Source organism: Kribbella sancticallisti, assembly GCF_039530625.1.
Lineage (GTDB): Bacteria > Actinomycetota > Actinomycetes > Propionibacteriales > Kribbellaceae > Kribbella > Kribbella sancticallisti.
Map to the genome: position 1 here is coordinate 1 of NZ_BAAAOS010000047.1, position 50,533 is coordinate 50,533.

The window sequence follows — 50,533 nt, forward strand, 5'->3', positions numbered from 1 at the left end:
GGACGTCGCCGGACATTCACACTGTTAAGGGCCACCCACACCGGGTGGCCCTTAGCATTTGTCTGGCCTGTAGTTTTGTCTGAACGCAACACCGTCGTACGACCGATAGGAGTCATCGTGGCTACGCCACCTCGCAACCCCCGCTCAGGCCCGGGCGATCGCCCCGGCCGTGGCTCGTCCGGCGGCTCGGGTCGTGCCGGCGGCGGGCGTTCCGACTCCGGCGGCTACCGCGGCGGTGCCGGCGGATCAGGCTCCCGGGGCGGCGCAGGCGGCTCCGGTGGAGCAGGTTCTCGCGGCGGTGCCGGCGGAACTGGTGGTTCCGGTGGCCGTGGAGGCGCTGGCGGAGCTGGCGGGTCCAGTGGCCGCGGAGGTTCCGGTGGTGCTGGTGCCCGCGGAGGTTCTTCGGGATCTGGTGGGTTCCGTGGCGGTGCTGGATCCGGTGGATCCGGTGCGCGTGGAGGCAACGCAAGTGCTGGACGTAGTGGTGCACCGCGTACGGGTGGGACCGGCGGCGCTGGTGGCGGGGCTCCCCGTGGCACTGGTGGACCCCGTGGCTCGAGCTCTTCGCGTGATGACCGCTCTGGTTCGCGCTGGGAGGACCGCTCTGCGTCCCGTGGGGACGACAGGTCCGGAGCCCGGCGCGATGAGCGGCCGGCGCGCAACACTCGGTGGGACGACAAGGGCGACCGCGGGGAGCGGGACCCGTTCCGTGGGCAGTTCTCCGGCTCGGGCAACGACGGTTCGCGTGGACCTCGGCGGGATGACCGCTCTGGTGGTGAGCGCGGCGGTTACAGCCGTGACGAGCGACCCGCACGACGAGACGACAGGTCCGCGCCTCGGCGTGATGAGCGGTCGGCTCCGCGGTCGGACGATAGGTCTGGGGCACGTGATGACCGGACGGGTCCGCGCCGTGAGGGCGGGTTCGCGCCTCGGCGGGATGACCGGTCTGCTCCTCGGTCAGAGGGCAGGTCTGGGGCACGTGATGAGCGGACGGGTCTGCGCCGTGACGGTGGGTTCGCGCCTCGGCGGGATGACAAATCTGCGCCTCGGCGGGATGAGCGTGGTGGGTACGGGGAGCGGTCTGGGCCTCGGGATGAGCGGCCTACTGGGTTCCGGGGTGGGGAGCGGACTGGGCCGCGCGGGAACGACCGCGTAGGTGAGCGGTCGACGCCTCGACGGGATGACAGGACTGGGTACCAGAGCACGTCTGGGCCGCGTCGGGATGACCGTGGTGGACCGCGTCGTGATGAGCGGGGCGGGCCTCGGCGGGACGAGCGTGGTGGTCGTGGGCGCAACGAGCGTGGAACGCGCGGGAGTGGCAGGCAGGACGAGGAGAAGGTCGGTCCGCGCAGGGATGACCCCGTCATCCCGGCCGACATCACCGGTGCCGAGCTCGACCGGTCGGTGAAGGCGGAGCTTCGGTCTTTGCCGCGCAGCCTGGCGGACCTCGTCGCGCAGCACCTGGTCGCGTCCGGGCGGTTCCTGGACGACGATCCTGAGCTTGCCTACCTGCACGCCAAGACGGCGCGACGGCTCGCGGCGCGGCTGGGCGGAGTACGGGAGGCAGTTGCTATCACCGCGTATCTGGCTGAGCACTATGACGAGGCGTTGACGGAGTTCCGTGCGGTACGGCGGATGACCGGCAACCACGAGGTGCTGCCGACGATGGCGGACTGCGAGCGTGCGCTCGGCCGGCCGGAGAAGGCGCTCGCGTTGTCGCGGGAGAAGCAGGTCAAGGATCTCGAAGAGGGATCGCAGATCGAGATGCTGATCGTGGCGGCGGGGGCCCGGCGGGACATGGGCCAGACCGCGGCGGCGATTCAGACGCTCGAGATCCCCGAGTTGACCAAGCGGACGCGGGCGGACTGGTTGCCGCGGCTGCGCTACGCGTATGCCGACGCGCTGGCGGAGGCGGGCCGGACCGAGGAGGCGCTGGTGTGGTTCCACCGGGCTGCCGGTGCCGACGCCGACGGATCCACCGGAGCGGCTGAGCGTGCGGCCGAGCTCGAAGGGCTGACGTTCACCGACCTGGACGACGCTGAGGAAGAGAACGTCCCGGTCGTGCACGGCGAGAACCTGCTCGACGAGAAGCCCGCCGACGAGGCGGTCTTCACCGAGGAGTCCGACGACGAAGACGACTTCGACATCGTCGACGCTGAGGTCGAGGTCGAGACGCCGGCCGATGCCGACGACGAGGGCGGGAGTTCAGCGGAGTCCGACGACCAGGACGACCTCGAGATCGTGGATGACGCCCTGGACGGCGAGGTCGACGCCGACGCCGAGAGCGTGGATGACGCGCTGGATGACGAGGTCGACGCTGACGTCGAGACGCAGTCGGAAGCCGGCCGCGAGGACGATGCACTCGACGGCGACGTCGAGACGCAGGTCGAGGGCGAGGTCGAGGGCGAGGTCGACATCGTCGACGACGCCCTCGACGGTGAGGTCGACGCTGACGTCGAGAAGTCGGTGGATGCCGGCGACGAGGAGCAGCCCAAGGGCTGACCTGGCTTGAGACGGCCCGGACGGGTGGTGGGGTTTCCCGCTCTCGTCCGGGCCGTGCTGCGTTCTGGAGCGGCGCGGCGGGGCGTAGGGGTGGGGGAGCGGAGAGAATGGGGCGATGGTGGAGAGTGTGGGTGTGGTGACGGCTGAATCGCCGGTGGGGGAGTTGGTGGCTAGCGCTCTGCTCAAGGGGTCCCGGCGGCTGCAGCGGTCGATCGGGATGGTTGAGAAGTCCGAGGATGACGCCATCCACCAGGTTCGGGTCTCGTGCCGGCGGTTGCGGAGTGATCTGAAGTTGTTCCGGAAGGTGCTGGCGGGGGATTGGGCGGTGGACCTCCGGAGCGAGCTAGCAGCGCTGGCGCAGGCTTGTGGTGAAGCGCGGGATCTCGAGGTGATCGCGGCACTGGTCCGAGACGGCGTGACGAGTGAGGACAACCCCGAGCATGTCGCCACCATTCTGACGACGCTCACCGTCGGGCTGGAGCGTGCTGCGGCGCGTTCGGCCGAGGTGGTGACGAGCGATCGCACCGGCTTGCTGGTCGACGATCTGGAGGCGGTGGCGGCAGCCCCCGAGCTCAACGCGAAGGCTTCGAAGGCGTGCGGGGAGGTGCTGCCGCGGTTGCTGGACTCTGCTCAGAGGGCGTTCGGCAAGGCGGCTGATCAGCTGAAGCCGTGGACAGTGGACGACGACTGGCACGAAGTACGGCTGCTGGCTAAGCGGGTGCGCTACGCGGCCGACACGGCGGCATCCGTGCTCGGTGATGAAGCCAAGGAGACCGCGGTCCAGGCAGCCAAGTTCCAGGAGTTGCTTGGCCAGCACCAGGACCACTGCGCAGCGGCCGACGCGCTCACGCTGCTGGCCGAGGAGGCTGCGGCGCAGAGCGATGCTGAGCTGTCCTTCACCCTCGGCAGACTCACGGAACGCCACCGAGCTGCCCGCAAGCCACTCCGCGAGGAGTTCCTGGACATCTACCACCGCCCTTAGAGATGCGGTGGCAACCGGTGCCGCCTTGCGTAGGGGACTACTGCAGTTGGTCGCGGCGGCGGGTTAGGTAGGCGATTTCGGCGGTGTTGCCGGCCAGCTCGATGGCCTTGTCGTACGCCGCGCGCGACTCCTGGCTGCGGCCCAAGCGGCGCAACAAATCGGCGCGCGTCACGTGGTACGCGTGGTAGTCGGCCAACTTGTCCTCAAGCCGGTCGACGGCTGCCAGTGCCACCTCCGGGCCGTCGAGCTCGGCGACCGCGATGGCCCGGTTGAGGACGACGATCGGCGAGGGGTCGAGGCGGACGAGCTGGTTGTAGAGGGCGACGACCTGCGACCAGTCGGTGTCGCGTACGTCGCGGGCGGAGGTGTGTACGGCGTTGATCGCCGCGAGGATCTGGTAGCGCCCCGGAGCCATCCCGGTGGCCAGGCGCTCGCGCACCAGCCGATGACCTTCGGCGACCAGCGCCGGGTCCCAGGCCCCACGGTCCTGCTGGTCGAGGGAGACCAGTTCGCCGCTCGCCGAAATCCGGGCGGTGCGGCGGGCCTCGGTGAGGAGCATCAATGCCAGTAGCCCGGCCACCTCACCGTCCTTCGGCATGAGGGCACGGATCAGGCGAGCGAGCCGGATCGCCTCGGCGGTCAGGTCGTGACGGACGGGATCGGTGTCGGGGCCGGTCGCCAGATAGCCCTCGTTGAAGACCAGGAACAGGACGGCGAGTACGCCGGAGACGCGTGCCGGGAGATCCTCGGCGGACGGCACCCGATAAGGGATGCGAGCCCCCTTGATCTTGGCCTTCGCACGGGTGATCCGCTGCCTCATGGCGGTCTCCTGCACCAGGAAGGCACGGGCGATCTCGGGCACGGTCAGACCGCCGACCATGCGCAGCGTCAGCGCCACCCGGGTCTCCATCGCGAGCGCCGGGTGACAGCAGGTGAAGATCAGCCGGAGCCGGTCGTCGTCGATGGCGCCGAGAGGCTCGGGCGGGTCATCGGCGGACAGCAGCTGAGCCTCCTTCTGCTTGTCGTCGCGCTTGCTCTCACGCCGGATCCGGTCGATGGCCTTGCGGTTGGCGGTGGTCGTCAGCCAGGCGCCGGGGTTGGGGGGTACGCCGTCGGCCGGCCACCGCTCGACGGCGATCGCGACCGCCTCGGCGGCTGCCTCCTCGGCGATGTCCAGGTCACCGAACCGCCTGGTCAGGGAGGCGACAACCCGCGCCCACTCCTCGTGGTGGACACGGGTGATCGCCGCCCGGACGTCGATCTCGCCCTCTAACCCAGGAACGGCCGCACCTCGACCTTCCGATTGCAGGCCTTCGACCCCTCGGTGGCGAGCTTGAGCGCCACGTCGAGGTCGGGGGCCTCCATGACCCAGAAACCGGCCAGGTACTCCTTCGACTCCAGGAAGGGCCCGTCGGTGATCATCGCCTCTCCTCCCCGGTTGTCGATGACAGTGGCCGTGCTGGGCGAGTCGAGACCGCCGGCGAAGACCCAGTGGCCCTCGGCCACGAGCCGTTCGTTGAACGCGTTGATGGCAGCCATCTCGTCCGAGGTGCCGGAGTTGGTCTTGTCGTCGATCACGGTAACCAGGTACTTCATCTCGGTCATCTCCTGTGGTTCGGGACTTTCTTTCGAGGACCTTCCGGTACGCCGAGCGACTAGAAGTGACGGTATCCCCTCCGGCGTTCGGGGCGCTCATGCCGCAGCCGGCTCGTACTGCGGGCGGCCGGTGGGCCGGTAGACCTGGAGCGTCAACCGCTTCGGGGTGGTTCGCGTGTCGACCAGGTCAAGCGCCGGTGGAGGCCGACGAACTAGCTCAGTTATAGACAGCCGGGTCGACCACGGGCACGGAAACCGGCCGTACAGGTAGTGCCGTGTCTTCAGACGCCCGTACTGCGAGGTCGCGGCACCGGGCGAACGTCACATCCCCACAGCGCTGGGCGTACTCGATCAACTCCCGCACCGCCAGCAGCCGTCCGGGACGACCAGACAGGAACGGATGCAGGCACAACATGAAGAGGCAGTGGTAGTGCCGCATCCCGTCCAGCTCGGCTTTCCACAGCTCCAGGACCTTGCGAGGCGACTCGATCACCGAGCCGACGTGAGGCGTGGGGAGATAGGCGTACTGCTCCCAGTCGTCCAGTGACCAGTGCACCGGCAACTCCACCACCCCACCGGTACTGAGAAGGTACGGCCGGTCGTCACCCATCAGCGACGAGTCGTAGAGCAGACCGTGCTCCGCGACCAGCGCAGGCGTCTGCGGGCTCGCCTCCCACAGGGCGGCGCGATGCCCGCTGACAGGGATGTCCTGCGCCTCGAAGACCGCCAGAGCGCGTTCGAAGTCAGCCCTCTCCTCGGCGGCCGTCAGGGAGGTCGGCGCCCGGTGACTGTACGAGTGGTGGGCCACCTCGTGCCCGCGCTCGACGATCGTCGCGGCCAGTCCGGGGCGCTGCTCCGCCACCCAGCCGGGCACGAAGAACGTTGCGGGCACGGCCAGATCGTCAAGCAGATCAAGGATCCGGGGTACTCCGACGTCCGGTCCGTAGGACTGGTGTGACATCGTCGTCAGGTGATCGGCGTAGTGCCCACCCTGCGCGAGGATCGGCGCTTCCGCATCCACGTCGAACGTCAACGCCGCCACCGCCGCGGCCTCCTGAAGCCAGCTCATGACCTGACAGCCTGCCATGCCCGGGCGTTCGCCAGGGTGACATCGGGGTGCAGCATCTGCCGGTCGAACGCCGCCAGTTCGCGATCCTCCGCGAGTCGGCGCGGCAGGTCGGGGTTGACCAACGAGCCGCGGGCGATCGACACCAGGTCGGCGTGACCGTCGGTCAGGACCTGCGCGGCCTGGGCCGGATCGTGCATGCCGCCGTTGGCGATGACCGGGAGTCCGGTCAGCCGGCGGGCCAGGCCTGTGATGGTCTGGCCGCCCGGCAGCCGCGCGGTGTCGATCCAGTTGCGGCCCTCGCTGGCGATGTGCAGGTACGACGCGCCCGCGTCCGCGACCGCTGGGAAGATCACCTCGGCGTCGGCGGCGCCACCGGGCCAGCGGTAGACCAGGTCGTTCACCTTCGTCTGCGACAGCCGTACTCCGATCACGAAGTCCGCGGGCAGCGCCGAGGAGAGCGCCGCCACAATCCTGGTGGTGAGGCGGATCCGGTTGGCGACCGGGCCGCCGTACGAGTCGGTCCGCAGGTTCGTGTAGGTGGTGAGGAACTGGTCGAGCAGGTAGCCGTTCGCGCCGTGCACCTCCACGCCGTCGAAGCCCGCGGCGTGTGCGTTGAGGCCGGCCGTGACGAACCCGTCGACCACGGCGTCCAGGTCCCGCAACGTCAACTCGTGCGGCACCGGCCAGGGGCCGCTGCCGCCGTAGTCGGGCATCATCTCGCCGAGCGGCTGGACCGCCGACGGGCCTGCAGTTGCAGCGGAGTACGGGTTGCCTTGGGTGATGGCGCCGGCGTGCATCAGCTGGGCGATGATGCGGCCGCCGGTGGCGTGGACGCGGCTGGTGACGTCCTGCCAGGCGAGTACTTGAGCCTCGGAGACGAGACCCGGCTGGTTGAGATATCCCTGGCTGTACAGGGAATCCGTGTACGTGCCTTCGGTGACGATCAGGCCGAAGCCGCCCGCGGCGAAGCCGGCGTAGTACTCGGCCATGTCGGCGGTGGGTACTCCGGTCGGCGTTGCCGAGGTGCGCGTCATCGGGGCGACGGCGAACCGGTTCGGCAGGGCGAAGGGCCCGATGGTGACGGGCGAGAAGGCGGGGTGGGTGGTCATCGGAGGTCCTCCAGGATGTCGAGGGCGAGAGCGGTCGGGCCCGAACCGTTGATGGCGGTCAGGTCCTGTGGGCAGGCGGACAGCACGACCACGCAGTCGAGCTCTGCGCGGAAGGTGATCGCGTCCCCGGGTTTGGTTGCTGCTGGCAACCAGCTGAGCCGGCCGTCGGCGCCGACCGGGACGCGCATGAAGACGTTGACGGGCTGCGGTACGGCGGTCGGGTGCGGCGCGGGATCCGTGCCGAAGCCGAGGCCGAAGTCGGCTGGGCCCGATGGGAGCGTGGCCAGCGCGCGGGCCAGGTTGTCGGCGCAGGACGGGTGGTCCGCGGCGCCGCCGAGACCGGCGTACCGGGTGGCGTCGCACGCCGCGATCAGCAGGTCGTGATGGCCGGGTGAGGTGTCGGCGACCAGCGTCAGGATCGGCCGTCGGCGAGTCGTCACGAACGCCTCGCCGATCGCCGGGAACAGCCGGCTGGTCGCGGTTCTGGTGTGCGACGCGCTCAGGTGGTCGTCGGCGGTGAAGGCGAACAGGTCGCCGACCTGCTCGCCGGCCAGGTCGGTGACGCGGACGAAGGAACCGGCGGGAACATGGACGGCACGTCCGGTTCGGGCGGGGACGGTGATCTGCATACCTCGAACTCAACCAGTGCGCGCGATAGCCAGCGATGGCCGATCCTCCAGTGATTACCGCGAAGACTGGAGCAACCTCTAGGGCTAGGACAGCATCCGGAAGAGAAGGCCTACTCGCGGCTTGGGGCCGAAGGACGTCGCTTTCTGCGGCAGCACCACGCCCCGGAGGGCTGACTGCAGCACCTGGTCCATCCGTGGAGCTACCAGCTCTACAGCGGCTTGGGAGGGTCCAGCGAGTGCTACTGCGTCGGTCAGCGCGTGGTGGAACGTGATCTCGCCCAGGGGTGTGCCCCAGGCAGGCAGGAGCTCTCGGTGGAGCAGGGCGACTGTAGGAGTCACCTGGCCCTCAGTGGACTGCAGCGTCACCCAGGAGGTGCCGTCGGTGATGGCGATCCTGTCCGGCACGCCCTCAACCCGGTCGGGGAGCACCTGCCAGCCGGCCGGAGTACGGGACTTCACCAGGTCCAGGGTGAGGCCTGGGACGACTCGGTGAATCGGGTCGAGGGTGAGTGGGTGCCTGTCGTTGTCGACGAGCATGGCCAGACCCACCTCGGTGCCGGGACGGTCCGGCTCACGCCGGTTGCGTTCCAGGTAGGCCGCGTAGCGGTGGTGGCCGTCGGCGATCAGGGCGTCGTGGGTCGCGAGTTCCTCCCGGATCTGGGCGAGCTTGACCGGGTCGTCGATCCGCCAGATCCGGTGCTGCGCGCCGTTCTCGGTGTCCGCGACCAGCCACGGCTCACCCGAGCGGGCCTCGTCCACGGCGTCACTGGCCGCGCCGCCCCCGGCGTACGCGAGCAGGATCGGCTCCAGGTCCGCGTCGGTCGCCTCCATCAACTCGAACCGGTCGTCGACCCAGTGCGGCATCACGTCCTCGTGCGGCAGGACCACCCGGCGGGACGGATCGAGGCCCAGCGAACCGACCAGGCCGCACAGTACGGCGCCGCCGATCCGCTGCTCGTAGACGTACAGAGCGGGCCGGTGATCCTGGATCACCACCCCGGCCCGCTGCCAGTCCGACAGCCTGCGCGCGGGCTCGTCGTACCGGCCGGGACCGAGGTCGGGATCGCGTGGAAGGATGAGCCTCACCATGTTGTGGAGATCAGAGTCAGTCAGCCGCCGGACCAGGGCGGGTTCCAGTACGTCGTACGGCGGCGACGTGACCGCGCCGAGGGCGCTCACCTTGCCGGCCACGAACCGCCAGGCCCGCAGCGGCTCGAGCCGCAGCACGTTTGCGGACGCATGCGACATGGGCGGCATCGTACGGGGGGAAGCATGACCAGCACACCGGAATCGCCCGCTCCGCTGTCGGCGTGTGACGAACCGCTCGCCACCCGGTACGACGTGGCGCTGCTCGACCTGGACGGCGTCGTCTACGTCGGGCCGGACCCGGTCCCGGACGCGCCGGAGAACCTCCGCAAGGCCGCCAAGGAGGGGATGCGGATCGGCTACATCACCAACAACGCGAGCCGCCCGGCCTCGATCGTCGCCGAGCACCTCGCGTCGTTCGGGCTCGACGTGATCGCCGAGGACGTGGTCACCTCCGCGCAGGCGGCGGCGAAGCTGATCGCCAAGGACTTCCCGAAGGGCTCGCCGGTGCTCGTGGTCGGCGGCGAAGGCCTGTACTCCGCGCTGGAAGAGTACGGGCTGAACCCGGTCCGCAGCAGCGACGCGCATCCCGTCGCCGTGGTGCAGGGATTCCACCCGGACGTGAACTGGGTGATGCTCGCCGACGGCGCGCACGCGATCAACGAAGGCGCCAAGTGGTACGCCACGAACCTGGACCTCACCATCCCCACCGCGGGCGGCAAGGCGCCCGGCAACGGCACGCTGGTGCAGGCGGTACGCGCGGCGGTCGAGGTGGACCCGATCGTCGCCGGCAAGCCGGAGGCGCCGCTGCTGGAGACCAGCATCGAGCGGCTGGAGGCGGAGCGCCCGCTGATGATCGGCGACCGGCTGGACTCCGACATCGCCGGGGCGCACAACGTCGGGATCGCCAGCCTGTGGGTGGCGACCGGGGTGAACGACGCGCACGATCTCGCGGCCGCGCCGAAGGACCAGCGGCCGACGTACATCGGTGCGGGGCTGGGAGCGCTGGCACAGAAGCATCCGGGCGTGAAGGTCGAGGGCGGCAAGCACACCTGCGCGGGCTGGACGGCGACTGTCGTCGACGGCGCGGTCGCGGTCACCGGCGAGGGCGAGCCGTACGACGGGCTGCGGGCGATCCTGTCCGCGACCTGGGCGGCGGTGGACGCTCCGGCCAAGTCGGCCAGCAAGAGCGCGGCGAAGGGCGCCACCCGGGGGCGGCGGCCGCAGCCGAAGCCCGCGCCGAAGCCTGGGTCGATCAAGATCGACGAGGCGCTGCACCGGGTCGGTCTGAGCAAGTAGCCGCGGTCGGGAGCATGGGTGCGCTGGTATTGGCGGCGTCGCGCGATACCGTGGCTGGCAACGAGGTCCGGACCGGGGCGGTGGGCGGGAATGCAGCTAACCAGACCGGGGCGGTGGGGCGGGAATGCAGCTAACAAGGAGGCAGTCATGGTGATGGACGCACTGCGCGGGTACGTACAGTTGGCGAACGGCCTGACCGAGGTGACCAAGCAACGCGCTCAGCAGGCCGCGAAGGCGCTGCTGCAGCAGACCGGCGCCGAGCAGCTGACATCCGGCGTGACCACCAAGGTGAGCGACCTGGCCGAGGAGATCGTTGCCACCAGCAAGAGCAACCGCCAGTTGCTGCAGGCGATCGTGGCAAACGAGGTCGAGGGCGCGGTGGCGCGGCTGGGCTTCGTGCGGGCCGAGGAGGTCGGGGCGCTGACCCGGCGGGTCGAGCGGCTGGAGCGCGAGCTCGCCGAGGCTAACGAGGCGGTTGCCGCGGCCTCCGACGCCGCCACCGCTGCTGCCGCGGCCGCTTCCGCCTCAACGCCGACGCCGGCGTCGGTGGTCGCCAAGGACGTGGCGAAGAAGGGCCCCGCCAAGAAGAGCGCCGGGAAGGAGGCCGCGCCGGCCAAGGCGGCCCCGGCCGCCAACGCAGTGCCGGCTGCCAAGGCGGTGCCGGCCGCCAAGGCGGTGCCGGCGGGGAAGACGGCGGCGAAGAAGACGGTCAAGAAGGCCCCGGCGAAGAAGGCGTGACGTGACCGATCACCCCGGCGAGCAGTTCCCCCCGGAGGTCGACCCCGACGTCGAGCCGGGCGCCGACCCACGGACCGAGGACGAGCCGGAGCCGGACTACGACTCCGAGCCCGGCCCGGAGTCGCGGTGGGTCAATCCGACACTGCAGGGTCGTCCGCACACGGATCCGCTGCTGGCAGGTTTCACCGTCTACGGCGATCCCACGCCTGCTGTCGCGGACGATCCAGTCGAGTCCGAAGACACCGAGTCCACCTTCGAGGCCTCGCTGCAGGAGGAGGCACTCACTCCTTTTCAAGCTCAAATGCAAGCAGCCTTCGGCTCCGGCTCGGAGGACGCCGACGAAGCGGAGCGCCCGGAGGTCTTCGAGGACGCCGACCACGGCCAGCCGTTCGAGGAGGCGACCCCGGAGGTCCTCGAGGACGCCGACCACCGCGAGTCGTTCGAGGCGGCGAGTGCCCAGGTCTCCGAGGACGCCGACCAGCGCCAGCCGTTCGAGGCGGAGGAGGCTGAGCAAGCGGAGACGCAGGTCGCGCCGGCAGCTTTGCCGGTGGCTCGGGCGCCTGTTCCTACGCCCGGTCAGGCGTTCCCGTCGCCTGCGTCGTTCCCGAAGCCGGGGCCTGCGGTTTCGGCGGCTGGGCACGCAGCGGCTGCGCCTGCTGCGCCTGCGCCTGCTGCGCCCGCAACGGCTGCGCCTGCGTCTGGGCCTGCTGTTTCTTCGCCCTTCCCTGCGGCGGAGGCTGCGCGGGACGGTTCGCGGTACGAGGTCGACGAGGACGGGGTGCATCCGTTGGTGGATGAGGTGATGGGGCGGCTGGACGGGCTGCGGGAGCGGCCGGTCGGTGAGCATGCGGAGGTTTACGCGGATCTGCATGAGCGGCTGCAGAGTGCCTTGGTGGAGGCGGACGCCGAGCATGGCGGCCGGGGCTGAGTGATTCGGGCGGATGGCTAAGGGGGGCGTCAAGCGGCTCCGGCTGGATGCGGAGCTGGTGCGGCGCGGGCTGGCCCGGTCGCGGGAGCATGCCAGTGAGCTGGTGCTGGCCGGCAAGGTCAAGGTCGGCGGCGCCGTCGCCAGCAAGCCGGCCACCGGAGTCGGCGCGGATGCCGCCATCCTCGTGGACACGTCCGAAACCGACGACCCGGGGTACGCCTCGCGAGGTGCGCACAAGCTGATCGGCGCGCTGGAGGCGTTCACCGAAGTACAGGTCGAGGGCCGCCGGTGCCTCGACGCGGGCGCGTCCACCGGCGGGTTCACCGACGTACTGCTGCGCAACGGGGCGGAGCGCGTGATCGCGGTCGACGTCGGCTACGGACAGCTCGTCTGGGCGTTGCAGACCGACGACCGCGTCACCGTGATGGACCGCACGAACGTCCGCACCCTCACCCTCGACGACATCGGCGGCGACCCGGTCGACCTGGTCGTCAGCGATCTGAGCTTCATCTCGCTCACCCTGGTGCTGCCGGCGCTGCTCGGCGTGGTGAAACCCGACGGCGAGCTGATGCTGATGGTCAAGCCACAGTTCGAGGTCGGCAAGGAGCGCCTCGGCAAGGGCGGGGTGGTCCGCGACCCCGAACTGCGCGCCGACGCGGTCCGCGGCGTGGCCCGGAAAGCGGCCGAGCTGGGCTGGGGAGTGGCCGGGGTGGCGGCCAGTCCGTTGCCCGGTCCGTCGGGAAATGTCGAATACTTCCTGTGGATACGCCGTACCGCGCCTCCGCTCGATGAGACGATGCTCCGGACCGCCATCGAGAGCGGCCCGCAGTGAACGACCCGAAAGCAGGTCCCAGTGGTTGAGCCGGTGTCCGAGCCACGGCGCGTACTGCTGGTCACGCACACCGGCCGCGAGTTGGCGGTGGAGGTGGCCCGCGAGGCGCACCGGCTGCTGACCGACTCGGGTCTGCTGGTCCGGCTGCTCGCCGACGAGGCCGAGGCGATGAAGCTCGACCCGGTCGAGATCGCCGACGATCCGGACAAGGCCGCCCTCGAGGTCGAGCTGATCATCGTGCTCGGCGGCGACGGCTCGATCCTGCGCGGCGCCGAGTTGGCCCGTCCGCACGGCACCCCGGTGCTCGGCGTGAACCTGGGGCACGTCGGGTTCCTGGCCGAGGCCGAGCGGGACGACCTGGGGCGGATCGTCGAGGTGGTGGTCGACCGCAGCTACACGGTCGAGGAGCGGATGACGCTCGCGGTCGACGTCCGGCTCGGCGACGACCTGATCTTCGACACCTGGGCGCTGAACGAGGCCAGTGTCGAGAAGGCGGCCCGGGAGAAGATGCTCGAGGTGATGGTCGAGGTCGACGGCCGGCCGCTGTCGCGCTGGGGCTGCGACGGGGTGGTGGTCGCGACGCCCACCGGCAGTACGGCGTACGCGTTCTCGGCCGGCGGGCCGATCGTCTGGCCCGAGGTCGAGGCGATCCTGATGGTCCCGCTGAGCGCGCACGCGTTGTTCTCCCGGCCGATCGTGGTGGCGCCGACCTCGGAGCTCGAGATCGAGCTGATCGCCGCCTGGCACGGCCGCGGGGTGCTGTGGTGCGACGGGCGGCGGATGGTCGAGGTGCCGCCGGGCGCCCGGATCCAGGTGAGACGTGGCAAGACCCCGGTCCGGTTGGCGCGGGCGCACGAGGCGTCCTTCACCGACCGGCTGGTGGCCAAGTTCGACCTGCCGGTCCTCGGCTGGCGGGGCGCGGCAGAACACCGGCGCAAACGCAGCGCACAAGAGGAGAACTGACCATGCTCTCGGAGATCCGCATCACCGGTCTGGGCGTGATCGAGGACGCCACTCTGGAGCTCGATCCGGGCTTCACTGCGGTCACTGGCGAGACCGGGGCCGGCAAGACGATGGTCGTGACCGGGGTGAACATGCTGCTCGGTGGTCGGGCTGACAGCGGCCTGGTCAGGCACGGGGTTCGCCGCGCGCGGGTCGAGGGACGCGCCAGCGCGGTACCGCGGTCGATCGTGCAGCAGGCCGAGGACCGTGGCGGGGAGTTGGATGACGACGAGTTGCTGATCGCGCGGGAGTTGTCGTCGGAGGGGCGGTCGCGCGCCTTCCTCGGTGGTGCTTCGGTGCCGGTGTCGGTGCTCGCGGAGGTGTCCGGCGACCTGGTCGCGATCCACGGCCAGGCGGACCAGTGGCGGCTGCTGCAGCCCGCTCGGCAGCGCGAGACTCTCGACACGTTCGCGGGCAAGCCCGTGCTCGTGCCGCTGGGGGAGTACTCGACGGCGTACCGGCGGCATCGGGAGATCGAGGCCGAGCTGACGGAGCTGACCACGCGTGAGCGGGACCGGCTGTCCGAGGCGGATCTGCTGCGGTTCGGGCTCGAGGAGATCGCCAAGGCGGAGCCGCTGCCTGGCGAGGATGTGGAGCTCGCTGCCGAGGAGGAGCGACTGGCGTACGCCGACGGCCTCCGTACTGCGGCGACGGCGGCGGCGGACGCACTCGCGTCGGAAGACCTGGACGCGACCCGGCCGGGTGACGTGCTGGGACTCCTCTCCCTCGCCAAGCAGGCCCTCGACGCCGAGCGCGAGCACGACGAGAAGCTTGCCGGGCTGGCCGATCGGGCGGGTGAGCTCGGCTATCTCGCGGCGGACTTGGCCGGCGAGCTGTCGTCGTACGCGGCGGACGTGGACACGGATCCGGCGCGGCTCGCGGTGGTCAGCGAGCGGCGGGCTCTACTGACGAACCTGGTCCGCAAGCACGGTGCCGAGGAAGGGACCGTCGACGAGGTGCTCGAGTGGGCCAAGCGGTCCGCGGCCCGGCTCGCCGAGCTCGACGGCAGTGACGAGCGGGTCGAGCAGCTCAGCGCCGAACTGGCGGAGCTGCGCGCACAGCTGACGGATCTCGCCGGCCAGGTCAGCGCGGCTCGACGCGAGGCGGCTCAACGGCTCGGAGTCGCGGTATCGGAGGAGCTCAGCGGGCTGGCGATGCCGCACGCGACGCTGACCGTCGAGATCCACGAGACCGCGCCCGGCCCGTTCGGCGCGGACGAGATCGAGTTCTGCTTCGCGGCGAACCCGGGCAGCCCGGCCCGCCCGCTGCAGAAGGCTGCCTCGGGCGGTGAGCTGTCCCGGGTGATGCTGGCGCTCGAGGTGATCCTGTCCGACACGCACCCGGTGCCGACCCTGGTCTTCGACGAGATCGACGCGGGCATCGGCGGCCGTGCGGCCGTCGAGGTCGGCAAGCGGCTGGCCCGGCTGGCGGAGAAGGCGCAGGTGATCGTGGTGACGCACCTGCCGCAGGTGGCCGCGTTCGCGGACCGTCACGCCGTCGTGCTGAAGAGCGACGACGGTTCGGTGACGACGAGCGGCCTGGTCGCGCTGGACGACGACGCCCGGCTGAAGGAGCTGTCCCGGATGATGGCCGGCCTGGAGAACTCCGACGCGGCGCAGGCGCACGCCGAGGAACTGCTCGCGCTCGCGGCCGAACGGCGGACGAAACCGCGGAAGAAGAAGCGCTGAGCGACGGTTCCGCCTGGTTCAAAAAGATGATTTAACGCACTGTCACCTGGGTAGTACTACTCGAATAGCCTCCGGGAGCCGTTAAAAGGCGGGCGGAGGGCTCTTGACATGGCAGGATGAGAGCGCGATGAAACTGCCCAGTCTGCGGAGAGCACGCCCAACTGAACTGCCCGGGACCGCCGGGGTGGTCCGGCTGGATCGGCGTACCAAGAATCTCACCAAACGGCTGAAGCCGGGAGAGATCGCGGTCATCGACCATGTCGACCTGGATCGGGTCAGCGCCGAGGCGCTGGTCGACTGCCGGGTCGGCGCGGTGGTGAACGTGGCCGATTCGATCAGCGGCCGGTACCCGAACCTCGGCCCCGAGATCCTGGTCGAGGCGGGCATCCCGCTGGTCGACGGGATCGGCCCCGAGGTGTTCTCGATCCTGCACGAGGGCGAGCGGGTCCGCCTGCACGACGGTGTGCTGTACCGGGGCGAGGAGGTCGTCGCCAAGGGCGTCTCGCAGGACAGCCAGACCGTCGCGGAGTTGATGGACGACGCCCGCGCGGGCCTGTCCACCCAGCTCGAGGCGTTCACCGCGAACACGCTGGAGTACCTGCGCCGCGAGCGCGACCTGCTGCTGGACGGCGTCGGCGTACCGGACATCCACACGCCGATGGACGGCCGGCACGTACTGATCGTGGTCCGCGGTTACGACTACCGCGAGGACCTGGTCGCGCTGCGGCCGTACATCCGCGAGTACCGGCCGGTGCTGATCGGTGTCGACGGCGGCGCGGACGCGCTGGTGGAGAACGGGTACGCGCCGGACCTGATCGTCGGCGACATGGACTCGGTCAAGGACGAGACGCTGAAGAGCGGTGCCGAGGTGGTCGTGCACGCCTACCGCGACGGTCGCGCGCCGGGTTCGGAGCGGCTGGAGCGGCTCGGGGTCGACTCGATCGAGTTCCCGGCCACCGGCACCAGCGAGGACGTCGCGATGCTGCTGGCCGATTCCAAGGGTGCGTCGCTGATCGTCGCGGTCGGCACCCACAACTCGCTGGTGGAGTTCCTGGACAAGGGCCGCTCCGGGATGGCGAGCACCTTCATCACCCGGTTGCGGGTCGGTGCGAAGCTGGTGGACGCCAAGGGTGTCGGCCGGCTGTACCGCAGCCGGGTGTCCACCGCCCAGGTCGTCGCGCTGATCGCGGCCGGCCTGTTCGCGCTCGGGGTGGCGATGGTCGCCATCGGCGCCGACGACGTGCTCTGGTCGATCCTGCGGGCGCGCTGGAACGACTTCGTCTACTGGATCCGGGAGCTGTTCACGTGATCGACTTTCGCTACCACATCGTCTCGATCGTGGCGATCTTCTTCGCCCTCGGCGCCGGTGTGGTGCTGGGTGCCGGGCCGCTGAAGGGCACCGGCAGCGAGATCGTCCAGAGCCAGGCGGACAAGGACCGGGCGGCGCTGGAAGACGCCCGCGCCGACCTGATCGAGGCCAAGGCCCTGGACAAGTACCGCGACGACTACGCCGCGAAGGTGACCGCCGGGATCACCGACGGCAAGCTGTCCGGCCGGCGGATCTGCACCGTGACGATGCCCGGCGCGGACGGCGACGTGGTCACCGCGGTCGAGGAGGCGCTGCAGCAGGCCGGCGGCCAGGTCACCACCCGGGTCTCGATGGACGCCAAGCTCTTCGACCCGGGCCAGCGGCAACTGGTCGAGCCGCTGGTGAACGAACTCGTCACCGCCGACATCGACTTCCCGACCGAGAGCAACACCTACCAGCGCGCCGGGATGATCCTGGCCCGCGGCGTCGCCGCCCGCGAGGAGGGCAAGCCGGTCGACACCGACGCGACCAAGATCGTCAGCGGGCTGTCCGACTCCAAGTTGCTGTCGCTGAAGCCGACGCCGAAGGACCGGTGCAGCCTGGCGGTGGTGATCGCGGCCAAGCCACCGACGCCGGCGCCGGACAACTCGACGTACAACGACGCGGTGGACTTCGCTGAGGGGCTCGACCTCGGCAGTGCCGGCGTCGTCGTGGCCGGCGTGCCGGAGAGCGCGCAGAACGGCGGCCTGCTGAAGACGCTGCGCGGTGACTCCGAGGCCACCAAGATCGTCTCGTCGGTGGACGTGGCGAACATGCCGACCGGCCAGCAGACGGTGGTTTTCGCGCTTGTCGAGCAGGCAAGCGGCAAGGCCGGGCAGTACGGTGCTGTTGCCGCCAAGAACGGCGTCGCGCCATCGGCTGATCAGGTGAAGGGCAACTAGGCACCATGGGCAGTGTTCTGCTGCAAGGCCTCGGTGCGGTGGTCTCCGCCGCCACGACGGCGGGACTCGAGCGCGCGGCGGCCAGACTGCCGAAGGAGAATCGCGCTCCGTTCGAGCGCACGAACCACCGCGGCGAGACCGTGACGCTGCTGGAGGGCCCGATCGCGGTCCTCGGCGCTCTGGCCGGCGTCGCCGCCTCGACCCGAGGCCGCGAACGGACCGCGACGCTGCTGGCGGGATCGGTCGCCGGCGCGGTCGGCGCGTACGACGACCTGGCGGGAGCCACCGAGACCAAGGGATTTCGCGGCCACCTGAGCGCGTTGCGCCGGGGCGAGGTGACGAGTGGTGCCGTGAAGATCCTCGGTGTCGGCGCGGCCGCACTGGCCGCCGCCGCCTTGCTGCCGCGGCGATCGAAGGGCCTCGGCGCGGCCGTCGAGATCGTTGCCGACGGCGCCTTGATCGCCGGCACCGCGAACCTCACGAACCTGATGGACCTGCGCCCGGGACGCGCCCTGAAGGCCGTTACCGCCTTGAGCGCACCGGTTTCACTGGCCGGCGGACCCGCGGCCGCGGTCGTCGGCGCGGCGGCCGCCTCAGCGCCTTCCGATCTGGGCGAGCGCTCGATGCTGGGTGACTGCGGCGCCAACGGACTCGGCGCGATCACCGGTACCACGCTGGCCTCGTCGCTGCCGCGTCCGCTGAAGGTGCTGGCGCTGGGCGCGGTGGTCGCGCTCAACCTGGCCAGCGAGAAGGTCAGCTTCACGAAGGTGATCGCCGAGACGCCTGTGCTCGACAAGATCGACCAGTGGGGCCGACGACCCCGGTGACCACCGGCGGTCGCATCGCCCGGGCAGCGCTTCTCGTTGCCGGGGTCACCGTTCTGGCCCGGGTGGTCGGGTTCGGCCGCTGGCTCGTCTTCTCCAAGACCGTCGGTGCCGGGTGTCTCGCGGAGGCCTACGCCACCGCCAACCAGTTGCCCAACGTCGTGTTCGAGATCGTGGTGGGCGGTGCGCTCGCGGGCGCGGTGATCCCGGTGCTGGCCGGCCCGGTGGCTCGCGGGGACCGCGCTGCCCAAGGCCGGATCATCGGGGCGTTGCTGACCTGGTCGGTGGTGCTGCTGGCACCTTTCGCCTTACTGGCCTGGCTGTTCGCGTCCCACTACACCTCCGCGTTGCTCGACGCCGGACCGGAGTGCGGCGGGTCGACCGCTGTCGCGACGCGAATGCTGGTGATCTTCGTGCCGCAGGTCTTCGGGTATGCGATCGCCGTGGTGGCGACCGCGGTGTTGCAATCGCACAAGCGATTCGCTGCCGGCGCGCTCGCTCCGCTGATCTCGAGCCTGGTGGTCGTTGCCACGTACTTCCTTTTCGCGGCGGAGGCACCGCGCGCCGACCAGGCGTCGCGGGGTGCTGCCGATCTGCTTGCCTGGGGCACCACTGCCGGCGTCTTCGCGCTCGCGCTCACTGTGCTGATTCCGATGCTGCTGCTGCGATTGCCGCTGAGGCTGACGATGCGGCTCGACCCCGGCGTCGGTCCTGTACTCCGCAAACTGGCCGCCGCGGGCCTGGTCATCCTCGTCGCGCAGCAAGTCGCTTTCGTCGTCACCACCTACTTGGCGAACCACCGAGGCGTGCCGGGCAGTATCGCCGTCTACACCTGGGCGAACGCGATCTACCTGCTCCCGTACGCAGTACTCGCCGTGCCCATCACTACGGCGGTTTTCCCCCGACTGGCGGCGGCTTTCGACGCAAAGGACTTCGCGGCCTTCGACCTGTACGCCGCGACGTCCACGCGAGCGGTGGTCCTGGCGGGTGGCGCCGGAGCGGCCCTGCTGGTCGGTACTGCGGTGCCGGTCGGGCGGATCTTCGCCTACAACGACGGCCGGGTCGATGAGGTGCAGGCGTCTTCGTTGGTGGACGGGCTGTTCGCCTTCGCTCCGGCGCTGATCGGCTTCGCGGTCCTCATGCACGTCGGCCGAGTTCTCTACGCGCGCAAAGCCGGGCGCAACGTCGCGGTGGTCACCGGTGTGGCCTGGCTGGTGGTGGCAGCCGCAGGCTTCCTCCTGAGCCTGCGGTGGGATGGCGGTGGGGTGGTCTTCTCCCTGGCCGCAGCGATGTCCACCGGCATGCTTGCCGGAGCCGTGGCCCTGCTGGTCGTCTTGCGACTGATGGCCGGACCTGGTGTGCTCAGCGGGCTGTCCCGTGCACTGGTTGCCGCTCTTGTCGGAGCAGTACTAGCTGGCGCCGCTGGCTGGGCGGTGTCCCTGCCGGCAGGCGACGGTGGATGGGGGAGTGCCCTGCTGTTCTCGGTGCTCTCCGGCCTGACCGTCGTGATCGTGTACGCCGTGGTCGCCGTCGGCCTGGATCGTCCGGACGCCCGGGCGCTCCTGCGTCGCGGGGTCCCTACCGTTGTGGAGGAGAAGCCATGAGAATCGGTCTGCTGCTGGCGGAGTCCCGAGGTGGGATCGGGCAGCACGTCGCTTCTCTGGTGCCTCGCTATCTTGCGGCGGGTCACGAGGTGGTCGTCTGCGCACCACCGGGGACCGCCGAGCACTTCGATTTCGCCGCGGCCACCGTGGTGGGGCAGGCCCACGGGCTCCGTGGCTGCGACGTGGTCCACGCGCACGGCTATCGCGCGGGGATGGCTGCCTTGCGGGACAGGTCGCACTTGCGGCCGCTCGTAGTCAGTTGGCACAACGCCGTGATCACTCCTGGTCCTCGCGGACTCGTGATGAAGCTCGGGCAGCGTTTGGTAGCCCGTGGAGCCGACCTGACTCTAGGGGCGTCTAGCGACCTTGTGGAGCTTGCCAAGAGCTTGGGAGCCCGAGATGCCCGGCTGGCTCCTGTGGCGGCTCCAGCCATGCCTGAGGTCCGCACACCGGCTGCTGAGGTCCGCGAGGCTCTGGGGATCGGCGACGCGCCGCTCGTGCTGGCGGTCGGGAGGCTGGCTCCGCAGAAGGACTACCCGACGCTACTGTCCGTAGCGGCCTCGGTCGCGGCCTCTCGGCCGGACGTGGTCTTCGCGGTCGTGGGGGATGGGCCGCTCAGGGACAACCTGCAGGCGCGGATCGACGCCGAGGGCCTACCCGTGCGGTTGCTGGGCCACCGGAGCGACGTGGCGGACCTGCTGGGTGCGGCTGACGTGTTCCTGCTGACTTCCCACTGGGAGGCGCGGGCGCTGGTGCTGCAGGAGGCGCTGCAAGTGGGTGTGCCAGTGGTGGCGACGGCTGTCGGGGGAGTTCCCGAGCTGGTGGGAGCGAGCGCAGTACTGGCTGGCGCGGGGGACTCGGAGGGGCTGGCGGACGGAGTACGGAAAATTCTTTCTGAACCCGAGACGGCGGCCGCTATGCGGACAGCAGGCGGGGAGTTGGCCGCTGGATGGCCGGATGAGGACGAAGTGGCAAAGAATCTGCTCGACATCTACGCGGGTCTCGTCGCGACCACCGGGTGACAAGAGGTAGGCTAAAAGCCCGTGGACAGAGCTTCGTTCGGGCAGCAGACCAAGCACGTATTCGTCACCGGTGGCGTCGCCTCCAGTCTCGGCAAGGGGCTGACAGCGTCAAGCCTCGGCAGTCTGCTGACGGCGCGGGGCATCCGGGTGACCATGCAGAAGCTGGATCCCTATCTCAATGTGGATCCCGGCACGATGAACCCGTTCCAGCACGGCGAGGTGTTCGTCACCAACGACGGCGCCGAGACCGACCTGGACATCGGGCACTACGAGCGTTTCCTCGACCGGGATCTCTCCCAGGTCGCCAACGTCACCACCGGCCAGGTCTACTCGTCGGTGATCGCGAAGGAGCGCCGCGGCGAGTACCTGGGCGACACGGTCCAGGTGATCCCGCACATCACCAACGAGATCAAGGACCGGATGCTGGCGATGGCCGGCCCCGACGTGGACGTGGTGCTGCACGAGATCGGCGGAACCGTCGGTGACATCGAGTCGCTGCCGTTCCTCGAGGCGGCCCGGCAGGTCCGGCACGACGTCGGCCGCGACAACGTCTTCTTCCTGCACATCTCGCTGGTGCCCTACATGGCGCCCAGCGGTGAGCTGAAGACCAAGCCGACCCAGCACTCGGTCGCCGCGCTGCGCTCGATCGGTATCCAGCCGGACGCGATCGTGTGCCGCGCGGACCGGCCGATCCCGGACAGCGTCAAGCGCAAGATCTCGCTGATGTGCGACGTCGAGGTCGAGGCCGTGGTGGCCGCGCCGGACGCGCCGAGCATCTACGACATCCCGAAGGTGCTGCACAGCGAGGGTCTGGACGCGTTCGTCGTCCGCCGCCTCAACCTGCCGTTCCGCGATGTCGACTGGACCCGCTGGGACGAGTTGCTGAAGGTCGTGCACCACCCGGCGGACCAGGTGACGGTCGCCCTGGTCGGCAAGTACATCGACCTGCCGGACGCGTACCTCTCGGTCGCCGAGGCGCTGCGCGCGGGCGGTTTCGACAACGACGCGAAGGTCAACCTGCGCTGGATCGCCTCCGACGAGTGCGCCACGCCCGAGGCGGCCGCGCGGCTGCTCGGCGACGTGGACGCGGTCTGCATCCCGGGCGGCTTCGGCGTCCGCGGCATCGAGGGCAAGATCGGCGCGATCCGGTACGCCCGCGAGGCCGGCATCCCGATCCTGGGGTTGTGCCTGGGCCTGCAGTGCATGGTGATCGAGGTGGCCCGCGACCTGGCCGGTCTGGTCGACGCCAACTCCAGCGAGTTCGACCCGGACGCCGAGCAGCCGGTCGTCGCCACGATGGAGGAGCAGAAGCACATCGTCTCCGGCTCCGGCGATCTCGGCGGCACGATGCGGCTCGGTCTCTACCCGGCGAACCTGGCCGACGGCTCGATCGTCCGCGGCCTGTACGACGCGCCGTCGGTGCAGGAGCGCCACCGGCACCGCTACGAGGTCAACAACGCCTACCGCGACAAGCTCGAGGCGGCCGGCCTGGTGTTCAGCGGGACGTCGCCGGACAACGAACTGGTCGAGTTCATCGAGCTGGACCGGTCGCTGCACCCGTACTTCGTCGCCACCCAGGCGCACCCCGAACTGCGCTCGCGCCCGACCAAGCCGCACCCGCTGTTCGCCGGCCTGATCTCGGCGGCCCTCACTCGGCAGCGCGAGTCCCGGTTGCCGGTCGAGGACCTCGCCCCTTCCTCCGCCACGGCCAAGAAGCCCATCGGCGCCAAGCCGAAGAGCGAGACCCCGAAGGCCGAGACGGCGAAGGCCCGATGACGGACCACCCTGTACTGCGCTTCGGCGCCGGCCTGGCCGACGCACCGGCGTCCTGGCCGGTCGAGTCCTCCGAGACCGTCCACTCGACCGGCCGCGTGATCTCCGTCCGGCGGGACCAGGTGGTCCCGCCCAACGGCGGCGACGCGTTCGTACGGGACGTGGTGGTCCACCCCGGCGCTGTCGGGGTGGTCGCGCTGGACGCGGACAACCGGATGCTGCTGGTCCGCCAGTACCGGCATCCGGTCGGCTATCGCCTGCTGGAACCACCCGCGGGTTTGCTCGACGTACAGGGTGAGGCCTACCGTCTCGGGGCTGAGCGCGAGCTCTGGGAAGAGGCGGCCACGAAGGCTGCCGACTGGCGAGTCCTTGTGGATGCCTTCACCTCACCCGGCCTCACCAACGAGGCCGTCCGCATCTTCCTCGCCCGCGACCTCTCCGAAGCTACCGAGGTCTATGAACGCCTCCACGAAGAGGCAGACATGGAGACCGCCTGGGCTCCGCTGGTCGACGTAGTGGGCGCGGTACTGGCCGGCGATCTCCATAACCCGATCCTGGTCATGGGTGCCCTGGCCGCCTGGACCGCCCTGAACGGCCCCGGCTTCGACAACCTCCGCCCGGCCGACGCCCCCTGGCCGGCCAAGGACTGACAAACCGCCTGTACCCCGGTCGGGGTACAGGCGGTTTTGTTTTCGGAGGTTACCGGGAGCCGAGGGACCGGGCGACCAGGATGTCGGTCTTGCGGACAGGGGCCCCGTCTACCGGGGCTGGGTCTTCCTCGGTGGGCACGATGCCGGCGGCAGCGACCTTGTCGAGGACCTTGAGGCCGAGGCGGTCGACCGAGCCGAAGACGGTGTAGTCGGGGCGCAGGCGGGAGTCGCCGAAGACCAGGAAGAACTGGCTGCCGTTGGTGTTCGGGCCCGCGTTGGCCATGGCCAGGGTGCCTCGGGCGTAGACCTTGCGGGTGCCGGTCGGGTCGTCGGGCCAGTTCGGGAGGTCGGTCGGAAGCTCGTCCTTGTACGAGTAGCCGGGCCCGCGTTCGCCGGTGCCGCTCGGGTCACCGCACTGGAGGACCTTGAGGGTCGGGTAGAGCGTCAGCCGGTGGCAGGTGGTGAAGTCGTAGAAGCGGCTCTTGGCCAGGTGCAGGAAGCTCTGGACCGTGCAGGGCGCCTTGGCCCGGTCGAGGGTCAGCAGCATCGGGCCCTGGTTGGTGGCAAGGATGACCTTCACAACGCCTTTGCTGGGCGTCGGGGTCGGGTCGGGCGGCAGTGAGACGGGGCGCGGGGACGGGTCGTCGGGTGTCGCGGTGTACCCGCACGGCCCGGTGGTGGTAGGCGCCGCCTCGGGTTCAGCGGCCGGTTGGGCGTACGCAGTACCGGTGAGGCCTGCGACGGTCAGTGCCGCGAAGGCGATGATGCTGGTAGCTCTCATCGGATCGGTCGCGGGGGAGCCCCGTCATTCTGGTGAGGCTGAGCCGCGACTGCCTCCCTTCGGAGATTGGGGACTGTCGGTCCCGGCTGATTGGATAGATTTCATGTCCAGGTTCCGGCTGTATCCGATGCTCGCGCAGCAGATTGCGTTGCTTGAGCAGTGTGGGCATGCCGGTACGTGTGGAACCTTGCTCTCGAGCAGTGGTCGATGTGAACCCGAAACAAAGCAGCGACGCCCGGGTATGTCGAGCAGGCGCGGCAATTGACCGAGGCAAGGGCTGCATTCGGCTGGTTGCGGGCCGGGTCGCAGACGGTACAGCAGCAGGCGTTGCGGGACTTCGACCAGGCGGTCAGGAAGTTCTACGCAGGTACTCGTCGGAGGCCGACTTGGCGTAAGGCGGGGCTGCCCGAGGGGTTCCGGATCGTCGGTGGTCAGGCGTCCCGGATAGTGAACCTGAATCGGAAGTGGGCCGCGGTCAACATCCCGAAGGTCGGCTGGGTGCGGTTCCGACTGTCCCGCACTCTTCCCGCTGCCAAGTCGTACCGCGTTACCTGCGATCGGGTGGGGCGCTGGCACATCGCATTCGCTGTCATCCCGCCGTCGATCCCCGCACCTGGTACGGGTGAGGTCGTCGGCGTGGACCGTGGCGTCACCGTCTCGGCCGCCCTGTCCACCGGCGAACTCCTGTCGTGCCCCGGGCTGTCGGAGACCGAACAAGCACGGCTCAAGCACCTGCAACGTCGTCTGTCCCGGTGCCGCCGCGGCTCCAACCGGCGTCGGCGGGTGAAGGCTGCGATCGCCAAGCTGTCTGCTCGCGCGGTCGACCGTCGCAAGGACTGGGTGGAAAAGACCAGCACTGACCTCGCGCGACGATTCGACGTCATCCGGGTGGAGGACCTGCGGATTGCCCAGATGACCAGACGCTCCAGGCCAAAACCCGATCCCGAACGACCCGGTAGCTACCTGCCGAACCGTCGCCGAGCCAAAGCCGGACTCAACCGCGGCATCCTCGCCAACGGCTGGGGACTGCTCGTCCAGCGTCTGGAGCACAAGGCAGCGGGCCGGGTCGAGAAAGTGAACCCTGCGTACACGTCGCAGACCTGCAGCGTCTGCGGGCACCGCGCACCGGACAACCGCGAGAGCCAAGCGGTGTTCCGGTGCACAGCCTGCGGACATCAGGCGAACGCTGACGTGAACGCGGCAGTCAACATCGCGGCCGGACGGGCCGTCAGCGCACGCCGAGAGACGCCGGCACGGGTTTCGCTGAAGCGTGAACCTCAACTCGCTACCTCCACGTAGTGGTTGAAATTCTCGTACTTCAGGGCGGGGAGGGCGTCAACGATGGTTCTCCTTCAGGGGCGTTCGGGATCAGCCGGTGGCCAGCGTGAAGATCCGCAGGTCGCGGTTCTTCGGCAGCGTCACGCTAACCGCTGTCTTGCCCGCCGGGAAGGTGAACGGCGCGGTGGCGAAGATGTGCGTCGTCACGTTGTCCCGGCCGCCGCCCGCCTCGTTCCGGTACGGCGTACTGGCGACGACGAGGTTGCCGAAGTGCACGGTGTCGCCGCCTCCTCCGAGCGTCCAGTCGCTGAAGGACAGGTCCACCACCACCTCGGTAGAGCCGTCGGCGTAGTTCAGCGTCGCCTTGCCCTCCTGGTTGCCGTTCACGGCGCTGCCGACGAAGGACAGCTTGGTGGCGCCGGCGGGCAGGTTCAGGTTGAGGAGTTGCCCGTCTGCGGGGACGTTGTCAGGATCACCAACCGGTACTGCGGGCCACGTGAACGTCAGGCCTTCCTTGGTGACAGTGCCGCCAGGGGTGAGTCCAGCAGCGGTCAGGGCCTGCCGGGAGTAGCTGACGCCGCCACCGTCGAAGTCGGCCTCGTTGTGGTCGCCGGAGTCGTCCGAGGCCGCTACACCTTCGCGGAGCACGGAGAAGGAGTTTGGCTCGCCCACGACGACGGTGAAGCCGAGCCGGGGCAGAGGTGTCCCGTCCGCTGCTTGCAGAGCCACCGTGACGGGGTAGCGGCCGTCCGGAGTACCGGGGGCTGCTGTGATCGTCACTGGTGCGCTGCCGACCTCGTCCACGGTGAAGGTGCCGCTCGCGGGGGAGGCGGTGAGGCCAGTTGGCGCAGTGACCGTGTAGTTGACCGTCGTCGCGGTACCGCTCAGCCGGTGGGCCTTGATCGCAACCGGCGCGCTGGTGGTTCCTGGAGCGACCACTACTCGGCTGGTGTCGGTGGACGTCTGGAAGGGGATCTCGCCGGTCCGCCACGAGGGCGGTGCGTCCTTGGCCGCACTTCCCCAAGCAGGGTTGGCCGTGGCGCCCACGACGTAGTCGAGAGTGCCACCACGGTTGACGAACGACTCCGGCAACCACGGCTTGGTCGAAGTACGGCCATCCACCTTCAAGCTCTGCACGTACGGCGCGTCGGTGGCTGCTCCGCTGGCGTTGATCCGGATCGTGCGGCCCTTGTCCCGGTGGATGACGGCGCGCGGGAACAGGGGCGCGGCCAACTGGAGCTCGGCCCGGCTCGGAACCTCCGGGTAGAGGCCGAGAGCGGTCCACACGTACCAGGACGACATGGCGCCCAGGTCGTCGTTGCCGGGGATGCCTCCGGTGGTGGTGTTCCACAGTTGGTTCATCGCCTGCCGCAGCGTCTCCTGCGCCTTGTACGGCTTGCCGGTGTAGTTGTAGATCCAGGGGGTGTTGATGGACGGCTCGTTGTCCATCTCGGCGTGCAACGGACCGGACCTGGTGAGCGCCCACTTGCCGTCGGCATCCTTGAAGAACGCGTCCAGCCGCTGGTTGACCTTCGCCGTACCGCCCATCGCGTCGAAGAGCCCGGCGCGGTTGTGCGGGATCATCCAGGTGTACTGCGCACTGCTGCCCTCGGCGAACCCGTCACCGGTCGACGGCTCGAAGCCCGGCCAGGCTCCGTTCTCGTCGCGGTTCTGGATGTAGCCGCCGTTCTCGGGGTTGAACACGTTCTGCCAGTACTGCGACCGCGTGAGGAACTGGTCGTACGTCTTCTGGTCGCCAGTCTTGGCAGCGAGCTGGGCGAGAGCGAAGTCGGCCGTGGTGTCTTCGAGCGTCTCGACGGCTCCACCCCAGGCGTTCGACTTGGTCGGGATGTAGTGCAGCGCCAGGTACTTGTCGAGCGACGGGCGCTGGCCGATCGACATCACCGGCTTGCCTGCGGAGCTGAGGTCCTTGGCCGTCGGTACGGTCGCTGCCTTCACCAGCGACTTGAGGGAGGCGCGGACGTCGAAGTTGGTGCCGCCGAACGCGTAGATCCCTGCGAGTGCCGGAGCGGAGGGATCACCGGTCATGACCGCAGTACTGCCTGAGGCGTGGGTCCAGCGGTCCCAGATGCCTTCGTTCTGCTCGGCCTGGTTGAGCAGCGACTGCGCGATGTCACCGGCCTTGCGAGGCTCCAGCAGCGCCAGTAGCTGCACTTGCGACCTGTAGACGTCCCAGCCCGAGAAGGTCGCGTACTGCGCTGCCTGTCCCCGCTGTACGCGGTGCGGCTTCTGGTCGAACCCCCAGTACTGGCCGTTGACGTCGCTGAACACGTTCGGGTGCAGCAGCGAGTGGTAGAGCGCGGTGTAGAAGGTCGTGCGCGATGCGGGGAGTCCGCCGGTGATCTCGATCTTGTCGAGTTGGTCGCGCCAGGCCTGCTTGGCTCGGGCCGCGGTCTTCTCCAGCGAGGTGCCGCGCGGGTTCTCCGCCTTCAGGTTGGCCTGGGCGTTCTCCTTGCTGACGTAGGAGATACCGATGCGCATGTTGACGGTCCTCGCGTCGAACCCGAGGTAGGCGCCGGACCCCTTGTTCGGCGGCATCCACCCGTCGGTCCCGTACGTCGTACCGCCTTGCGCGCTGGTGCTTCCGGGCGTGACGGTGGCGTCCTTCCAGGTCCCGGTGTTCACGAACGCCTGGTCGAACTCCGCGACGAAGTGCAGCGTGTAGTAGCTTCGCCGGCCGACGGAAGCCAGGTAGCCGCAGAAGTTGCCGCTGGTCACCGAGCCGCTGACAGTCCGCTTGACCGGGTCGATCGTCACCTGGGCGTCGCTGCTGCCCACCTCGGAGTTGGAGGTGCGGAACAGCAGCGAGGCCGGCTTGTCCGTGGGGAAGGTGAACTTGGCCGAGCCTGTCCTGGTGGTGGCGGCCAACTCGGTGGTGACGCCTGAGTCGAGCCCGACCTTGTAGTAGCCGGGCTTGGCGATCTCGTTGGCGTGGGAGAACGTGCTGGCGTAGGTGGCGTCCTTGGCGTCCGCCTGTGGGGAGGAGGTCACCTCACCGGCGTACGGGAAGATCGGGATGTCACCCGAGCCGCCGGCACACCCGGTGCCCGACATGTGGGTCAGGGAGAAGCCGCGGATCCGCGTGGCGTCGTACAGGTAGCCGCCGGGTGCGGCGGTGCGGTAGGCGTTGCCGCGGCTGGTCTCCGGGCTGAACGAGAACATCCCGAACGGCATCACCGCGCCGGGAAAGACGTCACCGAGATTCGACGTGCCGATGAGCGGGTCGACGTGCTCGGTCGGATCCGCGGAGCTCGTGGTGATCCGGGAACTCCCGACGGTCTCCGGCGCGCGGAGGCCGGGCGGGGTGGTGTCCGGTGGAGCGGTAGTCGGCTCGCCGGGCGGGATCGGTGCCGGGCTGGGAGTTGCCACTGCGGAGCCTGCGAGCGCCACGGCTGCGACCAAAGCTCCAGCCAGTACTACGGACGCGCGGCGGCGCACGGTGTTGTTCTTCAAGGGTTTCCCCACCTTCGACGTCGGAACGGGGCGGCGTGACATCGTTGTCAGCAATAGATAGCCGACCACCGCGATCCGCGTCAAGGATTTGGCCACGATCCGCAACTCCCCGACCTCGGAGCGCGACCAACTGAGGTCAGAGGTTGTAGGCGGTTTCGTGGTGTGGCTGGTAGAGGCCGAGGTTGCCACCGCCGGGGAGGCGGATGGTGGTGAGGATGCCCCAGCCCTGCTCCTGCGGTGGGTCGGGGAACTCGACGCCGCGTGCGGTCAGGTCGGCGACGGTCTGGGTGATGTCGTCGCACATCAGGAACAGTTCGTGCGACTCGCGCCCGTCGGTCGGGTGGACGGCGACCTCGGCGGGCGGGAGTTTGAAGGTGAGCCAGCCTCGGCCGGCGTCGACGTGCGTGTAGCCGAGGACGTCGCGCAGGAAAACGCGGTCGGCCTCGGCGTCCTGGCTGTAGATGATGACGTGCGCTCCGTTGATCATCTGCCCGACTGTAACGCCCGTGGGTTGCATCGCGATTAAACTGGGTACACTGTACGAAGTTTGATCTTCGAGAGGACCTGAATGCGAAGCAGAGTGGTGGCGGTAGCGGTGGCCGGACTGGTGCTGGGGTTGGTGCCGGGCGTGGCCGAGGCGTCGGGAGTGCGGTGTGAGGAGGTGAGGATCCCGGTGGCGCTCGGCGCCGGGAAGCCGGTGGACGCGGAGGTGACGGGGACGTTGTGCCGGCCGCGAGGGCGGGACCGGGGCGTGCTGCAGGTGTTGATCCCCGGCGGGGGCTACGACCGGAACTACTGGACCTGGCGGGGCGACCCGCGCGGGCCGTCGTACGTGGAGGCGATGAATCGGGCGGGGTATCCGACCTTCGCGCTGGACCGGATCGGGACGGGGCAGAGTTCGGCGCCGCCGAGCGGCAGTTTCGCGCCGGACAGCCAGACGTTCACGATCCACCAGGTACTGCGCGCGCTGCGTTCGCAGTACGAGCGGATCGTGCTGGTGGGGAACTCGCTCGGCTCCACGATCTCCCGGATGATCGCGGTGCATCACCCCGAAGACGCGGATGGGCTGATCCTCACCGGCGAATCGAGCACGCCGAACTGGCCGGTCTTCGAGCAACTCGGCGCGGACTACATCACCGCTGCCGAGCATCCCTTGCTGGTCAGGAGAAACCTCGACAGCGGCTACGGAGTACTGCGTCCTGGCGTGCGGCGCGGGTGGTTCTACTACGGCCCGACCGCGGCGAACTCCGTGGTCGCCCGGGACGAAGCCAATCCAGAGCCCGACGTCTTTCCCACCGACCCGGAGTTCGGCTCAGTCGCCCTCAATCGCCAGATCAAGGTGCCGGTGCTCGTGGTCGTCGGCAGCCACGATCGCCTGATCTGCGGGACCGGAGCCTCCGATTGCTCCAGCTCCGCAGCCCTCCTGGCCGGCGAACGCCCGTACTACGCAACTGACCTCGCTGCCCTGGTGGTCCCCAACACCGGCCATGTCCTCAACCTCCACCGGACCGCACCGACCTTCTACCCCCACCTGGCCCACTGGACGAACCAACACCTCAACTAGCGGCGGCGACCCCGAGTGGGGTTCCGCCGACCGAGGACAGGGCTGACGCGACGGTGCGGGCGTTGGCTTGGAACTCGGCCGTGGGCACGCGGGGCAGAAGGTCGTCCCAGGCGGCGATCATCGCGCCGCGGAGTTGCATCATGCCGAGCGGACGGGCCAGGAACCAGACGTGGAAGTGCTCGCTGCCGTCACCCCAGCGGCTGAAGTGGGTGCGCCCGACGCCCGGGATCTCGCGGATCGCGCCGGCGATCCGCTGGATCACCGGGCCGAGGGTGGCGGTGAGCACGGGCGGCAGGTTGTCGAGGCGGTAGTGCTCCCGGGGGACCAGGATCGCGACCATCGGCAGGCCGTTCGGCTCGAATCCCGCCTTCAGCACCCACTGCTCGTCACCCCAGATCGCGTTGCCATCGGGGTCGGAGCAGGTCGGGCACGGGTTGCCGCCGGGTTCGCCGGCCCGGGGTGGCTCGGGGATCACCGGCTCGGCCAGCGGGACCACCTGGAGGTCGCCCTCGAAGGGGAAGAACGGGCCGCCGAGGAGGGGCTCGGGCAACACGCGTTCGCCGTACGGGAGTCTGCGGTGGTACTCCGAGATGTCGTTCATGCGCCGAACTCTGCCCAACTGTGGCGCCGGGGACCACCCAGTAACGTTCACGGCATGGCGACTGACGACGTGAAGCGGCCGGAGTTGGCGGAGGTGCTGGATCTCGCGGCGCACCCGGAGGGCGGCTGGTTCCGGGAGACCTGGCGGTCGCCGGTGAGCTTCCAGCCGGACGGGTACGACGGGGAACGCGCCAGCGCGACCGCGATCTACTTCCTGCTGGCGCCGGGAGAGGAGTCGCGCTGGCACCGGGTGCGGTCCACCGAGATCTGGCTCTGGCACTCCGGCGGCCCGTTGACGCTCGACCTGGGTGGCACCGGCGACGACCCGGGCGATGCCGAGCCGATCATCCTCGGCCCGGACGTGGCAGCCGGCCAGCACCCGCAGGCCGTAGTACCTGCGGGTGCTTGGCAGGCTGCGCGGCCCGCGGGTGATCAGCCGGTGCTGGTCTCCTGCATCGTCTCCCCGGGCTTCGACTTCGCCGACTTCACCCTGCGTTAGGCCAGGACGGTCGCGAGCGCCTCGTAGCCCGGCAGCAGGTCCGGGCCTTCCTTGCCGATCTGCTGGATGACGATCTGGTCCGCGCCCGCCTCGAGGTGGGCGTTCAGGCCTTCCGCGATCTCGACCGCGGAACCGTGCTGGACGAGCGCGTCGACCAGGTCGTCGCTGCCGCCGTCGGCGAAGTCGTTGTCGCTGTACCCGAGCCGCTTCAGGTTGTTCGTGTAGTTGGTCAGTGCCAGGTACCCCGCGAGGTAGTCGCGCGCGACCGCGCGGGCGATCTCGTCGTCGGTCTCCAGCACCACCTTCTGCTCCGGCGCCAGCAGTACTCCGGCGCCCAGCGCCTCGCGGGCCTGCCGGGTGTGCTCGGGCGTCGTCAGGTACGGCAGGGCGCCGCCCGTCCGCTCGGCGGCGAGCTTCAGCACCCGCGGCCCGAGCGCAGCCAGCATCCGCCGATCCACCGGGACCTTGCCCTCGTCGAGCGCGTCCAGGTAGTCGACGATCGTCTCGTACGGCGACTTGTACTGCCGGTCGCGCTCGGGGTGCCCGATACCGACACCGAGCACGAACCGGCCGGGGTGCTCGGACTCCAGCCGCTGGTAGGACTCGGCCACCGGGGCCGCGTCGTCCTTCCACATGTTGACGATGCTGGTGCCGACCGCCACCGAGTTCGTCGAGGCGAGCAGGACCTCCGCGTCGCGCAGGTCAGCCGTCGGGGAGGCGCCGATCCAGAGCGCGCCGTAGCCGAGTTCCTCCAGCCCCGCGGCGAGCTCAGGACCCCATTTCTGCGCCTGGTGCCAGACCCCGAACCGTCCCAGATCGACCGCCACGTCGTACTCCTCTCGTTGACACTTCCAGCTAACGGCAACCCCGGGCGGAGTACCGCCATTCCAGGAGCAGGCGTGAGCCCGGCCGGGAGCGGCGACAGGGGCAAGCATCTCCGACCGCTTCGCCCGCATCAACGATCGCTGAGCGGACAACCAGTGAGCCGCACCCTGAAAGGGTTCGAACGTGCGCAAACTCACCAACCAGGCGAGTAGAGGAAGTCACAGGTGCGCGGCGATCTCCGGGATGCGGCGCTGCAGGTCGGCTGAGCGGGTCAGGCTGTTCCGCGGCTCGCCGACCTTGAGCAGGTTCAGCATGCCGGGGTCGCCGGCGTCCTGCCCGGCCTGGATCACCCGGGCCGACCGGAGCGCCCGCAGCGGAGCACCTTCCAGGATCTGCAACGGAGTGAGGCCGCTGTCGTACGCCTCGGCCATCAACCTCAGCCGGCGGGCCTGGTACTGCGGGTCGCCGGGCAGAGCGAGCGGAGCGGTGTTCCACGCGGTGAAGGCGATGTCGTCGAGCGGGGAACCCGGCCCGGCCATGTCCCAGTCGATCACCCCGCTGAAGCCCTCGTCGGTGCCGATCCAGTTGTAGTACCCGAAGTCGTGCATGCAGATGATCTCGTCCGGCCCGAGCACGCCCTGGCTGGTCCGCCAGACCAGGTGACCTTCGGGCCGGTACTCCGCGACGACCTGGTGGTACCGCCGCAACCACCTCATCGCATCGGCGAGCACGTCGTCCGGCACCTCGGGTCCGTACGCGGTACCGGGGAGGTAGTCGAGGATCTCGCGATCCCGGTCGTCGAAACCCAGCACCCGCGGTACGCCGGGCAGACCCGCGGCGGCGAGGTGGTTCAGCAATCCGTGCACCGCCGGGGTCCACGGGCCGGTCGCGCGCCGGACCGTGTCGCCGATCCGGACGGCGCCGCCGACATTGCCGCCGGGCAAGGCGATTTCGTTCACCGCTCAACCTTTCTGGTGTTTCGGCATCGAAGTGCGGATGCTGGAAGGAGAGTGCCGATCGGGGGAAGGAAAAGATTGCGTGAAGACGAGCGAAAAGATTCCGCTAAGAATGTCGCGAACGCGCCGGGCGTGAATTCTCCGGAGCCAACCTCACGGGCCGCCACAGCGTCGTACGAACAGTGTAACCGGACCGCAGAGACCGGCTCCGCGCGTCGGAACCGGACAAGACCAACCCGTCGGGTGGTATGAACCCGGCGGGCTTACACTCGGCAGCGACCTGGCGTTCCCAACCCCTCGAAACGCCCGGGCCGCGGACCACGACCACGTGAGCCGCCGGCGACTTCGGAATAGCAACATCGAGTCGCCACCTGGATACGGAAGAAGGGCAAGTTGTGAAGGTCGGAGTTCCGAAGGAAGTCAAGAACCACGAGTACCGGGTGGCGATCACCCCGGCGGGCGTGCACGAGTTCACCCGCTTCGGTCACGAGGTTCTGATCGAGCAAGGGGCCGGCGAGGGCTCGCTGCTCCCTGATGACGAGTTCGTCGCCGCGGGCGCCCGCATTCTCCCCACCGCCGACGACGTCTGGGCCGACGCCGAACTGGTGCTGAAGGTCAAGGAGCCGGTCGAGGAGGAGTACCACCGGATGCGCAAGGGGCAGGTGCTGTTCACCTACCTGCACCTGGCCGCCAGCCACGACTGCACCGCCGCGCTGCTCAAGTCCGGCATCACCGGCATCGCCTACGAGACCGTTCAGCTTCCGGACGGATCGCTGCCCCTGCTGGCCCCGATGAGCGAGGTCGCGGGCCGGCTCGCGCCGCAGGCCGGTGCCTACCACCTGATGGCCAGCGGCGGTGGCCGCGGCATCCTGATGGGCGGCGTCTCCGGCGTCCACTCGGCCCGGGTGGTCGTCATCGGTGCCGGCGTCTCGGGCATGAACGCGGCCGCGATCGCGCTCGGCATGCAGGCCGAGGTGCAACTGTTCGACCGCAACATCGCCCGGCTCCGCGACGCCGACCGGACCTACCAGGGCCACCTGCGCACGGTCGCGTCGAACGCGTTCGAGATCGAGCGCGCGGTGCTCGAGGCCGACCTGGTCATCGGTGCCGTCCTGGTGCCGGGGGCGAAGGCGCCGAAGCTGATCAGCAACGAACTGGTCTCGCGGATGAAGCCGGGCAGCGTGCTCGTCGACATCGCGATCGACCAGGGCGGCTGCTTCGAGGACTCGCGCCCGACCACGCACGCCGACCCGGTCTACAAGGTGCACGACTCGCTGTTCTACTGCGTGGCGAACATGCCGGGCGCGGTGCCGAACACCTCGACGTACGCGCTCACCAACGTGACCCTGCCGTACGCCGTGGAACTGGCGAACCTGGGCTGGCGGGAGGCGATGAAGCAGGACCACAGCCTCGCGCTGGGCCTCAACACCCACGAGGGACACATCACCTACGGTCCGGTCGCCGACGCGCACGACCTGGGGCAGCTGAAGCTGGACGAGGTGCTGGTCTGACCGGCGACATCACGCGGGCGGTCAGCTCCTATCTCGACCACCTGACGGTCGAGCGAGGGCTGGCCGCCAACACCCTCTCGTCGTACCGCCGCGACCTGCGCCGGTACGACGAGTTCCTGGCCGGGGCCGGCATCGACAGCCTTGGCCGGATCTCCGAAGCCGTGGTGAGCGACTTCCTGATGCGGTTGCGCGAGGGCGACGCGGACCACCCGCCGCTGACCGCTTCCAGCGCGGGCCGCACGGTCGTGGCGGTCCGGGGCTTCCACAAGTTCCTGCTCCGCGAGGGCCTGACCGCGGTGGACCCTGCCGCGGCGGTGAAACCACCCGCACCGCCGCAACGGTTGCCGAAGGCGCTTTCCGTGGACGAGGTGACCAGGGTCCTGTCGGCCGCGGCCGGCGCGGAGGCGGAGCCCGCAGTACTGGCGACTCGGGATGCCGCGCTGCTGGAGTTCCTCTACGGAACGGGTGCGCGGATCTCCGAGGCTGTCGGGCTCGACGTGGACGAGGTCGATCTGGAGACCGGCACGGTCCTGCTGCGGGGCAAGGGGAGCAAGGAGCGCGTGGTGCCGGTGGGCTCCTACGCCCGCAACGCGCTGTCGGCGTACCAGGTGCGGGGCCGACCTGACCTGGTCGGGCGGGGGCGCGGGACGCCTGCGCTGTTCCTCAACGCCCGTGGCGGCCGGCTCTCCCGCCAAAGCGCCTGGACCGTACTACGCCGCGCCGCCGAGCGCGCCGGGATCGCCAAGGAGATCTCGCCGCACACCTTGCGTCACTCGTTCGCCACGCACCTCCTGGACGGCGGCGCCGACGTACGGGTGGTCCAGGAACTCCTCGGGCACGCCTCCGTCACCACGACGCAGGTCTACACCCTCGTCACCGTCGACAAACTCCGCGAGGTCTACGCGACCTCCCACCCCCGGGCGCTGTCTTCCTAGATGTACTCCGAAGACGACGGCGGGCGCGGGGATCCGGTGCTAGTGCTGCCTGGTTGGGGCGGGAGCATCGTCGACCTCTCCCGCCTTCGTCAGGAGCTCTGTACCGGCTTTCGGGTCATCGCTGCGGACCTGCCGGGTTGTGGGCGGTCGCAGCCACAGCCGCGCGAGTACGGCGCTGACTTCTATGCCGAGGACGCCAGGGCGTTCCTCGGCCTGCTGGACCAGCTTGGGGTGGACGCGGCGCATTTGGTGGGCTTCAGTGACGGCGGTGAGACGGCGCTGCTGATGGCTGCATTAGCGCCTGGTCGGGCGCTCTCGGTAGCCGCCTGGGGAGCTGCTGGTCAGATAGTGGCTCCACCTGAAGGATTCGGGCCGCTGGAGCGCTTGCTGGATGAACCGACGCAGCAACTGCTCCCGTTGGCCGCGTACCTCGCGGAGGCCTATGGACCGGACAACGCGCGAGCGATGGCCGGCAGTTGGGGCCGAGCACTACGGGCGATCGCCGAGTCCGGCGGCGACATCAGCCGATCCCGAGCCGCTGGGATCACCTGCCCGGTGCTGCTGGCGGTGGGCACTCACGATCCGTACTGCCCGCCGGCCGTGGTCCAGGCGATGGCCGAGGCGATCCCGCGCGGGCGGTTCCTGGAGGTGGAGAACGTCGGTCACGACGTTCACCTGGCAGCGCCCGGCCTGTTGATCCCGATGGTGGTCGACTGGCTGGCAGAGCATTGAGCGAGGACAGACCCCCGCGGACCGCGGTTCGCAGCGGTGTGCGATCATTCCGTCACGGTCGGTCACTCTGGCGGGGTGATCGGCCGTGTCCGGAATGCCGGGCGACCCCGCTGCGGAGTGGCTGGTTGAGAGTGCTTGAATGCACGCTTACAGTCGCTGGGATCGCCCGTATCGGTTGAAAGGTTTGACGAGTCATGAACGAGTCGACATTCCCGGGCACCCAGCACCTGTCGTCGACGACGGAACCGATGTCGCCGACTCCTGAAACGGCGCCCGCCACGCCCCCTGTGACACCGACGCCGGCCCCGGCACCGACCCGGGCCGTCACCCCACCCAGCAACTATGCGGAGATGCCGCGGCCGACGGCCAAGCTCACCGCGGAGGACATGCACCCTGTGAATGAGCCGAACGGCGCGATGGGCAAGATCGGGCCGACCGGACGGCCGCTGCCCGACCTGCCGGCCATCCTGCCGCCGACCCGGCGCGGTCCCGCTCAGGTGATCGCGATGTGCAATCAGAAAGGTGGCGTCGGCAAGACCACGACGACCATCAACCTGGGCGCCGCGATCGCCGAGACCGGGCGCAAGGTGCTGCTGATCGACTTCGATCCGCAGGGCTCGGCCTCGATCGGCCTCGGCGTGCAGCCGCACGACCTGGAACTGTCGGTCTACAACCTGCTGATGCAGCGCGACATCACCCCCGCCGAGGTGATCCGGCCGACCCGGGTGGAGAACCTCGACCTGCTGCCGGCCAACATCGACCTGTCCGCGGCCGAGGTGCAACTGGTCCAGGAGGTCGCCCGCGAGTACACCCTGCAGCGGGTGCTCGAGCCGATCATTCCCCACTACGACGTGATCCTGATCGACTGCGCGCCGTCGCTGGGCCTGCTCACCGTGAACGCGCTGACCGCGTCGAACGGCATCGTCGTGCCGCTGGAGTGCGAGTTCTTCGCGCTGCGCGGGCTGGCGATGCTGACCGACACGATCGGCAAGGTGCAGGACCGGCTGAACCCGAAACTGGAGATCGTCGGGATCCTCGGCACCATGTTCGACGGCCGCACCACGCACGCCCGGGAGGTGCTCGACCGGGTCGTCCAGGCCTTCGACGAGCGCGTCTTCCACACTGTCATCCGGCGTACCGTCAAGTTCCCCGAGACCACGGTCGTCGGCGAACCGATCACGACGTACGCCCCGTCCTCATCTGCGGCTACCCAGTACCGCGACCTTGCCAAGGAGGTGCTGGCGCGTTGTCCCGTCGGGTGAGCCTGCCAGGTGCCAGCGAGCTGTTCGGGGGTGCGGCACCCAAGCAGACCAGACCCGAGAAGCGCACAGCCACTGACGGATCGACACTGGCCGACCGGCCGTCGAACGGCCGGTCCCGCACCGCCGTGGTCGACGACCGCAAGTCCAGTGGACGGATCCGGCACGACACGAAGATCACCGTGTACGTGACGGAGGAAGAGCTGCTCGGACTGGAACAGACCAGGCTCGCGCTGCGGGCCGAGCACGGCCTGACCGCGGACCGCGGCCGGATCGTCCGCGAGGCGATCGACGTACTGCTGGCCGACTTCGTCGACCACGGACCCGACTCGGTACTGGTGCAGCGGCTGCGGGCCGCGGAGTGATCTCTGCATGAGTGACACCCCGACCTCCGAACTACCGATCGACGACCTGCCAGGCTCCTCGGGCACCACCGGTACTGCCGACAGCGCCGGCACTGACGGTGACGCTGGTACCGGCGGTACCGCGGACGCCGGGGCGCCGGTCGCGGCGGAGGACAAGGGCTTCAGCGTTCACCTGGTCAACTTCGAGGGCCCGTTCGACCTGCTGCTGCAGCTGATCAGCAAGCACAAGCTCGACATCACCGAGATCGCGCTGTCCGTCATCACCGACGACTTCATCGCCCACATCAAGGCGCTGGGGTCGGAGTGGGACCTGGACCAGACCTCGGAGTTCCTGCTGATCGCGGCGACCCTGCTCGACCTGAAGGCGGCCCGGTTGCTGCCGCAGGGCGATGTCGAGGACGCCGAGGACCTGGCGCTGCTGGAGGCCCGCGACCTGCTGTTCGCGCGGCTGCTGCAGTACCGGGCGTTCAAGCAGATCGCGGCGCTGATGCAGACCCGGATGGCCGAGGAGGCCAAGCGCTTCCCCCGGGCCGTCGGGATGGAGGCGCGGTTCGCGGATCTGCTGCCCGAGGTGTTGCTCGGGGTGGACCCGGCCGGGCTGGCGGCGCTGGCGGCTCGTGCGCTGGCGCCGAAGGACTCGGTGCCGGAGGGCGTCTCGCTGGCTCACCTGCACGCTCCCGCCGTCACGGTGCGCGAGCAGGCCGCGGTGATCGTCGACCGGTTGCGGAGACAACGCAGTACGACGTTCCGGGCGCTGGTCGCCGATTCACCCGACACGGTGACGACGGTGTGCCGCTTCCTGGCCCTGCTGGAACTCTTCCGCGAGGCGGCCGTAACCTTCGATCAGGTGACGCCGCTCGGCGAACTGACGATCCGCTGGACCGGCTCCGACGAGGGCGACATCGCCGTCGGTGACGAGTTCGACGAGGTGGCCGCGCCTGAGGGCGAAGAGGGCGAGGCTCCCGTGGTCTCCGACGAGACCGACTTCCTGGAGCCCGGCGACGTCCATACCGAGCCCGACGCAGAGTCAGAGTCAGAGCCAGACCCAGAAACCAGTGAGACGGCGGACGACGAGACGGTGGAGCAGTGACCGAGAACCAATCCCCAACCGACCTCCAGGACCCCACCGCCGAGGCGCCTGAAGCTGACCCCGTAGCTGACGCTGTGGTGGGTGAAGAGGAGCAACTCGAGCTGGGGGAGGCCGAGGTTGTCGTCGACGACGACACGATGCGGCGGGCGCTGGAAGCGATCCTGATGGTGTCGGACGAGCCGTTGCCGGTGCTGACGCTGGCGCGGACCGTGGGCCGGCCGACGGGCGACGTGGCGGCCGCTTTGACCACCTTGTCGGAGGAGTACACCGAGCAGGGGCGTGGGTTCGACCTGCGGGAGGTCGGCGGCGGCTGGCGGTACTACACGCGCGAGGACGCGGCGCAGTACGTCGAGCGGTTCGTGCTGGACGGTCAGCAGGCTCGCCTGACGCAGGCGGCGCTGGAGACGCTGGCGGTGGTCGCGTACAAGCAGCCGGTGAGCCGGGCGCGGGTGTCGGCGATTCGCGGCGTGAACGTCGACGGTGTGATGCGGACGTTGATCAGCCGCGGGCTGGTCGAGGAGGCGGGCGCCGACACGGAGTCCCAGGCGACGCTCTACCGCACTACCTCGTACTTCCTGGAACGCATGGGCATGCAAAGCCTGGACGACCTGCCGGAGCTCGCGCCGTACTTGCCGGAGATGGACGACATGGAAGAAGAACTCGCAGCCCAGGCCGCGGCCGCGGCAGCCCCTTCCGAGCCCACCACCGAAACAGACGAGACTAAGGTCCCCGACGCGGATGCGACCCCGGATGCAGGCGAAGCGATCACCTCGGACGTAGGTGCTGTCGCGGCAGATCCCGAGATCGCGTCGGCCGCCGCCGAGGCGGTCGACGCCGCGGAAGACGACGAGGCTGCTGCTGACGTCGAGCCCGAGGAAGAGGCTGAGCCGGCGGAGTCGCCTGAGGGTGACGACGAGCGGCGCGACAAGAGTGGGAATGATGGCTGAGGAAAGCGGGATTCGGCTGCAGAAGGCGTTGGCCCAGGCGGGGATCGCCAGCCGGCGGGCGGCGGAGACGCTGATCGAGCAGCGGCGGGTCGAGGTGGACGGACAGGTGGTGACCGAGTTCGGCACCCGGGTCGATCCGGCGGTTTCGGTGATCCGCGTCGACGGCGAGCGGATTCCGCCGATCACCGCGCACGTGTACCTCGTGCTGAACAAGCCGCGCGGCGTCGTGACGACGATGTCGGACCCGCAGGGCCGGCCGTGCATCGCCGACTATGTGCAGGATCGGTCGGAGCGGCTGTTCCACATCGGGCGGCTCGACACCGACACCGAGGGCCTGCTCCTGCTGACGAACCACGGCGAGTTCGCGCACCGCCTCGCCCACCCGTCGTACGAGGTCTCCAAGACGTACGTCGCCGAGGTCGAGGGCAACGTGAAGCCGGGAGTACTACGCCGCCTGCTCGACGGCGTGCGGCTGGAGGACGGCGAGGCGCAGGCCGACACCGTGAGGGAGATCTCCAGCATCAAGGGCCGCACCCTCATCCAGATCACCCTGCACGAGGGCCGCAACCGGATCGTCCGCCGGATGTTCGACGCGATCGGCCACCCGGTCAAGCGCCTCACCCGTACTGCGATCGGCCCGGTCCGCCGCGGCAATCTCCACACCGGCGAACTCCGCGAACTCGAAGGCAAGGAACTCGGCCAACTCCTCGACCTCGTCGACCTCTGACGTACTGCTCCGGTCGCGAGCAGCAGGGCGCGAACAGCGAGGTGCCGCTGCCCGGCCTTCCCTGGGGCCAGGCAGCGGCAGTCACTCACTCGCCGAACAGGTTGTCGTAGTCGGCAGCCCCGTAGTTGCGGAAGTACGCGACATCCGCGTAGGTCCTCGGGACCCGGCCGAGGCCGTTGATCACCGTGGCGGTGCCGTTGGCGTGGCCGACGGCGTACAGGAACGGCGCGCCGGTGTCCTGGTCGACGCCCAGCAGCAGGACGCCCTGTGTGCCGCAGTCCGCGGCGACCAGGCTCTCGAAGCCCTGCCAGGTGGACGTCCGCACCTTCGTCACGATCGGTGCTCCGGACAGCGGGATCCGGATCGTGTAGAGCGCCCCGCCGTAGGTGTTGGCGAGGAAGGTGTCGTAGGTCTTCGTCTGGCTGATCAGCGCCATCGTCTTCACCGCCGAGTAGCCGGTGTAGACCTGCTTGCTGCCCCAGCCGGCGCTGGTGATGGTCCACCGGTTGAGCTGGCCCGACTGCAGCGCATAGGCGTTGTTCCGCACCACTGTGGTGCCGGAGTAGTACCTGGACTCCTCGAAGTACCGGAAGTCCGATCCCCATCCACCGCCGACCTTGGTCAGCAGAGCAGTGCCCGGTACGACGTCGTCCGTGTACCCCTTGGTCTGGTAACTCGACAGGTACATGTCCGTGCCCAGGACCACGTACTGGCGGCGCTTGAGCCCATCGGGAATCTGGGTGACCGCGAGGCCGCCGGCCAGTCTGGCCTTGCCGTCCGGATAGAGGTTCTTCGGACCCAGCGTGGTGGTGCTCGCGGTCGGCGGGGTGGTGGCGGTGATGCCCCGGAAGATGTGGTCGCCGCCGGGTGTCACCGACGCGACCCCGATCCCGCAGTACGCCGTCGTCGCCGAGGGTGCGGCTGTCGCCGGCCCCTGGGTGAGAGCGGCGCCGAGCAATGCCAGGCCGAGCACCCCCGACGCACCGCGGACCGCTCGTCGGCTTCTCGTCATGCTGTGGTTCCTCTCGTCGGTCGATCTGCACACAGCTTGATGCGGCCGGTCACAGAAAGGTTATGGATCGCGGCGGCGCGCCTGGGACGTGGCCCGGATGTCGGAACCGCGCCGTAGGGTGGGTGATGTGAACCGGCGAATCTTCGGTCTGGAGAACGAGTACGGCGTCACCTGCACTTTTCGCGGTCAGCGCCGACTGACCCCCGATGAGGTGGCGCGGTACCTGTTTCGGCGCGTCGTGTCCTGGGGGCGGAGCAGCAACGTCTTCCTCCGCAACGGGGCCCGGCTCTACCTCGACGTGGGCTCCCACCCGGAGTACGCGACCGGCGAGTGCGACTCGGTCACCGACCTGATCGCGCATGACAAGGCGGGCGAGCGGATCCTCGAGGGTCTGCTGGTGGACGCGCAGAAGCGGCTGCACGACGAGGGCATCTTCGGCGACGTCTACCTGTTCAAGAACAACACCGACTCGGCCGGCAACTCCTACGGCTGCCACGAGAACTACCTGGTCAGCCGGCACGGCGACTTCGCCAAGCTGGCCGACGTGCTGATCCCGTTCCTGGTCACCCGGCAGCTGATCTGCGGCGCCGGCAAGGTGCTGCAGACGCCCCGCGGCGCCGTGTACTCCGTCAGCCAGCGGGCCGAGCACATCTGGGAGGGCGTCTCCAGCGCGACGACGCGGTCCCGCCCGATCATCAACACCCGCGACGAGCCGCACGCGGACGCCGAGCGGTTCCGCCGGCTGCACGTGATCGTCGGCGACTCGAACATGTCCGAGACCACGATGCTGCTGAAGGTGGCCAGCACCGACCTGGTACTGCGGATGATCGAGGCCGGCATCGTGATGCGCGACCTGACCCTGGACAACCCGATCCGCGCGATCCGCGAGATCAGCCACGACATGACCGGGCGCCGCGAGGTCCGGCTGGCCAACGGCCGGGAGGCCAGCGCGCTGGACATCCAGGGCGAGTACCTGACCAAGGCCCGCGATTTCGTCGACCGCCGCGAGCTCGGTACGCCGGCCGTCGAGCGGGCGCTGAACCTGTGGGAGCGGTGCCTGAAGGCGATCGAGTCCGGCGACCTGTCCGGGATCGAGCGCGAGATCGACTGGGTGATCAAGTACCGGTTGATCGAGCGCTACCGCCAGCAGAACAACCTCGGCCTGGCCAGCCCCCGGGTGGCCCAGTTGGACCTGGCCTACCACGACATCCACCGCCCGCGCGGGCTCTACTACCTGCTCGAGCGCAAGGGTGCCGTCACCCGGGTGGTCGACGACCTGCGGGTGTTCGAGGCCAAGTCGGTGCCGCCGCAGACCACGCGGGCCCGGCTGCGCGGCGAGTTCATCAAGCGGGCGCAGGAGCGCCGCCGCGACTTCACCGTCGACTGGGTGCACCTGAAGCTGAACGACCAGGCCCAGCGGACCGTGTTGTGCAAGGACCCGTTCAAGTCCCACGACGAGCGCGTGGAGAAGCTGATCGCCAGCATGTGAGCCTGCTGGGCGGCGGTGCGAAAGTCGCCTGGGAGTCGCCTGGGAGTTGCCTGTACGGGGGATCCGCGACGCTGCGTGACGTGACCGAATGGTGACTGAGGTGACTGGCGCCGGGTTTGTCCGTGCAGGCTAGGGTGGGCGCGTTCATCTGGCCGTATATCCAGGCGGGCCCGCCGCAGGCCTGGGCCGCCGTGAGATTTCGAGGTGCTCGTTCGTGCGCAAGTTGTTGAGTCTGGTCGCGGTGCTGGCGCTGGGGTCGTCCCTGGCCGCCTGCGGCTCCGAGGACAAAGCCGGCAGTGAGTTCGGCAAGTCCGGGATCAAGGTGACCGAGGAGTTCGGCAAGAAGCCGACCGTCACCCACCGCGACGGGGAGCCCGACAAGACCCTGGTGACCGAGGTTCTCAAGGAGGGCGACGGTCCCGAGGTGAAGAAGGGCGAGTTGCTCACCGCGAACTACCTGGGCCAGATCTGGCGCGACGGCAAGGTGTTCGACAACTCCTACGACCGGGGCGCGCCGTCGTCGTTCCCGATCGGTGTCGGCGGCGTCATCGCCGGCTGGGACGAGGCGCTGGTCGGCAAGAAGATCGGCAGCCGCGTAGTGATGACGATCCCGTCCGACAAGGGCTACAAGGAGCAGGGCAACGAGCAGGCCGGCATCAAGGGTGACGACACGCTGATCTTCGTCGTCGACCTGGTCGGCGCCTCGGCCAACGACACCAAGCTGGAGGCCGACCCGGTCGCCGCGCCGGCCACCAAGTTCAAGGTCACCGGCGAGCTGAACGCCGAGCCGAAGGTGACCGTGCCGGCCGGCTCCAAGCCGCCGGCGAAGCCGGGCAAGCCGGTCGTCATCGCCACCGGCAAGGGCAAGCCGATCGAGAAGGCCAGCCAGCTGATCGGCCGCTACGTGGTCTACGACTACACCGGCAAGAAGCAGGCGAGCACCTGGGACGGCCAGCCGGCCACCGGGCAGTCCCCGGCCCAGCCGGGCGCCCCGACCGACCAGCTCCAGGTCGGCCCGGGCCCGAACGGCCAGGCGGGCGCCCTCGACGCCCTCGCCGGCGTGCCGGTCGGCAGCCGCGTGCTGGTCGAGCTCCCGGCCTCCAAGGACGACAAGGGCAAGGTGACCAACGCGTTCGCGGTCATCGACATCCTGAACGCCTTCCCGGCCCCGAAGCAGCAGGGTCAGTAAGTAGATCCGACTGCGCGGCCCGGTCTCTCCAGCAGGAGAGGCCGGGCCGCGCTGCGTTTACCGGGTGCGGAACCAGCGGTTCGCTTCCGGCTGGTACATCAGCACCACGCCGGTGATCACCACCATCACGTGCACACCGCGGATCACTGCGAACGCCACGAACGCCGGGGTGAGGTCGAGGGCGCCGAAGTCCCCGTCGTCGAGGAACCAGCCGATCGGACCGACCAGGAGCGTCGCCATCCCGACGATCCCGAGTCCCACGCCCAGCAGGTGCCGGGACCAGTTGCGGCCGTGCCGGAAGTACCTGTCGATCACGACGAACAGCCCGCCGTACACGACTGTGCGCAGGGCGATCTGGGCGACCAGTGCCTGCCACGGCATCGAGTCCGCGCTGATCACGCCGAGCACGGACTCGGCCACACCGGCACCGACCGCCAGGAACCACGCGGCGGTGGCTGCCCGGACCGGGTCCGGGGGGCCGGATCCCACGGTGTCGTGGATCGAGAGAGTGCGCTGCGTGGTTGCCATGCTTCCACTCTCGACCTCGCGCCCGCTGGAATCAGGAGTACTGGGGCCCCGATCCGGGTGGGGGTATGTCCACCAGCCGGGCTGCGTGCCGACCCGCTGCGGCCGCCGCTTCGAAGTACGCGCGATCGCCGTCGAGGTCCCGGCCCATGGTGGACAGCTTGACCGGCGCGTCCCGCAGGGCGTCGTACAGGCCTTCTACTCCGATCCGTACTACCCGGTGGCGGGCTTTGAGCGGCTCGGCCGCGTCGCGTACGGCGTCGCCGAACTCACCGGGCAGATCCGGTACTACGACGTCCGCCGGCTGCAGGGCCACCCGCCCGTATGCCGTGAGGCTGTGGTGCGAGATGCCGCGATGACGTGGTCGCGGGTCGGCTTCGGAGATCCGTAGGGACGCCACTGCCCGTCCACCGAGAGTGCCGACGGCGTTGACCGCTTCCCCCGACTGAACGCCGGAGAAGCCCCAGCGGGTGCCTGTACCGAGGTTGCCCGGGCCCTGTGTCAGTACGACGAGCTCAGCCGCCAGTACGTGTACTGCGGTGAGTAGGCCGGTGTGGACCGTCACAGCCTCGCGGTCCCCGCCGTACGCCTGTCCGACGGTCACGGTCCCGCCCAGCCAGTCCGCATCCCGCAGGGCCGACACGGTGCGGGAGAACGCCAGCGGCAGCGCGCCGCCGTCCGTCATCACATAGACGACCCGCGTGCCGGGCCGAGCCTCGAACACCCCAGCCAGTACTGCGGGCAGCGCCGAGTGAAGGTCAGCCACGACAACCGGCGTACCGAACAGGTCATCGGCATCACGCAGTACTGCGTGATCGGGGGAGTCCTGCTCATCAGCGCCCAGCACCATCGACTGCAGCGGCGTGTACCGCGCCTTGACCAGATGCCCGGTCTCCGGCGGGTCCTCGGGCAACCGGTCGGGGATAGCCACGACCAGCGCGTAGCCGCCTGTCCCTAGGCCGCGGTCGAGGGCTCCCACGTTCAGCAGCACCCGATCTCCGACCACAGGCGCTCCGACGAGGTCTGGGTAGGCCAGCGCACGCACAGTCCGCTCACCGACGCTCACCGTCAGTTGCTGCGCCCCGGACCAGCTCCGTCCGAGCTCAGTCACGATTCCTTCCCGCCACCGCATCACACCGCGACCCTAGTGCTTCCGAACAGATGTTCGGCGCGGAAGGGGCCGGTTTGCGACCCTGACCCCGTAAGGTGGTCGGGTGTCGGCGCGGAAGAGTGAGCGGCTGCTCAATTTGGTGATCTGCCTGCTGGTCGCGCGCACCTACGTGACCAAGGAGCGGATCCGCGAGGTGGTCGAGGGCTACGCCGGGCAGACCGACGACGCCTTCGAGAAGATGTTCGAGCGCGACAAGGACGAACTGCGCGACCTCGGCATCCCGATCGAGATGGGCACCATCGACAAGTTCTTCTCCGACGACGTCGGCTACCGGATCCGCCGGGACGTCTTCGAACTGCCCGAGGTGCATCTGGAGCCGGACGAGGCCGCGGTGCTCGGCGTCGCGGCGCGGGTCTGGCAGCATGCCAGCCTGGCCGAGGCGACCACGTCCGCCGTGCTGAAACTGAAGGCCGCCGGGATCCAGACCGACCAGTCCGCGCTGAGCGCGATCGAGCCGCACGTCGGCGCCTCGGAGCCGGCCTTCGACCCGCTCTGGTCGGCGGTCGTGAGCCGCACCGCGGTCCGGTTCGAGCACACCCGCAGCGGCGGCTCCGAGCCGACCGTCCGCACCCTCGAGCCGTGGGGGATCGTGTCCTGGCACGGCCGCTGGTACGTCGTCGGCCGCGACCGCGACCGGGAGGCGACCCGGATGTTCCGGTTGTCCCGGATCGGCGGCAACGTGAAGACGATCGGCGACGCGAAGGCGTTCACCGTGCCCGAGGGGACCGACATCCGCTCGCTGGTGAGCGAACTCGCGCCGCCCCGACCCACCTCGGAGGCGAAGGTCCGGGCCCGCTCGGGGTCGTGCGTGAGCCTGCGCCGCCGGGCGAACGCGATCGAGCCGTACGAGGAGGGCTGGGATCTGCTGCACGTGCCGTACGCCGACTCCGGCGTGCTCGCGGAGGAGATCGCGTCGTACGGGCCGGACGCGGTGGTGGAAGGCCCGGGCGACGTGCTCGACGGCGTACTGCGACGGCTGCGGACGATCGCGGGGGTGCCTGCGTGAGCAACGCGAGGGATCAGGTCCAGCGGCTGCTCGCGCTGGTGCCGTACCTGCGGGAGAACGACGGCGCGCGGGTCGACGACGTCGCCGCCGAGTTCGGGGTCCGGCCGAAGCAGATCATCGCGGACCTCAAGGTGCTGTGGTTCTGCGGCCTGCCGGGTGCGCAGATGGGCGATCTGATCGAGATCGACATCGACGCCGCCGAGGGTGACGGCGTCATCCACCTGAACAACGCGGACTATCTGGCTCGCCCGCTGCGCCTCGCGGCCGACGAGGCGCTCGCACTGCTGACCGCACTGCGGACCCTGCGCGAGGTCACGGCCGGCCAGGACCGCGACGCCGTCGACCGCGCGATCGCCAAGCTCGAGGCGGCGGCGGGGGAGGGCGCCGCGGCGATCGAAGGCGCGGCCGCGCATGTGCACGTCGAACCGGCCGACCCCGAGATCGCCGAGACGGTCAACCGCGCCCTGGCCGGACAACGCCGCCTCCACCTCACGTACGACGTACCGTCGCGCGACGAGACCACCGAGCGCGACGTGGACCCGATGCGCCTGGTCGTCTCCGAGGGGCGCACGTACCTGGAAGCCTGGTGCCGCCTGGCCGAGGATGTCCGGTTGTTCCGCCTGGACCGGATCGCGGCCGCCAAGCTCCTCGACCTCCCGAGCGAACCCCCGCCGACCGCGACCCCACGAGACCTGTCGAACGGGATGTTCCAGCCGTCGGAACACGACCTGCTCGCGACCGTCCAGCTCACCCCACCCGCCCGCTGGGTGGCGGAGTACTACCCGATGGAGTCGGTTGAGGAAGGCCCAGCCAACTCCCTCATCGTCAAGCTACGCGTAGCCGACACCGCCTGGCTCCAACGCCTGATCCTCCGCCTAGGCGGCTCCGCAGTAGTCCTGGACCCCTCAGCCCTAGGCAACCAAATAGCCACCACAGCCCGAGAAGCCCTCGCCGCCTACGACGACCAGCTGTAGTCAAACCCGCCATCCGCATAGCGGCGGTGGGTTGCGGCCACAGACCGGCACGCCGGCGGGCGGAGCACCAGCACTTCAGTCCGTGGCTACTCGAACGCACTACGCCTTAACCGCAAGGAGCCTGCTGACGGCAACCCACCGGGGTGGGGTTGCTGGTGGTTGGGGGTAAGAGCCAACGCCCCCGCCCTCAGGCGCCGAAGCGGCCGCGGGACTCGACGGGGATCAGCGGGTTTTCGGCGCGGGCCTTGAGTTCTTGGACTGCCCAGGTGTTTCCGTCGGGGTCGGAGAAGCCGAAGAAGGTGCCGCCGTCCTGGTCGGAGAACTTGGTCACCTCGCTGGCCTCGACACCCCGGGACAGCAGCTCCGCGCGGGCGGCCTCGGCGTCCGGGACGCACAGCTGCAGACCACGCAACGACCCGGGCGCCATCTCCTTCTGCGCCGGCAGATCGCCCAGGACGATCGAGCAACCCGACCCCCGGGGAGTCAGCTGGGCGACATGCATGTGTTCGTTGGTGGTGTTGTGGTCGAGGTCGAAGCCGACCTGGTCGCGGTAGAAGGCGACGGCGCGCTCGATGTCCGAGACGGGCACGATGACAACTTCCAGAGTCCAGTCCATCAGAAACTCCTAGGGGAGAGGGCGCCGAATGCGCCCGTTGTCCAGTAGGACGGGCCTGACGGAAGAACTCATCGCTACAGCGTCATCGGCAGCCCGAACGCGGCGAACAGGTGCGGCTCGAAGGTGGTGATCTGGGCGATCCGCCCGCCCTCGATTCGCAGTACGTCGAGGAGTTGGGCGCGGTAGACGGTGGTGCCGGGCTGCTGCAGGTAGCCGGCGACGGCCGGTTGCCCGTTGGCGGTGGTCTGCAGGTGCCGCCACCGGCCGGCGAACCGCGGCGACGCCGGGTCGAGGTTCGGCCGGACGAAGCCGAACAGCGCGTCGCGCGAGGTGAACCAGAACGGGTTCGGCGGCATGGTGAGCACCGCGTCCTCGCGGACCAGTTCGATCATGGCGTCGATGTCGGTCCGCGCCGCGGCATCCATGTACTTCTGCAACAGCGCCAGATCCTCGGCGCTCGGCTTGGCCGCCGACCAGTCCTCGCGCTGAGCAGGCAACGCCTCCCGCAGAGCAGTCCGCCCACGTTGTACTGCGCTGTTCGCCGAGGCCAGGCTGGAACCCAGCAGATCGGCCGTCTCCTGGGCCGACCAGCGGGCGACGTCCCGCAGAATCACGGCGGCCCGCTGCTTCGGCGGAAGCTGCTGAATCGCCGTGAGGAAGACCAGTTCGAGGGTTTCGCTCGCCACCGCCTGCTCGTCCGGCTCGTGCCCGGGAGCAGGGGTTTCGGGCAACTGATCGTCCGGGAACGGCTGGAGCCACGGCAGCCGGGGCGGCGGTGGCCCGTCGCCTGAATCGATGCCCGGGATGGGCTCGTAGCTGGTCGGCCGGCGGTTGTGTTTGCGCAGGAAGTCCAGGCAGACGTTGGTGGCGATCTTGTAGAGCCAGGCGCGCGGGTTCTCGACCTCGGTGAGAGTCTCCGCCGAGCGCCAGGCCCGCAGGAACGCCTCCTGCGTGAGGTCCTCGGCCTCGTCGTACGAGCCGAGCAGCCGGTAGCAGTGCACCCGCAGTTCGGCCCGGTGCTCCTCGATCAGAGCGGTGAAGACGTCCTCGCCGGGTTTCGTCACAACCTCGGCCGTGACGGAATTCGTCGCGGCCTCCTCCCGAGCCTGCCGAGCCAGCCGCCGCAGTTGAGCGAAGCGCGGCGACAGAGCCTCGACCTCTGCATGAAACGTCAGCGCCGGATCCGGCCGCAGCGACTGCACCCGGCCCTGGATCTCGGAGATCAGATCGCGAACCGGTACTCCGGCCGGCTGCCGCCGCTCGCGGTAGGCCCGCTGCCGGCACGCCTGCGAGCAGTACGCCGCCGCGCGCCCCGGCCCGCCGCTGCCGGCGATCGGCTTGCCACAGACCTGGCAGTTCGCTGTCATGGTTTCTCCTATGTCAAGCGGCTGGTGCGAGGTTGGTTGTCGTGCCGCTGGTTGGGTT

Annotated in this window: 48 protein-coding genes; 31 read left to right on the plus strand and 17 right to left on the minus strand. The window is 69.4% G+C overall.

Annotated elements, in window-relative coordinates; genetic code table 11:
* The first annotated feature begins 277 nt into the window (after positions 1-277).
* From ABD255_RS29115 to ABD255_RS29125, 3 genes are all read left to right on the plus strand, one after another.
* Entirely contained in the window at positions 278-1,156 is an 879-nt protein-coding gene (locus tag ABD255_RS29115) for a hypothetical protein (RefSeq protein WP_344219587.1), read from the plus strand.
* 269 nt (positions 1,157-1,425) lie between these two features.
* The gene (locus tag ABD255_RS29120; RefSeq protein WP_344219589.1) at positions 1,426-2,502 is read left to right on the plus strand and encodes a tetratricopeptide repeat protein; all 1,077 of its coding nucleotides are present in this window, start codon (positions 1,426-1,428) and stop codon (positions 2,500-2,502) included.
* A gap of 115 nt (positions 2,503-2,617) precedes the next feature.
* Complete coding sequence (locus ABD255_RS29125; RefSeq protein WP_344219591.1) at positions 2,618-3,484, plus strand: CHAD domain-containing protein; 867 nt, start codon at positions 2,618-2,620, stop codon at positions 3,482-3,484.
* A gap of 37 nt (positions 3,485-3,521) precedes the next feature.
* Here the strand turns inward: ABD255_RS29125 and ABD255_RS29130 are convergent, their stop codons facing one another.
* From ABD255_RS29130 to ABD255_RS29155, 6 genes are all read right to left on the minus strand, one after another.
* Positions 3,522-4,745: an RNA polymerase sigma factor gene (locus ABD255_RS29130; protein WP_344219673.1), complete on the minus strand. Its 1,224-nt coding sequence runs from the start codon at positions 4,743-4,745 to the stop codon at positions 3,522-3,524.
* A gap of 8 nt (positions 4,746-4,753) precedes the next feature.
* Positions 4,754-5,080, minus strand: coding sequence for a YciI family protein (locus ABD255_RS29135; RefSeq protein WP_344219675.1), 327 nt, complete (start codon positions 5,078-5,080; stop codon positions 4,754-4,756).
* Between the two features lie 217 nt (positions 5,081-5,297).
* Positions 5,298-6,149, minus strand: a complete 852-nt coding sequence (locus tag ABD255_RS29140; protein WP_344219593.1) for a polysaccharide deacetylase family protein — start codon at positions 6,147-6,149, stop codon at positions 5,298-5,300.
* Entirely contained in the window at positions 6,146-7,258 is a 1,113-nt protein-coding gene (locus ABD255_RS29145; protein WP_344219595.1) for an oxidoreductase, read from the minus strand. The genes ABD255_RS29140 and ABD255_RS29145 overlap by 4 nt, the downstream gene beginning before the upstream one ends.
* Complete coding sequence (locus ABD255_RS29150) at positions 7,255-7,887, minus strand: DUF1989 domain-containing protein (protein WP_344219597.1); 633 nt, start codon at positions 7,885-7,887, stop codon at positions 7,255-7,257. Before ABD255_RS29150 ends, ABD255_RS29145 begins: the two co-directional genes overlap by 4 nt.
* An 84-nt stretch (positions 7,888-7,971) precedes the next feature.
* A complete protein-coding gene (locus tag ABD255_RS29155; RefSeq protein ID WP_344219599.1) occupies positions 7,972-9,135 on the minus strand; it encodes a DUF1015 domain-containing protein in 1,164 nt (387 codons plus the stop codon).
* 24 nt (positions 9,136-9,159) lie between these two features.
* Here ABD255_RS29155 and ABD255_RS29160 point away from each other — a divergent pair, with 24 nt between their 5' ends.
* The 13 genes from ABD255_RS29160 (at position 9,160) to ABD255_RS29220 (ending at position 23,583) form a co-directional block, all read left to right on the plus strand.
* Entirely contained in the window at positions 9,160-10,272 is a 1,113-nt protein-coding gene (locus ABD255_RS29160; protein WP_344219601.1) for an HAD-IIA family hydrolase, read from the plus strand.
* Between the two features lie 147 nt (positions 10,273-10,419).
* The gene (locus ABD255_RS29165; protein ID WP_344219603.1) at positions 10,420-11,010 is read left to right on the plus strand and encodes a phasin family protein; all 591 of its coding nucleotides are present in this window, start codon (positions 10,420-10,422) and stop codon (positions 11,008-11,010) included.
* A 1-nt stretch (position 11,011) separates the two neighbouring features.
* On the plus strand, positions 11,012-11,938 hold the full coding sequence (locus tag ABD255_RS29170) for a hypothetical protein (protein WP_344219605.1): 927 nt from the start codon (positions 11,012-11,014) through the stop codon (positions 11,936-11,938).
* 13 nt (positions 11,939-11,951) lie between these two features.
* On the plus strand, positions 11,952-12,770 hold the full coding sequence (locus ABD255_RS29175; RefSeq protein WP_344219607.1) for a TlyA family RNA methyltransferase: 819 nt from the start codon (positions 11,952-11,954) through the stop codon (positions 12,768-12,770).
* A gap of 33 nt (positions 12,771-12,803) precedes the next feature.
* Positions 12,804-13,733 (plus strand): NAD kinase, encoded by a 930-nt coding sequence (locus ABD255_RS29180; protein ID WP_344219609.1) that lies wholly within the window; start codon positions 12,804-12,806, stop codon positions 13,731-13,733.
* A 2-nt stretch (positions 13,734-13,735) separates the two neighbouring features.
* The gene (gene recN, locus ABD255_RS29185; RefSeq protein ID WP_344219611.1) at positions 13,736-15,460 is read left to right on the plus strand and encodes a DNA repair protein RecN; all 1,725 of its coding nucleotides are present in this window, start codon (positions 13,736-13,738) and stop codon (positions 15,458-15,460) included.
* A 127-nt stretch (positions 15,461-15,587) separates the two neighbouring features.
* A complete protein-coding gene (steA, locus tag ABD255_RS29190; protein ID WP_344219613.1) occupies positions 15,588-16,769 on the plus strand; it encodes a putative cytokinetic ring protein SteA in 1,182 nt (393 codons plus the stop codon).
* On the plus strand, positions 16,766-17,710 hold the full coding sequence (locus ABD255_RS29195; protein WP_344219615.1) for a copper transporter: 945 nt from the start codon (positions 16,766-16,768) through the stop codon (positions 17,708-17,710). The genes steA and ABD255_RS29195 overlap by 4 nt, the downstream gene beginning before the upstream one ends.
* A gap of 5 nt (positions 17,711-17,715) precedes the next feature.
* Positions 17,716-18,537 (plus strand): hypothetical protein, encoded by an 822-nt coding sequence (locus ABD255_RS29200; RefSeq protein ID WP_344219617.1) that lies wholly within the window; start codon positions 17,716-17,718, stop codon positions 18,535-18,537.
* Positions 18,516-20,138, plus strand: a complete 1,623-nt coding sequence (gene murJ, locus ABD255_RS29205) for a murein biosynthesis integral membrane protein MurJ (RefSeq protein WP_344219619.1) — start codon at positions 18,516-18,518, stop codon at positions 20,136-20,138. Before ABD255_RS29200 ends, murJ begins: the two co-directional genes overlap by 22 nt.
* On the plus strand, positions 20,135-21,160 hold the full coding sequence (locus ABD255_RS29210; protein ID WP_344219621.1) for a glycosyltransferase family 4 protein: 1,026 nt from the start codon (positions 20,135-20,137) through the stop codon (positions 21,158-21,160). Before murJ ends, ABD255_RS29210 begins: the two co-directional genes overlap by 4 nt.
* Positions 21,161-21,181: 21 nt before the next feature.
* Positions 21,182-22,936, plus strand: coding sequence for a CTP synthase (gene pyrG / locus ABD255_RS29215; protein ID WP_344219623.1), 1,755 nt, complete (start codon positions 21,182-21,184; stop codon positions 22,934-22,936).
* Positions 22,933-23,583, plus strand: a complete 651-nt coding sequence (locus ABD255_RS29220; RefSeq protein ID WP_344219625.1) for an NUDIX domain-containing protein — start codon at positions 22,933-22,935, stop codon at positions 23,581-23,583. The genes pyrG and ABD255_RS29220 overlap by 4 nt, the downstream gene beginning before the upstream one ends.
* Before the next feature lie 49 nt (positions 23,584-23,632).
* Here the strand turns inward: ABD255_RS29220 and ABD255_RS29225 are convergent, their stop codons facing one another.
* The gene (locus ABD255_RS29225; protein WP_344219627.1) at positions 23,633-24,364 is read right to left on the minus strand and encodes a peptidylprolyl isomerase; all 732 of its coding nucleotides are present in this window, start codon (positions 24,362-24,364) and stop codon (positions 23,633-23,635) included.
* Between the two features lie 261 nt (positions 24,365-24,625).
* On the opposite strand from ABD255_RS29225, the gene ABD255_RS29230 reads away from it, so the two are divergent.
* Positions 24,626-25,663 (plus strand): RNA-guided endonuclease InsQ/TnpB family protein, encoded by a 1,038-nt coding sequence (locus tag ABD255_RS29230; RefSeq protein WP_344219629.1) that lies wholly within the window; start codon positions 24,626-24,628, stop codon positions 25,661-25,663.
* 69 nt (positions 25,664-25,732) lie between these two features.
* Here ABD255_RS29230 and ABD255_RS29235 read toward each other — a convergent pair whose 3' ends face one another.
* Both ABD255_RS29235 and ABD255_RS29240 read right to left on the minus strand, forming a co-directional pair.
* A complete protein-coding gene (locus ABD255_RS29235; RefSeq protein WP_344219631.1) occupies positions 25,733-29,212 on the minus strand; it encodes a GH92 family glycosyl hydrolase in 3,480 nt (1,159 codons plus the stop codon).
* A 40-nt stretch (positions 29,213-29,252) separates the two neighbouring features.
* Positions 29,253-29,603, minus strand: a complete 351-nt coding sequence (locus tag ABD255_RS29240) for a VOC family protein (protein ID WP_344219633.1) — start codon at positions 29,601-29,603, stop codon at positions 29,253-29,255.
* 81 nt (positions 29,604-29,684) lie between these two features.
* Between ABD255_RS29240 and ABD255_RS29245 the strand changes: the two genes are divergently transcribed.
* Complete coding sequence (locus ABD255_RS29245; protein ID WP_344219635.1) at positions 29,685-30,680, plus strand: alpha/beta hydrolase; 996 nt, start codon at positions 29,685-29,687, stop codon at positions 30,678-30,680.
* Here the strand turns inward: ABD255_RS29245 and ABD255_RS29250 are convergent.
* Positions 30,673-31,281, minus strand: a complete 609-nt coding sequence (locus tag ABD255_RS29250) for a hypothetical protein (protein WP_344219637.1) — start codon at positions 31,279-31,281, stop codon at positions 30,673-30,675. The genes ABD255_RS29245 and ABD255_RS29250 overlap by 8 nt on opposite strands.
* A 54-nt stretch (positions 31,282-31,335) precedes the next feature.
* Here ABD255_RS29250 and ABD255_RS29255 point away from each other — a divergent pair, with 54 nt between their 5' ends.
* The gene (locus ABD255_RS29255; protein ID WP_344219639.1) at positions 31,336-31,779 is read left to right on the plus strand and encodes a cupin domain-containing protein; all 444 of its coding nucleotides are present in this window, start codon (positions 31,336-31,338) and stop codon (positions 31,777-31,779) included.
* Here ABD255_RS29255 and ABD255_RS29260 read toward each other — a convergent pair.
* Complete coding sequence (locus ABD255_RS29260; protein ID WP_344219641.1) at positions 31,776-32,606, minus strand: LLM class F420-dependent oxidoreductase; 831 nt, start codon at positions 32,604-32,606, stop codon at positions 31,776-31,778. The two genes, ABD255_RS29255 and ABD255_RS29260, sit on opposite strands and share 4 nt — an antisense overlap.
* A 216-nt stretch (positions 32,607-32,822) precedes the next feature.
* Positions 32,823-33,563 carry a phosphotransferase gene (locus tag ABD255_RS29265; protein WP_344219643.1) on the minus strand — a complete coding sequence of 247 codons (741 nt, stop codon included), beginning with the start codon at positions 33,561-33,563 and terminating at the stop codon, positions 32,823-32,825.
* Positions 33,564-33,955: 392 nt separating this feature from the next.
* On the opposite strand from ABD255_RS29265, the gene ald reads away from it, so the two are divergent.
* The 8 genes from ald (at position 33,956) to ABD255_RS29305 (ending at position 41,126) form a co-directional block, all read left to right on the plus strand.
* Positions 33,956-35,071 (plus strand): alanine dehydrogenase, encoded by a 1,116-nt coding sequence (gene ald / locus ABD255_RS29270; protein ID WP_344219645.1) that lies wholly within the window; start codon positions 33,956-33,958, stop codon positions 35,069-35,071.
* Entirely contained in the window at positions 35,068-36,006 is a 939-nt protein-coding gene (gene xerD / locus ABD255_RS29275; protein WP_344219677.1) for a site-specific tyrosine recombinase XerD, read from the plus strand. The genes ald and xerD overlap by 4 nt, the downstream gene beginning before the upstream one ends.
* The gene (locus ABD255_RS29280) at positions 36,007-36,738 is read left to right on the plus strand and encodes an alpha/beta fold hydrolase (protein ID WP_344219647.1); all 732 of its coding nucleotides are present in this window, start codon (positions 36,007-36,009) and stop codon (positions 36,736-36,738) included. It begins immediately after the preceding gene.
* 386 nt (positions 36,739-37,124) lie between these two features.
* Entirely contained in the window at positions 37,125-38,000 is an 876-nt protein-coding gene (locus tag ABD255_RS29285) for a ParA family protein (protein ID WP_425554558.1), read from the plus strand.
* A complete protein-coding gene (locus ABD255_RS29290) occupies positions 37,985-38,362 on the plus strand; it encodes a hypothetical protein (protein ID WP_344219649.1) in 378 nt (125 codons plus the stop codon). The genes ABD255_RS29285 and ABD255_RS29290 overlap by 16 nt, the downstream gene beginning before the upstream one ends.
* 7 nt (positions 38,363-38,369) lie before the next feature.
* On the plus strand, positions 38,370-39,452 hold the full coding sequence (locus ABD255_RS29295; protein WP_344219651.1) for a segregation and condensation protein A: 1,083 nt from the start codon (positions 38,370-38,372) through the stop codon (positions 39,450-39,452).
* Complete coding sequence (gene scpB, locus ABD255_RS29300) at positions 39,449-40,399, plus strand: SMC-Scp complex subunit ScpB (protein ID WP_344219653.1); 951 nt, start codon at positions 39,449-39,451, stop codon at positions 40,397-40,399. Before ABD255_RS29295 ends, scpB begins: the two co-directional genes overlap by 4 nt.
* Positions 40,392-41,126: a pseudouridine synthase gene (locus tag ABD255_RS29305; protein ID WP_344219655.1), complete on the plus strand. Its 735-nt coding sequence runs from the start codon at positions 40,392-40,394 to the stop codon at positions 41,124-41,126. The genes scpB and ABD255_RS29305 overlap by 8 nt, the downstream gene beginning before the upstream one ends.
* An 85-nt stretch (positions 41,127-41,211) precedes the next feature.
* Here the strand turns inward: ABD255_RS29305 and ABD255_RS29310 are convergent, their stop codons facing one another.
* Positions 41,212-42,138, minus strand: coding sequence for a hypothetical protein (locus ABD255_RS29310; RefSeq protein ID WP_344219657.1), 927 nt, complete (start codon positions 42,136-42,138; stop codon positions 41,212-41,214).
* 127 nt (positions 42,139-42,265) lie between these two features.
* Between ABD255_RS29310 and pafA the strand changes: the two genes are divergently transcribed.
* Together pafA and ABD255_RS29320 are read left to right on the plus strand one after the other, a co-directional pair.
* Entirely contained in the window at positions 42,266-43,627 is a 1,362-nt protein-coding gene (gene pafA, locus ABD255_RS29315; protein WP_020386528.1) for a Pup--protein ligase, read from the plus strand.
* Positions 43,628-43,841: 214 nt separating this feature from the next.
* Complete coding sequence (locus ABD255_RS29320; protein WP_344219659.1) at positions 43,842-44,816, plus strand: FKBP-type peptidyl-prolyl cis-trans isomerase; 975 nt, start codon at positions 43,842-43,844, stop codon at positions 44,814-44,816.
* Positions 44,817-44,873: 57 nt separating this feature from the next.
* On the opposite strand, the gene ABD255_RS29325 is transcribed toward ABD255_RS29320, so the two are convergent.
* Together ABD255_RS29325 and ABD255_RS29330 are read right to left on the minus strand one after the other, a co-directional pair.
* On the minus strand, positions 44,874-45,344 hold the full coding sequence (locus ABD255_RS29325) for a hypothetical protein (RefSeq protein ID WP_344219661.1): 471 nt from the start codon (positions 45,342-45,344) through the stop codon (positions 44,874-44,876).
* A 31-nt stretch (positions 45,345-45,375) separates the two neighbouring features.
* Complete coding sequence (locus ABD255_RS29330; protein WP_344219663.1) at positions 45,376-46,452, minus strand: DUF3866 family protein; 1,077 nt, start codon at positions 46,450-46,452, stop codon at positions 45,376-45,378.
* Positions 46,453-46,555: 103 nt separating this feature from the next.
* On the opposite strand from ABD255_RS29330, the gene ABD255_RS29335 reads away from it, so the two are divergent.
* Positions 46,556-47,518 carry a helix-turn-helix transcriptional regulator gene (locus ABD255_RS29335; protein ID WP_344219665.1) on the plus strand — a complete coding sequence of 321 codons (963 nt, stop codon included), beginning with the start codon at positions 46,556-46,558 and terminating at the stop codon, positions 47,516-47,518.
* Positions 47,515-48,492, plus strand: coding sequence for a helix-turn-helix transcriptional regulator (locus ABD255_RS29340; protein WP_344219667.1), 978 nt, complete (start codon positions 47,515-47,517; stop codon positions 48,490-48,492). Before ABD255_RS29335 ends, ABD255_RS29340 begins: the two co-directional genes overlap by 4 nt.
* 187 nt (positions 48,493-48,679) lie before the next feature.
* Here ABD255_RS29340 and ABD255_RS29345 read toward each other — a convergent pair whose 3' ends face one another.
* Both ABD255_RS29345 and ABD255_RS29350 read right to left on the minus strand, forming a co-directional pair.
* On the minus strand, positions 48,680-49,108 hold the full coding sequence (locus tag ABD255_RS29345) for a VOC family protein (RefSeq protein WP_344219669.1): 429 nt from the start codon (positions 49,106-49,108) through the stop codon (positions 48,680-48,682).
* 74 nt (positions 49,109-49,182) lie between these two features.
* Positions 49,183-50,475, minus strand: a complete 1,293-nt coding sequence (locus ABD255_RS29350) for an RNA polymerase subunit sigma-70 (RefSeq protein WP_344219671.1) — start codon at positions 50,473-50,475, stop codon at positions 49,183-49,185.
* Positions 50,476-50,533: the final 58 nt, after the last annotated feature.

What these genes read in the sequence shown, in the direction of transcription:
- ABD255_RS29305 (WP_344219655.1), top strand. Translation starts at nt 40,392, where the DNA reads ATGGCTGAGGAAAGCGGGATTCGGCTGCAGAAGGCGTTGGCCCAGGCG.
- ABD255_RS29155 (WP_344219599.1), bottom strand. Translation starts at nt 9,135, where the DNA reads ATGTCGCATGCGTCCGCAAACGTGCTGCGGCTCGAGCCGCTGCGGGCC.
- ABD255_RS29310 (WP_344219657.1), bottom strand. Translation starts at nt 42,138, where the DNA reads ATGACGAGAAGCCGACGAGCGGTCCGCGGTGCGTCGGGGGTGCTCGGC.
- ABD255_RS29285 (WP_425554558.1), top strand. Translation starts at nt 37,125, where the DNA reads ATGCACCCTGTGAATGAGCCGAACGGCGCGATGGGCAAGATCGGGCCG.
- ABD255_RS29325 (WP_344219661.1), bottom strand. Translation starts at nt 45,344, where the DNA reads ATGGCAACCACGCAGCGCACTCTCTCGATCCACGACACCGTGGGATCC.
- steA (WP_344219613.1), top strand. Translation starts at nt 15,588, where the DNA reads ATGAAACTGCCCAGTCTGCGGAGAGCACGCCCAACTGAACTGCCCGGG.
- ABD255_RS29350 (WP_344219671.1), bottom strand. Translation starts at nt 50,475, where the DNA reads ATGACAGCGAACTGCCAGGTCTGTGGCAAGCCGATCGCCGGCAGCGGC.
- ABD255_RS29150 (WP_344219597.1), bottom strand. Translation starts at nt 7,887, where the DNA reads ATGCAGATCACCGTCCCCGCCCGAACCGGACGTGCCGTCCATGTTCCC.
- recN (WP_344219611.1), top strand. Translation starts at nt 13,736, where the DNA reads ATGCTCTCGGAGATCCGCATCACCGGTCTGGGCGTGATCGAGGACGCC.
- ABD255_RS29200 (WP_344219617.1), top strand. Translation starts at nt 17,716, where the DNA reads ATGGGCAGTGTTCTGCTGCAAGGCCTCGGTGCGGTGGTCTCCGCCGCC.
- ABD255_RS29125 (WP_344219591.1), top strand. Translation starts at nt 2,618, where the DNA reads ATGGTGGAGAGTGTGGGTGTGGTGACGGCTGAATCGCCGGTGGGGGAG.
- ABD255_RS29250 (WP_344219637.1), bottom strand. Translation starts at nt 31,281, where the DNA reads ATGAACGACATCTCGGAGTACCACCGCAGACTCCCGTACGGCGAACGC.
- ABD255_RS29345 (WP_344219669.1), bottom strand. Translation starts at nt 49,108, where the DNA reads ATGGACTGGACTCTGGAAGTTGTCATCGTGCCCGTCTCGGACATCGAG.
- ABD255_RS29140 (WP_344219593.1), bottom strand. Translation starts at nt 6,149, where the DNA reads ATGAGCTGGCTTCAGGAGGCCGCGGCGGTGGCGGCGTTGACGTTCGAC.
- ABD255_RS29220 (WP_344219625.1), top strand. Translation starts at nt 22,933, where the DNA reads ATGACGGACCACCCTGTACTGCGCTTCGGCGCCGGCCTGGCCGACGCA.
- ABD255_RS29165 (WP_344219603.1), top strand. Translation starts at nt 10,420, where the DNA reads ATGGTGATGGACGCACTGCGCGGGTACGTACAGTTGGCGAACGGCCTG.
- ABD255_RS29175 (WP_344219607.1), top strand. Translation starts at nt 11,952, where the DNA reads ATGGCTAAGGGGGGCGTCAAGCGGCTCCGGCTGGATGCGGAGCTGGTG.
- ABD255_RS29145 (WP_344219595.1), bottom strand. Translation starts at nt 7,258, where the DNA reads ATGACCACCCACCCCGCCTTCTCGCCCGTCACCATCGGGCCCTTCGCC.
- ABD255_RS29210 (WP_344219621.1), top strand. Translation starts at nt 20,135, where the DNA reads ATGAGAATCGGTCTGCTGCTGGCGGAGTCCCGAGGTGGGATCGGGCAG.
- ABD255_RS29160 (WP_344219601.1), top strand. Translation starts at nt 9,160, where the DNA reads ATGACCAGCACACCGGAATCGCCCGCTCCGCTGTCGGCGTGTGACGAA.
- ABD255_RS29245 (WP_344219635.1), top strand. Translation starts at nt 29,685, where the DNA reads ATGCGAAGCAGAGTGGTGGCGGTAGCGGTGGCCGGACTGGTGCTGGGG.
- ABD255_RS29255 (WP_344219639.1), top strand. Translation starts at nt 31,336, where the DNA reads ATGGCGACTGACGACGTGAAGCGGCCGGAGTTGGCGGAGGTGCTGGAT.
- ABD255_RS29280 (WP_344219647.1), top strand. Translation starts at nt 36,007, where the DNA reads ATGTACTCCGAAGACGACGGCGGGCGCGGGGATCCGGTGCTAGTGCTG.
- ABD255_RS29240 (WP_344219633.1), bottom strand. Translation starts at nt 29,603, where the DNA reads ATGATCAACGGAGCGCACGTCATCATCTACAGCCAGGACGCCGAGGCC.
- ABD255_RS29295 (WP_344219651.1), top strand. Translation starts at nt 38,370, where the DNA reads ATGAGTGACACCCCGACCTCCGAACTACCGATCGACGACCTGCCAGGC.
- ABD255_RS29135 (WP_344219675.1), bottom strand. Translation starts at nt 5,080, where the DNA reads ATGAAGTACCTGGTTACCGTGATCGACGACAAGACCAACTCCGGCACC.
- ABD255_RS29225 (WP_344219627.1), bottom strand. Translation starts at nt 24,364, where the DNA reads ATGAGAGCTACCAGCATCATCGCCTTCGCGGCACTGACCGTCGCAGGC.